At 66.8% G+C, this 57,494-nt stretch carries 45 protein-coding genes and 1 other RNA gene (1 of these 46 running past the window's edge); 20 read left to right on the forward strand and 26 right to left on the reverse strand.

Annotated elements, in window-relative coordinates:
• Nucleotides 1-602, forward strand: partial view of a hypothetical protein gene (locus UN84_RS16535; RefSeq protein ID WP_146613001.1) — the 3' portion only. The gene continues 61 nt to the left of window position 1, outside the view; 602 of the gene's 663 nt are visible here — the last part of the coding sequence; its start codon lies off the left edge, out of view; it ends in the stop codon at nt 600-602.
• Between the two features lie 224 nt (nt 603-826).
• Here UN84_RS16535 and UN84_RS16540 read toward each other — a convergent pair whose 3' ends face one another.
• The 3 genes from UN84_RS16540 to UN84_RS16550 all read right to left on the reverse strand — a co-directional run bounded on the left by UN84_RS16540 (nt 827) and on the right by UN84_RS16550 (nt 4,353).
• On the reverse strand, nt 827-1,903 hold the full coding sequence (locus UN84_RS16540) for a transporter (protein ID WP_046078880.1): 1,077 nt from the start codon (nt 1,901-1,903) through the stop codon (nt 827-829).
• Between the two features lie 218 nt (nt 1,904-2,121).
• On the reverse strand, nt 2,122-3,552 hold the full coding sequence (locus tag UN84_RS16545) for a sigma-54 dependent transcriptional regulator (protein ID WP_046078881.1): 1,431 nt from the start codon (nt 3,550-3,552) through the stop codon (nt 2,122-2,124).
• Between the two features lie 126 nt (nt 3,553-3,678).
• The gene (locus UN84_RS16550) at nt 3,679-4,353 is read right to left on the reverse strand and encodes a LuxR C-terminal-related transcriptional regulator (protein ID WP_046078882.1); all 675 of its coding nucleotides are present in this window, start codon (nt 4,351-4,353) and stop codon (nt 3,679-3,681) included.
• Nucleotides 4,354-4,727: 374 nt separating this feature from the next.
• Here UN84_RS16550 and UN84_RS16555 point away from each other — a divergent pair, with 374 nt between their 5' ends.
• The 4 genes from UN84_RS16555 to UN84_RS16570 all read left to right on the forward strand — a co-directional run bounded on the left by UN84_RS16555 (nt 4,728) and on the right by UN84_RS16570 (nt 8,178).
• Complete coding sequence (locus tag UN84_RS16555) at nt 4,728-5,336, forward strand: XTP/dITP diphosphatase (RefSeq protein WP_046078883.1); 609 nt, start codon at nt 4,728-4,730, stop codon at nt 5,334-5,336.
• Nucleotides 5,333-6,499: a radical SAM family heme chaperone HemW gene (gene hemW, locus UN84_RS16560; RefSeq protein ID WP_046078884.1), complete on the forward strand. Its 1,167-nt coding sequence runs from the start codon at nt 5,333-5,335 to the stop codon at nt 6,497-6,499. The genes UN84_RS16555 and hemW overlap by 4 nt, the downstream gene beginning before the upstream one ends.
• A gap of 87 nt (nt 6,500-6,586) precedes the next feature.
• Complete coding sequence (locus UN84_RS16565) at nt 6,587-7,258, forward strand: OmpA family protein (RefSeq protein ID WP_035594558.1); 672 nt, start codon at nt 6,587-6,589, stop codon at nt 7,256-7,258.
• A 74-nt stretch (nt 7,259-7,332) separates the two neighbouring features.
• Nucleotides 7,333-8,178 carry a 23S rRNA (adenine(2030)-N(6))-methyltransferase RlmJ gene (locus UN84_RS16570; protein ID WP_046078885.1) on the forward strand — a complete coding sequence of 282 codons (846 nt, stop codon included), beginning with the start codon at nt 7,333-7,335 and terminating at the stop codon, nt 8,176-8,178.
• 148 nt (nt 8,179-8,326) lie between these two features.
• On the opposite strand, the gene mnmE is transcribed toward UN84_RS16570, so the two are convergent.
• The 4 genes from mnmE to rpmH all read right to left on the reverse strand — a co-directional run bounded on the left by mnmE (nt 8,327) and on the right by rpmH (nt 12,242).
• On the reverse strand, nt 8,327-9,697 hold the full coding sequence (gene mnmE / locus UN84_RS16575) for a tRNA uridine-5-carboxymethylaminomethyl(34) synthesis GTPase MnmE (protein WP_046078886.1): 1,371 nt from the start codon (nt 9,695-9,697) through the stop codon (nt 8,327-8,329).
• A 111-nt stretch (nt 9,698-9,808) separates the two neighbouring features.
• Nucleotides 9,809-11,494 carry a membrane protein insertase YidC gene (gene yidC / locus UN84_RS16580; protein ID WP_035594564.1) on the reverse strand — a complete coding sequence of 562 codons (1,686 nt, stop codon included), beginning with the start codon at nt 11,492-11,494 and terminating at the stop codon, nt 9,809-9,811.
• 204 nt (nt 11,495-11,698) lie between these two features.
• Nucleotides 11,699-12,094: a ribonuclease P protein component gene (gene rnpA, locus UN84_RS16585; RefSeq protein WP_082090861.1), complete on the reverse strand. Its 396-nt coding sequence runs from the start codon at nt 12,092-12,094 to the stop codon at nt 11,699-11,701.
• 13 nt (nt 12,095-12,107) lie between these two features.
• Complete coding sequence (gene rpmH / locus UN84_RS16590; protein ID WP_008959105.1) at nt 12,108-12,242, reverse strand: 50S ribosomal protein L34; 135 nt, start codon at nt 12,240-12,242, stop codon at nt 12,108-12,110.
• Between the two features lie 516 nt (nt 12,243-12,758).
• Between rpmH and dnaA the strand changes: the two genes are divergently transcribed.
• The 4 genes from dnaA (at nt 12,759) to gyrB (ending at nt 18,945) form a co-directional block, all read left to right on the forward strand.
• Nucleotides 12,759-14,225, forward strand: a complete 1,467-nt coding sequence (gene dnaA, locus UN84_RS16595) for a chromosomal replication initiator protein DnaA (protein WP_046078887.1) — start codon at nt 12,759-12,761, stop codon at nt 14,223-14,225.
• A 64-nt stretch (nt 14,226-14,289) separates the two neighbouring features.
• Complete coding sequence (gene dnaN / locus UN84_RS16600) at nt 14,290-15,393, forward strand: DNA polymerase III subunit beta (RefSeq protein ID WP_035594570.1); 1,104 nt, start codon at nt 14,290-14,292, stop codon at nt 15,391-15,393.
• Nucleotides 15,394-15,397: 4 nt separating this feature from the next.
• Complete coding sequence (recF, locus tag UN84_RS16605) at nt 15,398-16,513, forward strand: DNA replication/repair protein RecF (RefSeq protein ID WP_046078888.1); 1,116 nt, start codon at nt 15,398-15,400, stop codon at nt 16,511-16,513.
• Between the two features lie 11 nt (nt 16,514-16,524).
• Nucleotides 16,525-18,945 carry a DNA topoisomerase (ATP-hydrolyzing) subunit B gene (gene gyrB, locus UN84_RS16610; protein WP_046078889.1) on the forward strand — a complete coding sequence of 807 codons (2,421 nt, stop codon included), beginning with the start codon at nt 16,525-16,527 and terminating at the stop codon, nt 18,943-18,945.
• 121 nt (nt 18,946-19,066) lie between these two features.
• Here the strand turns inward: gyrB and gmhB are convergent, their stop codons facing one another.
• From gmhB to glyQ, 3 genes are all read right to left on the reverse strand, one after another.
• Nucleotides 19,067-19,645, reverse strand: a complete 579-nt coding sequence (gmhB, locus tag UN84_RS16615) for a D-glycero-beta-D-manno-heptose 1,7-bisphosphate 7-phosphatase (RefSeq protein WP_046078890.1) — start codon at nt 19,643-19,645, stop codon at nt 19,067-19,069.
• A 319-nt stretch (nt 19,646-19,964) separates the two neighbouring features.
• Complete coding sequence (glyS, locus tag UN84_RS16620) at nt 19,965-22,031, reverse strand: glycine--tRNA ligase subunit beta (protein ID WP_173835029.1); 2,067 nt, start codon at nt 22,029-22,031, stop codon at nt 19,965-19,967.
• A gap of 1 nt (nt 22,032) precedes the next feature.
• The gene (glyQ, locus tag UN84_RS16625; RefSeq protein ID WP_107181048.1) at nt 22,033-22,977 is read right to left on the reverse strand and encodes a glycine--tRNA ligase subunit alpha; all 945 of its coding nucleotides are present in this window, start codon (nt 22,975-22,977) and stop codon (nt 22,033-22,035) included.
• Between the two features lie 355 nt (nt 22,978-23,332).
• Here glyQ and rfaD point away from each other — a divergent pair, with 355 nt between their 5' ends.
• Entirely contained in the window at nt 23,333-24,289 is a 957-nt protein-coding gene (rfaD, locus tag UN84_RS16630; RefSeq protein ID WP_046078892.1) for an ADP-glyceromanno-heptose 6-epimerase, read from the forward strand.
• Nucleotides 24,282-25,295, forward strand: a complete 1,014-nt coding sequence (waaF, locus tag UN84_RS16635; protein WP_046078893.1) for a lipopolysaccharide heptosyltransferase II — start codon at nt 24,282-24,284, stop codon at nt 25,293-25,295. The genes rfaD and waaF overlap by 8 nt, the downstream gene beginning before the upstream one ends.
• A gap of 105 nt (nt 25,296-25,400) precedes the next feature.
• On the opposite strand, the gene UN84_RS16640 is transcribed toward waaF, so the two are convergent.
• The 3 genes from UN84_RS16640 to UN84_RS16650 are packed head-to-tail and all read right to left on the reverse strand — an operon-like array spanning nt 25,401 to nt 28,913.
• Entirely contained in the window at nt 25,401-27,083 is a 1,683-nt protein-coding gene (locus UN84_RS16640; RefSeq protein WP_442908399.1) for a sulfatase-like hydrolase/transferase, read from the reverse strand.
• A complete protein-coding gene (locus UN84_RS16645) occupies nt 27,061-27,828 on the reverse strand; it encodes a glycosyltransferase family 2 protein (protein WP_046078894.1) in 768 nt (255 codons plus the stop codon). Before UN84_RS16645 ends, UN84_RS16640 begins: the two co-directional genes overlap by 23 nt.
• Nucleotides 27,825-28,913, reverse strand: a complete 1,089-nt coding sequence (locus UN84_RS16650; RefSeq protein WP_046078895.1) for a glycosyltransferase family 9 protein — start codon at nt 28,911-28,913, stop codon at nt 27,825-27,827. Before UN84_RS16650 ends, UN84_RS16645 begins: the two co-directional genes overlap by 4 nt.
• A gap of 36 nt (nt 28,914-28,949) precedes the next feature.
• Between UN84_RS16650 and UN84_RS16655 the strand changes: the two genes are divergently transcribed.
• Nucleotides 28,950-30,071 (forward strand): glycosyltransferase family 4 protein, encoded by a 1,122-nt coding sequence (locus UN84_RS16655; protein WP_237022333.1) that lies wholly within the window; start codon nt 28,950-28,952, stop codon nt 30,069-30,071.
• A 128-nt stretch (nt 30,072-30,199) separates the two neighbouring features.
• Here the strand turns inward: UN84_RS16655 and UN84_RS16660 are convergent, their stop codons facing one another.
• Nucleotides 30,200-30,907, reverse strand: a complete 708-nt coding sequence (locus tag UN84_RS16660) for a 3-deoxy-D-manno-octulosonic acid kinase (RefSeq protein WP_046078897.1) — start codon at nt 30,905-30,907, stop codon at nt 30,200-30,202.
• Between UN84_RS16660 and UN84_RS16665 the strand changes: the two genes are divergently transcribed.
• Genes UN84_RS16665 through waaA form a run of 3 tightly spaced genes read left to right on the forward strand, consistent with a single transcriptional unit; the run spans nt 30,906 to nt 34,721 of the window.
• On the forward strand, nt 30,906-32,003 hold the full coding sequence (locus UN84_RS16665) for a glycosyltransferase family 9 protein (protein WP_046078898.1): 1,098 nt from the start codon (nt 30,906-30,908) through the stop codon (nt 32,001-32,003). The genes UN84_RS16660 and UN84_RS16665 overlap by 2 nt on opposite strands.
• Complete coding sequence (gene hldE / locus UN84_RS16670; RefSeq protein ID WP_046078899.1) at nt 31,993-33,423, forward strand: bifunctional D-glycero-beta-D-manno-heptose-7-phosphate kinase/D-glycero-beta-D-manno-heptose 1-phosphate adenylyltransferase HldE; 1,431 nt, start codon at nt 31,993-31,995, stop codon at nt 33,421-33,423. The genes UN84_RS16665 and hldE overlap by 11 nt, the downstream gene beginning before the upstream one ends.
• Complete coding sequence (gene waaA, locus UN84_RS16675) at nt 33,423-34,721, forward strand: lipid IV(A) 3-deoxy-D-manno-octulosonic acid transferase (protein ID WP_046078900.1); 1,299 nt, start codon at nt 33,423-33,425, stop codon at nt 34,719-34,721. The genes hldE and waaA overlap by 1 nt, the downstream gene beginning before the upstream one ends.
• Before the next feature lie 27 nt (nt 34,722-34,748).
• Here waaA and pelG read toward each other — a convergent pair whose 3' ends face one another.
• From pelG to rpiA, 9 genes are all read right to left on the reverse strand, one after another.
• A complete protein-coding gene (gene pelG, locus UN84_RS16680) occupies nt 34,749-36,149 on the reverse strand; it encodes an exopolysaccharide Pel transporter PelG (protein ID WP_046078901.1) in 1,401 nt (466 codons plus the stop codon).
• A complete protein-coding gene (pelF, locus tag UN84_RS16685; protein ID WP_237022334.1) occupies nt 36,121-37,722 on the reverse strand; it encodes a GT4 family glycosyltransferase PelF in 1,602 nt (533 codons plus the stop codon). The genes pelG and pelF overlap by 29 nt, the downstream gene beginning before the upstream one ends.
• Nucleotides 37,695-38,780, reverse strand: a complete 1,086-nt coding sequence (locus UN84_RS16690; RefSeq protein WP_052719327.1) for a HEAT repeat domain-containing protein — start codon at nt 38,778-38,780, stop codon at nt 37,695-37,697. The genes pelF and UN84_RS16690 overlap by 28 nt, the downstream gene beginning before the upstream one ends.
• A complete protein-coding gene (locus UN84_RS16695) occupies nt 38,767-40,128 on the reverse strand; it encodes a PelD GGDEF domain-containing protein (RefSeq protein WP_046078903.1) in 1,362 nt (453 codons plus the stop codon). Before UN84_RS16695 ends, UN84_RS16690 begins: the two co-directional genes overlap by 14 nt.
• A 7-nt stretch (nt 40,129-40,135) precedes the next feature.
• On the reverse strand, nt 40,136-40,672 hold the full coding sequence (locus UN84_RS16700; protein WP_046078904.1) for a hypothetical protein: 537 nt from the start codon (nt 40,670-40,672) through the stop codon (nt 40,136-40,138).
• A 15-nt stretch (nt 40,673-40,687) separates the two neighbouring features.
• Nucleotides 40,688-44,377 carry a tetratricopeptide repeat protein gene (locus UN84_RS16705; protein WP_046078905.1) on the reverse strand — a complete coding sequence of 1,230 codons (3,690 nt, stop codon included), beginning with the start codon at nt 44,375-44,377 and terminating at the stop codon, nt 40,688-40,690.
• A gap of 28 nt (nt 44,378-44,405) precedes the next feature.
• Nucleotides 44,406-47,213 (reverse strand): bifunctional glycoside hydrolase 114/ polysaccharide deacetylase family protein, encoded by a 2,808-nt coding sequence (locus UN84_RS16710; protein ID WP_046078906.1) that lies wholly within the window; start codon nt 47,211-47,213, stop codon nt 44,406-44,408.
• Between the two features lie 33 nt (nt 47,214-47,246).
• On the reverse strand, nt 47,247-48,221 hold the full coding sequence (locus UN84_RS16715) for an NAD-dependent epimerase/dehydratase family protein (RefSeq protein ID WP_046078907.1): 975 nt from the start codon (nt 48,219-48,221) through the stop codon (nt 47,247-47,249).
• Between the two features lie 226 nt (nt 48,222-48,447).
• Nucleotides 48,448-49,122 carry a ribose-5-phosphate isomerase RpiA gene (rpiA, locus tag UN84_RS16720; protein ID WP_046078908.1) on the reverse strand — a complete coding sequence of 225 codons (675 nt, stop codon included), beginning with the start codon at nt 49,120-49,122 and terminating at the stop codon, nt 48,448-48,450.
• Nucleotides 49,123-49,170: 48 nt separating this feature from the next.
• On the opposite strand from rpiA, the gene ilvA reads away from it, so the two are divergent.
• A complete protein-coding gene (ilvA, locus tag UN84_RS16725) occupies nt 49,171-50,790 on the forward strand; it encodes a threonine ammonia-lyase, biosynthetic (protein WP_258393711.1) in 1,620 nt (539 codons plus the stop codon).
• A 514-nt stretch (nt 50,791-51,304) separates the two neighbouring features.
• Here ilvA and UN84_RS16730 read toward each other — a convergent pair.
• The 3 genes from UN84_RS16730 to UN84_RS16740 form a co-directional block, all read right to left on the reverse strand.
• A complete protein-coding gene (locus UN84_RS16730; protein WP_046078910.1) occupies nt 51,305-51,937 on the reverse strand; it encodes a 5-formyltetrahydrofolate cyclo-ligase in 633 nt (210 codons plus the stop codon).
• 8 nt (nt 51,938-51,945) lie between these two features.
• Nucleotides 51,946-52,130, reverse strand: a non-coding RNA gene (gene ssrS / locus UN84_RS16735) — 6S RNA.
• Between the two features lie 199 nt (nt 52,131-52,329).
• Nucleotides 52,330-52,629: a cell division protein ZapA gene (locus UN84_RS16740; RefSeq protein WP_035594624.1), complete on the reverse strand. Its 300-nt coding sequence runs from the start codon at nt 52,627-52,629 to the stop codon at nt 52,330-52,332.
• A gap of 153 nt (nt 52,630-52,782) precedes the next feature.
• Between UN84_RS16740 and UN84_RS16745 the strand changes: the two genes are divergently transcribed.
• From UN84_RS16745 to UN84_RS16760, 4 genes are all read left to right on the forward strand, one after another.
• Complete coding sequence (locus UN84_RS16745; protein WP_046078911.1) at nt 52,783-53,370, forward strand: UPF0149 family protein; 588 nt, start codon at nt 52,783-52,785, stop codon at nt 53,368-53,370.
• Between the two features lie 81 nt (nt 53,371-53,451).
• Nucleotides 53,452-54,789, forward strand: a complete 1,338-nt coding sequence (pepP, locus tag UN84_RS16750; protein WP_046078912.1) for a Xaa-Pro aminopeptidase — start codon at nt 53,452-53,454, stop codon at nt 54,787-54,789.
• A 184-nt stretch (nt 54,790-54,973) separates the two neighbouring features.
• Nucleotides 54,974-56,197, forward strand: coding sequence for a 2-octaprenyl-6-methoxyphenyl hydroxylase (gene ubiH, locus UN84_RS16755; protein ID WP_046078913.1), 1,224 nt, complete (start codon nt 54,974-54,976; stop codon nt 56,195-56,197).
• Nucleotides 56,194-57,486 carry a UbiH/UbiF/VisC/COQ6 family ubiquinone biosynthesis hydroxylase gene (locus tag UN84_RS16760; protein ID WP_082090862.1) on the forward strand — a complete coding sequence of 431 codons (1,293 nt, stop codon included), beginning with the start codon at nt 56,194-56,196 and terminating at the stop codon, nt 57,484-57,486. The genes ubiH and UN84_RS16760 overlap by 4 nt, the downstream gene beginning before the upstream one ends.
• Nucleotides 57,487-57,494 lie beyond the last annotated feature (8 nt).

The raw sequence follows: 57,494 nt of genomic DNA on the forward strand, positions 1-57,494 counted from the left end.
GCATCAGCCTCCTGGTAGCGTCGGTTTCTTTGGCGATGGCGTCGGCATCCCCGGCCGCGACATCACCGTCCGGCATCCTGTCGGCGGGAACGCACGATATTTACTACCGAGGGGAAGTATTGCCTGAGGAAGGCATGGCAGAGCTTCGTGGCGGCTTTCGGCTGGCGGGGATGGAACTGAACTTCGGCGCCAAGCTGACCACGGCCATCAATGAACGGGTTCGTTACATCACTCAAGTGGCCTTCGACAATGCCGGCGCCAGGGTGCTGTCCAGTACGCTGGAGCAGTCGGGCACCGATACCGTGACCCAGGTGGGTGGGCCCGGTGGCGTCGATGCGGCGAGTATCGGCGGCAAGATCGACCTCACCGGGCTTTCCGACTTTTCCGGTGTCCTGATGAGCGATGGCAAGGGGGGGATGACGGCAGCGCTGCACAATATCACGCGCGATGCGATCGTCAGCAGCCTGTCGACCACGGCCAGCGGGCAAAGCATCAGTAACGATATCGACGTCAGCGTGCAGGTCATGAATATCGGCGAGATGCGCTCTTCCCGCCAGCGAGGTGCGATTCTCAACTCGCTGCAGGGGATTCTTCCCCGCTGATTGATAGAACGATACACAAACAAGGCTGCCCGTTCGGGCAGCCTTTTCTCGTTAGGCAATGTCTGAAAACTGTCTGCGCTCGGCTATACGGCGTTAAAAATCAGCTCGGGCGCGAGTCCGATCAAAATGCTCATTTACAACTCGTAAACTCCGCTTTTTCACTGATTTTTGCCTTGTCTATCCTTCGCTCGTCGACTTTTCGGATAAAGCCTAGTCATCATTTGTCAGAAGACATTCAGCCCGAAGGGAGTCCGCAGGGTGAGGGTGGTATCCGGGGCGTCTTCCGTCACGCCGAATTCCAGCCCCAGGTTGAACACCGAATCGTCGGACATCTGGTAGGACCAGCCGAGCAGCATGGAGCCCACATTCAGCGAGCGGCCGCTTTGGGTGACGGTACTGCCGGTATCCGGATTGACGAAGGTGGTATCGGTCTCCTGGATGAAATCGTTCTTGTAGCCCAGCGTGAAGGAGGACCGAGGATTGATCGAGTACGACATGCCGAGGCTCATCCTTACGGCATCCCCTGGATCTACCTCCTTGACTCTGACCCCACCGATCGTTTCGTTGACCTCGTCCTCGAGGTTGAACAGATAGCCCAGGTTGGCGAAGTAGACCGCCGGTGCGGAAGGCATCAGCACGGTCAGGCTGGGCTCAATCGAGTGGAAGCCCGAACCGGTGGCCAGTTCCTGCTCGATGCCACTGCTGTCGCGATCGACGTCGAAGGGGCCCGTGCCGGTGGTCGACTTGTAGCGCAGGTTACCCACGTAGAAGGGTCCGCCATCCCGGCCGCTGTTGATCTGATAGTGGGCGGCCAGCTCGATATCCCCCAGTCCATCCCCGGACTGGCTTCTATCGAGATCGAAGGGTTCGTTGGCCTCGTTGACGCTGAAGCTTGCCGTATCGTCCCTGTACAAATAGGGCACGCGCAGTTCCAGTTCGAGTCGGTCGGTTACCCCGAGCCGGCCGGTGACGGAGGTGGTGAAGGTATCGCGATCGATATCCTCGGCGGCCAGCACGCCGATCTGAAGCGTGCTGAGTATCTCGACGCCGCGGAAGGTCAGTCGATTGACGCTGGCGTGGGAGTACTGGAACTCGGGCTCGATGACGAGACGCCCCTTGGGCGTCAATACGCCACCGATATCGGGAATGGCCTGAATCTCCGGAGCCTCTTCCGCGGGGGGCGGTCGTTGCCCCACGGGATCGATGGCACCGTCACTTCCCGTCTGGGCCCAGGCATGTCCGACCATGGCGAGTGGTGCCAGACCACAGGCCAGCGTGAAACCTCTTTGGATCAGTTTCATGGCGTTGTCCCTTTTGTCCCTTGTTTCAAGGCCTTGCGCTATCGCGCCCCATGGTTTTCACACCATCGGGCCTTTTTGAGTGATACTCGTGGAGAGCATAGACCAACCTGTCCTGGTGCTGGGTGGAATCGTGGAGACTCCGGCTAACGTTATTGCATCCTTGGACTCCAGCCGGCGAGCGAAAGCGATCAATATGTCTGGCATTGAAGATAGAGGATTTATTTAACTCTCTTGAAATTCAATACGTTAGGTTCTTTCGAACCTGTTTGTTCGTCGTGATTCGCAATGTCATCCCCCTGGCCTTCACGATGTATCTTGTGCTTTTCCATCAGACGGTAGAGCGTGACTCGGGAAACCCCCAGCTCTCGTGCGGCGTGCAGAATATTGAAGGAATGGCGTGTCAGAGATGCCATGACGACACCGCGTTCTGCCAAGTCTCTCGCCTCCTCCAGGCTTGACGCGTAACGAGAGTCCAGCACTCGACGCTCCAGCCCAAGATCGCTGGGGCGAATCAGTGGATGCTCGCTCATGACCATCGCCCTTCTTACGCGATTGATCAGTTCTCGAATGTTGCCCGGCCACTCATAAAGCTGCATGACGGACAGGCTGTCCTTGCTGAACCCGTTGACGATGGAAGATTTTTCCATCGAGAACTTGTTGAAGAAGTAATGGGCCAGGGTGGCGATGTCATCGCCTCTCTCGCGCAGAGCAGGTACTCGAATCTGAAGGACATTGAGGCGGTGAAAGAGATCTTCCCTGAATTTTCCTTCGTTCACGGCCTTTTCGAGGTCCACGTGTGTTGCGGCCAGAACACGAACATCGACCTCGATTTCCTTGAGTCCCCCTACCCTCTGGATCGTATGGTTTTCCAGAAACCGTAGCAGGTTGACCTGCATGTCCAGGGGGAGGTCGCCGATTTCATCCAGGAACAGCGTGCCACCATCCGTGTTCTCGATGATGCCAATCTTTCTCTGTGAAGCACCGGTAAAGGAACCCTTCTCGTGACCGAACAGTTCCGACTGGATGAGATTGCTCGGCAAGGCGCCGCAGTTGATGGCATTGAAGGGAGACTTCGAGCGAGCGGATGCCCGGTGAATGGCCTTGGCCGCCAGCTCCTTGCCCGTACCGGATTCTCCCTGGATCAGAACGGGGGCATCGACGGCCCCCACCTTTTGAATGGACCTGAATAGCGTCTTGATGACAGGGCTTTCACCGACCATCTGGCATTCATGTCTGCCTCTGTGGCCACCTTCCTCTAGAATATCTTTATCCAGATTGATGACCGACAAGAGGTTTTCAAGCGCATGATGGAGCCTCTCCGTATCGACCGGAAGACGATGATAACCAAAGAAGAGACGGGCGATACCTTGATGGTGACGAAGGTTATCGAAAATTTCCTGGTGACCGATGGCTATCAGTCTTGTATCAAGCCTGTTGACAGCATTCTCGAATTGCTTGGCGTCATCGAGATCTTCTTGTGTCAGGACAACGATGCCGACATCATGGCCCGGGAGGTTTTCTGTGAAGGGAATGCTGTCCAGTCTTTCAATATGCGTAATATCCCAGCCACACTCTTTCAGCTCCCCGATGAGTTTTTCGCCACCTTCTAAAGGCTTATCAATGAAGAGTAGCTTGTTGTTGGATTTCATCGCACATCCCTGATGTTCTATAGAACGATTGGTTGCGAATAAACGGAATTAACCGCTGTTCTGCACGGGCTGAAATCTAGCATTCGGCTCGAGAAAAATTCACATGAATTTTCTAGTCTCGATGACCTAGCCGTGATGAGATTTCTGGGGGACCGGAGGGGGAGCGCCGAGGTTATGTCGTGCCCAGTTGACAGCCTGGAGGCGGTTATGCACATCGATTTTCTTGAATATATTATAAAGATGTGACTTTACGGTATGTTCGCTGACAAAGAGGCGATCGGCGATTTCCATGTTGGAAGCACCGGATCCCAGCAGGCCGATGATCTCGAGTTCGCGTTGTGTCAGGCCACATGCCGGTCGATAGGCGTTGATCTGGTGGCGCCGGTAGAACTCCAGCATTCGGCCCATCAGGGAGCGCGACATCCATAGCTGCCCTTCCTGCAGGGTGCGCAGTCCTTTACAGATGAGTGGCAGGCTGTCGTCACGGTAGAAGATTCCCCTGACATGCATGCAGGACAATATCTCGACGGCATGGTCCTCATCCCTGAGATTGAAGCTTGCCAGGGAGGCCTCAGGCCGCTCTGCGACATGGGATTGCCAGGCCTGCATCGCGGCATCGTCCATATGGTCGGCATCGAGCAGGATCAGGATTTCCTCATTGTCCGCTTTGAGCTTCCGTGTATTGGAAGGCGACAGGATGGCAACCTGGCAGTCGAGCTGTTGGCGCAGGTAGTCAGCGAACAGCTGAGACTGGGGCGTGTTTTCGGTGACCAGCTGTATTAGGCGATTATTGTTTTCCATAGTCTGACCTCAATGAAATATCTGACATGCTCGCCCCTTATTCCTTACGAGTAACGGGATCAGAGTAAGGTCTTATCCAGTCTCGTCTTCATTGTAATGGAATGTAACTAATAAATAGTTATTAAAATTTCCTTTTTTATTACCAGTGAGATATTTCCCCTCTATCAATGGGTTGGAGGCTTTTTGTTTTTCGAGGCCACGTTGTTCGCCATTTAGTATGAGAAAAATCAGTCTAAAGGATTGACGCTCGCTGGGTTCGCCTATGTTGTTGACTCACGTTCAGGGCGTAGATCGCCTGCGGCCTTCCTGTTTCATTCGCCTCAGGGGGCGCTTAGAATGCCGCCGCAACGATAGTGACCAATCGAGATGATGAAATGACGACAACTGTTGTGCTGGCCAGCGGCAATGTCGGCAAGCTGCGCGAATTCGGCCAGCTGCTCGCGCCCCTGGGCATGGACGTTCGTCCTCAGTCGGACTTCGACGTGACGGAGGTCGAGGAGACCGGGCTGACCTTCGTCGAGAACGCCCTGCTCAAGGCCCGGGAAGCCAGCCGTGTCAGCGGCCTGCCGGCGATGGCGGACGACTCGGGGCTGGCGGTGGATGCCCTGCAGGGGCGCCCCGGCATCTATTCCGCGCGCTTCTCCGGCGAGCCCAAGGATGACGCCCGCAACAACGCCTACCTGCTCGAATCCCTGTCGGACGTGCCGACGGTTCAGCGCACGGCCCGCTACTGGTGCGTGCTGGTGCTGCTCCGTCACGCGGAGGACCCGGTGCCGCTGATCGTACAGCAGAGCTGGGACGGCGAGATTCTCACCGAGGCTCGCGGCGAAGGTGGCTTCGGCTACGATCCGCTGTTCTGGGTGCCGGAATGCGGCAAGACCGCCGCCGAACTCTCATCCGACGAGAAGAACCGTCTGAGCCATCGGGGGCGCGCCCTGCAGGCCCTGGTGGCGCAGCTCGACGGCGAGTCATTCTCCTCATGAGCCATTCACTGCCGCCCCTGGCGCTCTATATCCACGTGCCCTGGTGCGTGCGCAAGTGCCCCTACTGCGATTTCAACTCCCACGGTGTCGGGGCCAGAGCCAGCCTGCCCGAGGAGGCCTATCTGGCGGCGCTGATCGCCGACCTGGACGCCGATCTTCCGCTGGCGGCGGGGCGGGTGCTGGTCAGCATCTTCATCGGCGGCGGCACGCCGAGCCTGATGTCGGCCGACTTCTACCGCCGTCTGCTCGAGGCGGTTTCATCTCGCCTGCCCTTCGCCGACGATATCGAGATCACCCTGGAGGCCAATCCGGGGACCGTGGAGCGGGGCCGCTTCGCCGGCTATCGCGCCGCGGGCATCAACCGGCTTTCGATCGGCGTGCAGAGCTTTCAGGACGCGCAGCTGTCCGCGCTGGGCCGCATCCACAGCGGTGAAGAGGCCCGACTGGCCGTTGCCGAGGCCCGCGAGGCCGGGTTCGATAACCTCAACCTGGACCTGATGCATGGCCTGCCGGGCCAGACGCCGGCGCTGGCCCTCGACGACCTGGAACAGGCACTGGCGCTCGCGCCCGAGCACCTGTCCTGGTACCAGCTCACCCTCGAGCCCAACACCGAGTTTCACTCGCGCCCGCCCGAGCTGCCCGAGGAGGAGGCCCTCTGGGACATCCAGGAGCTCGGGCACGAGCGCCTGGAAGCCGCCGGCTTCGCGCGCTACGAGATTTCCGCCTATGCCCAGCCAGGCCGCCCGGCGCGCCACAATCTCAACTACTGGCGATTCGGCGACTATCTGGGCATCGGGGCCGGCGCCCATGGCAAGCTGAGCGCTCACGACGATGACGGCTTTCATGTCGAGCGTCGCTGGAAGACCCGCCAGCCCGAGGCCTACCTGCGACGGCATGATGACCCGCGCGGCTTCGTGGCCGGTCGCGAGCCGATTTCGCCCGACGAGCTGCCGCTCGAGTTCGCCATGAACGCGCTGCGTCTCGTCGAGGGCGTGCCGCTGTCGACCTGGTCGGCCCATACCGGCCGGCCGGTGGGTCGGCTGCAGGCAAGTCTTGAAGTGGCGAGGAAAAAAGGACTTCTCGTGGAAGATGGCGAAAGGCTTCAAGCCTCCCCCCAGGGTCTATTATTCTTGAATGAGCTGCTGGCCCTGATCGACGCCTGAAGAGAAGGCCCTGGTGAATACCTTGGTAACCTGGGAAAGAGAGGGGCCGGCCGGAATGCCATTCGTCAACACGGAGTCGACGACGCTATGACCAAGACCGTTCGCATGATCGCGCCGCTCGCGGCCGCCGCCCTGCTGGTGGGCTGCACCACGACCAACCCGAACACCGGTGAGACCCAGCGCAGCCAGACCGGCACCGGCGCCACCATCGGCGCGGTGGTCGGTGCCGCCGCCGGTGCGCTCAGCGGCGATGGCAGCACCAGTCGTCGCGACCGCGCGCTGATCGGCGCCGCCGTGGGGGCCGCCGCCGGTGGCGGCATCGGCGCCTACATGGACAAGCAGGAAGAGCAACTGCGCCAGAGCATGGAAGGCACCGGCATCGGTGTCGAACGTCAGGGCAACGACATCATTCTCAACATGCCCAGCAGCGTGACCTTCGGCTTCGATTCCAGCGAGCTGACCATGCAGGCGCGCAACGCGCTGAACGATGTCTCCTCGGTGCTGACCCAGTACCCCGAGACACGTGTCAACATCGCCGGCCACACCGACAGTACCGGAGACGCCAGCTACAACCAGCGTCTCTCCGAGCGTCGTGCCCAGGCGGTCGGCAGCTACCTCTCGCAGAGCGGTGTGGCTTCCAACCGTCTCTACATGAACGGCTATGGCGAGAACCAGCCGGTGGCCAGCAACGAGACCGAAGCCGGCCGTGCTCAGAACCGTCGCGTGGAGATCACCCTGACGCCCATGTCCCAGGGCTGATCGGATTCCCACGCTTGCCGGGCCCGCCCCTGTCAGGGGCGGGCCCTTTTCTTTCCCATGACACGACCACCGCCATGCTTTCCTATCAGCACGCCTACCATGCGGGCAACTTCGCCGACGTTCACAAGCATCTGACGCTTTACGCCGTCGCCGATCACTTGTTACGTAAAAAATCATCTATTACGTATATCGACACTCACGCCGGTCGAGGGCTCTACCCGCTGGCCGCCGCCGAGACGGCACGGCTGCAGGAATACCAGCAGGGCGTGGCCAGGCCGTGGGCGAAAAGGACGGGGCTGTCGAAGGCCTCCTCGCTGCTGGGCGACTGGCTGGCGGCGGTGGGCGAGGTCCAGCAGGGCAGCGGGCTTGACCACTATCCCGGTTCGCCCTGGTGGCTGTCGCATCGCCTGCGCGAGCAGGACCGGCTGCGGCTGTTCGAGCTGCACCCCGGCGAGCACGGCCACCTGGCCGACCAGGCCTTGCCGGAGGCGGTGAAGCGCATCCAGGGCGATGGCCTGGCCGGGCTGCTGAAGGCGCTACCGGTGAAGACGCCGCGGCTGTGCGTGCTGATCGATCCCAGCTACGAGCGCAAGGCGGAATACGACGAGGTGGCCGACACCGTGCTGTCGGCCATGCGCAAGGCGCGCCACGCCGTGGTCATGATCTGGTATCCGATGCTGCCCGCCGGACGCCATCAGGCGCTGCTGGAAGGCCTTCGCGACGGCGGCCTGCGCAAGATCTGGCGCAGCGAACTGACGCTGAGCGACCCCGGTGAGGGCCATGGCATGTACGGCAGTGGCATGCTGGTCGTGAACCCGCCCTGGGGCCTCGATGAGCGTATCCATGAGGCCATGGCGGCACTGCTGCCGCTGTGGGGGCCCACCGCCCGCCATCGCGGTGACTGGTGGGTGGGCGAGTAGGAACGGGCTCAGGAAAGTCTCTACGGCTCGACGCAGAGGCACCTGCTGCCTTGCTCGCCGCCATTTATCGATACAGAAACTGCCGAAGATCGAACCCGGGGGCTGGTGGAGAGCCGGCGCAGCGCCGACTGCTGTGACCCGCTTGCCCCTATTTGCCGATACAGAAACTGCCGAAGATCTCACCCAGCAGATCGTCGGCACTGAACTCGCCGGTGATCTCGCCCAGCGCTTGCTGGGCGTCGCGCAGGTCCTCTGCAAGCAGTTCGCCGGCGCCGTAGCCGGCCAGCTGGGCCTCGCCGTTGCCGAGCGCCTGCTCGGCGCGATCCAGGGCGTCCAGATGGCGTCGCCGGGCCGAGAAGCGGCCCTCGGTGGTGGCCGAGAAGCCCATCACCGCCTTGAGATGCTCCTTGAGGTTATCCACACCCTCACCGGTCTTCGCCGACAGCCGCACTATCGGTGTGGCTGTGGACAAGTCGAGTCCCGGCGTTTCCTGGCTGGTATCGACCTTGTTGCGCACCAGCGTCAGCCGCGACGGATCGGCCAGGCGCTCGACGAATTCCGGCCAGATCGCCATGGGGTCGAGGGCATCCGTGGTGGCGGCATCGACCATCAGCAGCACCCGGTCGGCCTTCTCGATTTCGCTCCAGGCCCGGGCCACGCCGATCTGCTCCACCGCGTCCGGCGTGTCGCGCAGGCCGGCGGTATCGATCACGTGCAGCGGCATGCCGTCCAGATGGATGTGCTCGCGCAGCACGTCCCGGGTGGTGCCCTCGATATCGGTGACGATGGCGGTCTCCTGCTCGGTGAGGGCATTGAGCAGGCTGGACTTTCCGGCATTGGGACGCCCGGCGATCACCACGCTCATGCCCTCGCGCATCAGCGCGCCCTGGGCCGCCGCCGCTCGCACCTCACCGAGTTCGCCGCGGACCTCGGCCAGCTTGGCGGCCACGTGGCCGTCGGCCAGGAAGTCGATCTCCTCCTCGGGGAAATCGATGGCCGCCTCGACGTACATGCGCAGTTCGATCAGGCGCTGCACCAGCCCCTCGACCCGCCGCGAGAACTCGCCCTGCAGCGAGCGCAGGGCGTTCTCGGCGGCGCCCCGGGAGCTGGCCTCGATCAGGTCGGCGATGGCCTCGGCCTGGGCCAGGTCGAGCTTGTCGTTGAGGAAGGCGCGCTCGGAGAACTCGCCGGGGCGGGCCAGGCGGGCGCCGAGCCGCACGCAGCGCTCCAGCAGCAGGTCCATGAGCACCGGGCCGCCGTGGCCCTGGAGCTCCAGCACGTCCTCGCCGGTGAAGGAGTTCGGGCCCTCGAAGAACAGCGCGATGCCCTCGTCGATCATGCCCTGGTCGCCCCTGAACGGCCCGTAGAGGGCGAAGCGCGGGGCAGGGCAGTGTCCCAGCAGGCTGCTGGCGATCGACCGGCAGGCAGGCCCTGAGACGCGAATGATGCCGACGCCGCCGCGCCCCGGGGGCGTGGCCAGGGCGGCGATGGTGTCCTGGGAATAGAGGCTTTCGGCCATCGGTGGCTCCTCGGTGAGACGTGGCTATTGTCCGGTGACGGCCCCGCAAACGCCAGACCCCCGCCGAAGCGGGGGTCTGGAGCGGGAGGGAAGACCTGTGACGGGGAACCGTTACTTGGTCTTCATGCCCTTGCCGACGTTGGGGTCGGCCTCGATCTTGCGCGTGATGAAGTACTGCTGGGCGATCGAGGTGATGTTGTTCACCACCCAGTAGATCACCAGGCCGGCCGGGAACCACAGGAAGAAGAAGGTGAAGACCACCGGCAACAGCTTCATGATCTTCGCCTGGGTCGGGTCCGGCGGCGTCGGGTTGAGCAGCTGCTGCACGAACATCGAGGCGCCCATCAGGATCGGCAGCACGAAGAACGGATCCTTCACCGACAGATCCTGGATCCAGAACATGAAGGGGGCGTGGCGCAGCTCCACAGACTCGAGCAGCATCCAGTACAGGGCGATGAACACCGGCATCTGTACCAGGATCGGCAGGCAGCCGCCCAGAGGATTGATCTTCTCCTTCTGGTAGAACTTCATCATCTCCTGGGACATCTTCTGGCGATCGTCGCCGTACTGCTCCTTGAGCCGCTGCATCTCCGGGCCGAGCTTGCGCATCCGTGCCATGGACTTGTAGGCCTTGGCGGAGAGCGGGAGCAGGGCGGCCTTGACCAGCAGGGTCAGGATGACGATCGACCAGCCCCAGTTGCCGATCACGTTCTGGATGTGATCCAGCAGCCAGAACAGCGGGTTGGCGATGAACCACAGCCAGCCGAAGTCGACGGTCAGTTCCAGGTGCGGGGCCACGGCCTCGAGGCGCTCCTGGATCTTGGGGCCCATGTAGAGGGTGGCGCCCAGGGTGGCGGAGCCGCCCGCGGCCACGTTTTCGGTCGCGCCGGCGAAGGCGGCCACGTTGCGGTTCTGGGAGTCGGTGGTGGCGTAGTAGAGGTTCTGCTGGTCCTGGGGCGGGGCCCAGGCGGAGGTGAAGTAGTGCTGGATCATGGCGACCCAGCCGCCTTCGACGTCGCGGTTCTCGAAGCTGCCTTTCTTGATCTCGTCGAAGTCGACCTTCAGGTACCTGTCGTCCGGCGTCGAGTAGGCGGCGCCCAGATAGGAACTCATGCCCATCTTGGGCCCGGTCGACGGGTCGGCGCTGTCGTCGCGGACCAGCTGACCGATGAAGCGCGCGGTGAGCGGTGTCTCGCTCTGGTTGTCCAGCAGGTAGTCGACCTTCACCGCGTAGCTGTCGCGATCGAAGGTGAAGCGCTTGATGACGTCCACGCCGTCGACGCTGGCGGAGAGATCCACCTGCAGCGCGTCTTCGCCCTCGGTGAGACGGTATTCGGTCTGTTCGGAAGCGAAGGTCAGGCGGCCCTGATGACCTTCCAGCTGCAGGCCGGAGCGGGCCACGTAGCTACGCGTCTGGTCGTTGGACAGCAGCACGAAGGGCTGTCCGGAATCGAGCGCGAACTGGTGCTGGGGCAGGGCGGCGTAGACGATGTCGCCGCCCTGCGGATCGATGCGCACGTCCAGCACGTCGGTGGAGACGGCCACCAGGTCACGGCTGTTGCCGGACGGTGCCTGACCGGGAATGTTGCCGGCCATGTCGTCGGGTGCCGTGTTCCGGGTCGGTACCGAGAGGTCGTCACCGCCGGCGTCCGGGGAAGAGGACGTCGGATTCTCGCTGGTGATGGTCGGGGCCTGGGGGGCGGTGGCCACCTGACCGTAATCCTGATTCCACTGCACGACGATCAGGTAGGCGAGGACCGCCAGGGGAATCAGCAGTAGTAGTCGTTTTACATCCATGAGGGGTCTGCTCGATGGGTGGTGAACAATCCGGTGGCGCGATGCCGCTCGCCGGCCCGACATACGCGAAAGCCTGCCGGGGGCAGGCTAGCGTTGGCTCGCCGAGCGTCCCTTGGGAACGCGACGAGGTCAAGCGGGATGGCGTCTGGCGTGATCACGCGCATGCAGGCTCCGGGCGGTGCCAACAGCGACGGGCAGTCGGCGTCATCGACGCTCTGCCTCAGGTGAGTCGCTCGTGGCCGCCTTGTTCGCTTCGCGTTCCAGACGTTTCCACATGCCGTGCAGCTGACGGTGGACGGTGGCGTTGTCCAGATCCTGAACGCCGCGTCTGGCGAGCAGCACGATATCCACAGGGGGAAGCCGGTGTTGGCGAAGACGAATGGAGTCGCGCGCGATGCGCTTGAGGCGGTTGCGGTCGACGGCCCGACGCACGTTCTTCTTGCTGAAGATCAGTCCGAGGCGGGGATGCCCCAGATCATTGGGGGAGGCCAGGGCCATCAATCCCTTGCCATGGACCTTGAAGGCAGCGGTGTCGAAGACGCGTCGGTAGTCCCCGGCAGTCAGCAGGCGCAGCTGCCGGGGAAAGCCCTGACTGGACACGCGAGGTCCGCGATCAGGCGCTCAGGCGCTTGCGGCCCTTGGCGCGACGACGCGCCAGGACGGCACGACCGTTCTTGGTGGCCATGCGAGCACGGAAACCATGCGCGCGCTTGCGCTTGAGAACGCTAGGTTGAAATGTGCGTTTCATAACTCGTTATTCCCACGTGGTTTTTGGAACAAATCGGCGATTCAGAGGCGCCCGGGTTCCGGTGGGGAATCCGGGTAGATTCGGCTCAGGACCGGAAATTGTAGTGATATCGGGCCTCGGGCGCAATTTTTCCTTGCGACTTTTCGACGGGTCGTTCTCTCGCGGGCCCTGGTGGATCCACTATCATTACTAGTATGGGGTTTCTATTACACCCTGTGATTATTGGTGGGGAAAAGATTTGTGGATAACCGATATATTTCCTTTCTCCTCAATAAACTGTGGATATCATAATCGTGTGGACACCCCGTTGGCGATCGGCGAGCAACCGGTGGATGAAGGGTGGATGGAATCTCGAGTCATCCACAGGGCCACTCACGTACTCAGATTCCTCGCAGGATCTTCCTACCTCCCCGGGCAGGTTTTCCACAGCGATGTCCGCAGGCGTCATCCATGTGGATAACCTGCGGGTGGCACGATACAATATCCGGTCGTTCTTCAACCGAATGGTGAGGTCGCGTGTCGCTCGCTCTCTGGCAACAATGTCTGGATACCCTGCAGGACGAACTGAGTTCCCAGCAGTTCAACACCTGGATTCGCCCATTGCAGGCGGAGGAAGGGGACGCCAACCAGCTGCGGCTGCTGGCCCCCAATCGCTTCGTGCGCGACTGGGTCAGTGACAAGTACGCCAAGCGGATCAGCGAACTCATGCGCGAACTGTCGCCGGCCAAGCCGCCCAAGGTGGTGGTGACCGTGGGCAGTCGTCGTGTGGCGTCGCCGGCCCCGCAGACCCGCGAACTGGGCGACCCGGTCTCCGCCGCGCCTCGCGCCCCGGCGGTGCAGACGCCACCGCGTGGCGACGTGGCCGACGAGAGCGAGATCGACCAGCTGCGCGACGAGGGTGCGGAGGCGCCCCGCCGGCCTGGCAGCGAGCGCCAGGTACAGGTGGAAGGCAGCCTCAAGCACAACAGCGGCCTGAATCCGAGCTTCACCTTCGAGACCTTCGTCGAGGGCAAGTCCAACCAGCTGGCCCGGGCCGCCTCCCGCCAGGTCTCGGAGAATCCCGGCGGCGCCTACAACCCGCTGTTCCTCTATGGCGGCGTCGGCCTCGGCAAGACCCACTTGATGCATGCCGTCGGCAATGCCCTGGCCGGTCGACGCGAGAACGCGCGGGTGGTCTATCTGCACTCCGAGCGCTTCGTCGCCGACATGGTCAAGGCGCTGCAGCTCAATGCGATCAACGACTTCAAGCGCTTCTATCGCAGCGTCGATGCGCTGCTGATCGATGACATCCAGTTCTTCGCCGGCAAGGAGCGCTCCCAGGAGGAGTTCTTCCACACCTTCAACGCCCTGCTGGAGGGCGGCCAGCAGATGATCCTGACCTCGGATCGCTATCCCAAGGAGATCAGCGGCGTCGAGGAGCGCCTCAAATCGCGCTTCGGCTGGGGTCTGACGGTGGCCATCGAGCCGCCGGAGCTCGAGACCCGGGTGGCGATCCTGATGAAGAAGGCCGACCAGGCCAAGGTCGATCTGCCCCACGACGCTGCCTTCTTCATCGCCCAGAAGATCCGCTCCAACGTCCGCGAGCTGGAGGGCGCCCTGAAGAAGGTCATCGCCGACTCCCACTTCATGGGGCGGCCGATCACCCAGGACTTCATCCGCGAATCGCTCAAGGACCTGCTGGCCCTGCAGGACAAGCAGGTCGGGGTCGACAACATCCAGCGCACCGTCGCCGAGTACTACAAGATCAAGCTCGCCGATCTGCTCTCCAAGCGGCGTTCACGCTCGGTGGCACGCCCCCGCCAGGTCGCCATGGCCCTGGCCAAGGAGCTGACCAACCACAGCCTGCCGGAGATCGGCGATGCCTTCGGCGGGCGCGACCACACCACCGTGCTGCATGCCTGCCGCAAGGTGCAGGCGCTTCAGGAAGAGAACGCGGACATCCGCGAGGACTACAAGAATCTGCTGCGTCTGCTGACCAGCTGATTGCCCGAATGCGAAGGGCCGGGCCCGGCCTCAATTCCTCCAGGACAAGAGAAGTGGAGTCGACATGAAATTTTCCATCTCCCGTGAAGCGCTGCTGCGCCCGCTGGCGCTGGTCGCCGGCGTGGTGGAGCGTCGCCAGACCCTGCCGGTGCTGTCTAACGTGCTGATCCAGGTCGAGCAGGACCAGGTCTCGCTGACCGGTACCGACCTCGAGGTCGAGCTGATCGGGCGCACCGTGGCCAGCCAGGTCGAACAGCCGGGCGGCATCACCGTGCCGGCGCGCAAGCTGATGGACATCTGCAAGTCGCTGCCGGACCAGTCCGAGATCCAGCTGTCGCTGGAAGAGGGGCGGGCGGTGCTGCGCAGCGGCCGCTCGCGCTTCACGCTCTCGACTCTGCCGGTGGCCGAATTCCCGAGCATCGAGGACGGCCAGAGCAGCGTCGAGCTGAGCCTGCCCCGCGGCACCCTCAAGCACCTCATCGACTCCACCTCCTTCGCCATGGCGCAGCAGGACGTGCGCTACTACCTCAACGGCATGCTGCTGGAGTTCGCCAGCAACCTGGTGCGCGCGGTGTCCACCGACGGCCACCGCCTGGCGGTCTGCTCGCGCCCGGCCGAGATTCAGGTCGAGCCGTCGCAGAAGTTGATCGTGCCGCGCAAGGGCATTCTCGAGCTGGTACGCCTGCTCGACGACAGCGACGAGCCGGTCAGCCTGACCCTCGGCGCCACCCATATCCGCGCCCACACCGGCGACTTCACCTTCACCTCCAAGCTGGTGGACGGCAAGTTCCCCGACTACGAGCGCGTCGTGCCGCGCAACGGCGACAAGGTGTTCATCGCCGAGCGTTCCGAGCTGCGTCAGGTACTGTCGCGTACCGCCATTCTCTCCAACGAGAAGTATCGCGGCGTGCGCCTCAATCTGGAGGAGGGCAACCTGCGGGTCATGGCCAACAACCCCGAGCAGGAAGAAGCCGAGGAGAACGTGGCCATCGAATACTCCGGGCCGGCCATGGAGATCGGCTTCAACGTCGGCTACCTGGTGGACGTGCTCAACGTGCTCGACCAGGAGCGGGTGCAGATGACCCTGGCCGATCCCAACAGCAGTGCGCTGATGGAAGAGACGGGCGGCGGCGACGCCCTCTACGTCGTCATGCCCATGCGTCTCTGACGGGATGCCACTCGATCGTCTCGCCTTCCAGGGCCTGCGCAACCTGCAGGCCCTGGAGCTCACGCCCGGGCCGGGCATCAATCTCTTCGCGGGCGCCAACGGCAGCGGCAAGACCAGCCTGCTCGAGGGCATCCACGTGCTCGGTATGGGGCGCTCCTTCCGCACGCGCCGCTTGCCCAATGCCATCGCCCACGATGCCGAGAGCCTGACCCTCCACGCCCGCCTGGCGGGCGATCCCCCGGTGCCGCTCGGCGTGCGCCGCCGCCGCGATGCCGAGGAGCTCGAGCTGCGGCTGGGCGGCGAGCGCCTGGACCGCCTCTCGGGGCTGGTCGAGGTGCTGCCGCTGCAGCTGATCAATCCTGACGCCTTCCGCCTGCTCGAGGGCTCGCCGGCCGGTCGCCGCGAGTTTCTCGACTGGGGCGTGTTTCACGTGAAACACGATTTCCTCGACGCCTGGCGGCGCTATCGTCGCGCCCTCAAGCATCGGAATGCCCTGCTCAGGCATGGTAGAATGCACGATGCTTCACTGGATGCCTGGGAGCAGGAACTGGTGCTGTGGGGCGAGCGACTGGACACCCTGCGCCGTGACTGGATGGCGGACTTTCAGCCGGTGTTCAGCGAGACCCTGGCCGGGTTGATCGAGCTGCCGGGCCTGACCCTGCGCTATTCGCGGGGCTGGGATCGCAAGCGCTCCCTGGCCGAGGTGCTGCAGCAGGGGCGGGACACCGATCGCCAGATGGGATTCACGCAGCAGGGGCCGCAGCGGGCCGACCTGGGTATCCGCCTCGACCGACGGCCGGCCGTGGAGGTGCTTTCACGGGGCCAGCAGAAACTGGTGGTGAGCGCCCTGAAGCTGGCCCAGGGGCGTCTGCTGGAGCAGGCCACGGGCCAGTCCTGCGTCTATCTGATCGACGATCTTCCCGCCGAGCTGGACGAAGCGCACCGCCGGGTCTTCTGCGCCTGGCTGGAGCAGATGCGCTGCCAGGCTTTCATCACCAGTGTCGACCCGGAGGCGCTGGCCGGCGCCTGGGATTCGCGGACGCCGGTGGCGATGTTTCACGTGAAACGCACCGAATCGGGGCAGGGGCAGCTGCTGCCAACGGACAGACAGACTTCATGACGGAGTAGTCAATGAGCGAACAGGCTTACGACTCATCGAGCATCAAGGTTCTCAAGGGCCTGGATGCGGTACGCAAGCGGCCCGGCATGTACATCGGCGACACCGACGATGGCACAGGCCTGCACCACATGGTGTTCGAGCTGGTGGACAACTCCATCGATGAGGCCCTGGCCGGCTATTGCAGCGAGATCCGGGTGATCATCCATCCGGACGAGTCGATCACGGTCAGCGACAACGGCCGCGGCATTCCGACCGACGTGCACGAGGAGGAGGGTGTGTCGGCGGCCGAGGTGATCATGACCGTGCTTCACGCCGGCGGCAAGTTCGACGACAACTCCTACAAGGTTTCCGGTGGCCTGCACGGCGTCGGGGTCTCGGTGGTCAACGCGCTCTCCGAAGAGCTCAAGCTGACCATCTGGCGCAACGAGCAGGTCCACGAGCAGGTCTACCGTCACGGCGTACCCGTGGCGCCGTTGTCGGTGGTCGGCAAGACCGAGCAGAGCGGCAGCCGAGTGCACTTCAAGCCCTCGCCCGAGACCTTCCACAACATCGAATTCCACTACGATGTGCTGGCCAAGCGGTTGCGCGAGCTGTCCTTCCTCAACTCCGGCGTCGCCATCCGGCTGATGGACGAGCGCTCCGGCAAGGAAGAGCTGTTCCACTACGAGGGCGGCCTCAAGGCGTTCGTCGACCACCTGAACACCAACAAGACGGTGCTCAACCCGGTCTTCCACTTCAACGTCGAGCGCGAGGACGGCGTCGGCGTCGAGATCGCCATGCAGTGGAACGACACCTTCGCCGAGAACATCTTCTGCTATACCAACAACATCCCCCAGCGGGATGGCGGCACCCACTTGGCCGGCTTCCGCGCCTCGCTGACGCGCACGCTGAACCACTACATCGAGGCCGAGGGCCTGCTCAAGAAGGCCAAGGTCAGCACCTCCGGCGACGACGCCCGGGAGGGTCTGACCGCGATCATCTCGGTCAAGGTGCCGGACCCGAAGTTCTCCTCCCAGACCAAGGACAAGCTGGTCTCGTCCGAGGTGAAGACCGCGGTGGAGCAGGAGATGGGCCGGCAGTTCGCCGAGTACCTGGTCGAGAAGCCGAACGAGGCCAAGTCCATCGTCAACAAGATGCTGGACGCGGCTCGCGCCCGCGAGGCGGCCCGAAAGGCCCGCGACATGACTCGCCGCAAGGGGGCGCTGGACATCGCCGGCCTGCCCGGCAAGCTGGCCGACTGCCAGGAGAAGGACCCGGGCCTCTCCGAGCTGTTCCTGGTCGAGGGCGACTCGGCCGGCGGCAGCGCCAAGCAGGGCCGCGACCGTCGTACCCAGGCGATCCTGCCGCTCAAGGGCAAGATTCTCAACGTCGAGAAGGCGCGCTTCGACAAGATGCTGTCCTCGGCCGAGGTCGGCACCCTGATCACCGCGCTCGGCTGCGGTATCGGGCGCGAGGAGTTCAATCCCGACAAGCTGCGCTACCATTCCATCATCATCATGACCGATGCGGACGTGGACGGCTCGCACATCCGGACCCTGCTGCTGACCTTCTTCTTCCGCCAGATGTCGCAGCTGATCGAGCGCGGTCACGTGTTCATCGCCCAGCCGCCGCTCTACAAGATCAAGCGCGGCAAGCAGGAGAGCTACCTCAAGGACGAACAGGCGCTCACCGACTACCTGACCACCACCGCCCTGGACGGCGCACGCCTGCACGTGAGTGCCGATGCCCCGGGGATCGGCGGTGAGCACCTGCAGTCGCTGGTGGATCAGTATCGTGACGTGATGCGTCGCATCGAGCGCCTGTCGCGGGTCTATCCGGACGTGGTACTGCGCAAGATCGTCCACGCCGCCCGCGTCGAGGGTGAAGAGAGCCTGCGCGATCGTGCCGCCATGCAGGGCTGGATCGACTACCTGCAGCGCGAGATGGATGCCCTGGTCGACTACGAGGGCGGCCCGCGCTATAGCTTCCGCCTGGAAGAGGACAGCGAGCGTGGCTTCTACCTGCCGGCGGTGACCCTGCTCGCCCACGGCGTCACCACCGACTTCGTGTGGGGCGTCGACTTCTTCACCAGCGCCGACTACCGCGCCATCGCCGGCCTCGGTGAGACGCTGGACGGTCTGGTCGAGGAGGGTGCCTTCGTGGCCCGCGGCGAGCGTCAGCAGCCGATCGGCAGCTTCTACGACGCCCTGGAGTGGCTGATGAACGAGGCCCAGCGTGGCCTGTCCATCCAGCGCTACAAGGGCCTGGGCGAGATGAACCCGGAGCAGCTGTGGGAGACCACCATGGATCCCGAGACGCGCCGCCTGCTGCGCGTGTCCATCGAGGATGCCGTGGCCGCCGACATGATGTTCAACACTCTGATGGGTGACGAGGTCGAGCCGCGCCGCGACTTCATCGAGCGCAACGCCCTGGTGGCCAACCTGGATATCTGATCGCCCGGTTCGATGTTTCACGTGAAACATCGCTAGCGCCGAGCTACAAGAAAACCCCGAAGGCTCAGCCTCCGGGGTTTTTCTTTTTGCTCTGGGCGATTCCAGGCTGTCGACTTGCAGCTTACGGTTGTCGTTCGAGCAGCCAGTCCACGAAGCTGGCCAGATCGTCGAACACCTGGGTTCGATCGTCGCCGGACCGCTCGGGGTGCCTGGCGAGGGTGCGCTCACCCTTGCCGGTGCGCACCAGCACCGGTCGGCAGCCGACTGCTTCGCCGGCTTCCAGGTCGCGCAGGCTGTCGCCGACCATCCAGCTGCCTGCGAGGCTGTCGATCCCGAGCTCGGTGCCCAGTCGTTCCAGCAGCCCTGGCAGCGGCTTGCGGCAGTCGCAGCCATCGTCGGGCCCGTGAGGGCAGTGCACGATGTGGGCGATCTCGCCACCGGCCGCGGCGACGAGCGCATTCAGGCGCTCGTGCATCGCGGCCAGCGTCGTCTCGTCGTAGTAACCGCGGGCGATACCCGACTGGTTGGTGGCCACCGCGACCGTCCAGCCCGCTCGGGAAAGTCGGGCGATGGCGTCGATGGCCTGGGGGTAGGGCAGGAACTCGTCGAGCGACTTCACGTAGTCGTCGGAATCCTGATTGATCACGCCATCCCGGTCGAGGATGACTAACTGGGCGGCAGGCTTCTCGGCACGCGGCATGACGGCTCCGGGCAGGATGGATCGGAAGCGGAAGTGTTTCACGTGAAACAGGCGATGCCAAGCAGGCGGGACTTGGAGAAGTGAGCGGGTCGCGCCCTGGCTGGATGAGTGTTCCACGTGAAACATCGGCGACCGGTGAGAGGTAACAGGTAAGAGGAGTAGCGAGAGAGGAGATAGTAGCGATTAGCGGGGGAGAGGGGAGAGGAAACCGGTAATCGGTGTCGGCGCGGTGATCGGAGCGATGTTCCACATGAAACATCGGCACAAAAAGAAGGGCCGGCGAGTCGCCTCGCCGGCCCTTTCACGTCGCTGGCTCCGCTTAGTGCTGGAGCTCAGCGATGTCCGCGACCTCGAGGAACAGCGCCTGGAGGCTGGCCAGCAGGGCCAGGCGGTTGCGCTTCACCGCCTCGTCATCGGCCATCACCATGACGTCGTCGAAGAAGCGGTCGACCGGCTCGCGCAGGGTCGCCAGCACGTCCAGGGCATCGCTGTAGCGTGCCTCGGCGAACAGCGGGGCGACCTTCTGGTGGCAGCCGCTCAGCGCCTCGGCCAGGGCCTTCTCGGCGTCTTCCTGCAGCAGGCCGGCGTCGACCTCGACGGCCACGTCGCCGCCCTGCTTGGCGAGGATGTTGGAGACCCGCTTGTTGGCGGCGGCCAGGGCCGCGGCTTCCTCGCGGCGCGCGAAGGCGTTCACCGCCTGCAGGCGACGAGCGAAGTCCAGCGGCTTGGTGACCGGACGGGCGCGCACGGCCAGGTAGACCTCGGCGCCGATGCCTTCGTCCTGGGCCCAGGCGCGGAAGCGGTCGAGCATGTAGGCCAGCACCTCGTCGACAAGGCCGTCGGCGTAGGGCAGTTCCTGATGCTGGGCGGCGGCCAGTTCGAGCAGCTCGCGCAGGTCGAGGTCCAGCTCGCCCTGGATCAGGATGTTCAGCACGCCGATGGAAGCGCGGCGCAGGGCGAACGGGTCCTTGGTGCCGGTGGGGCGCTGGCCGATGCCGAAGATGCCGGTCAGGGTGTCGAGGCGGTCGGCCAGGGCCAGGGCCTGGCCGGCGCGGGTCTGCGGGATGGCGTCGCCGGCGAAGCGCGGCAGGTACTGCTCCTCGAGTGCCTGGGCGACCTCGGCGTCTTCGCCGTCATGGGTGGCGTAGTAGCGGCCCATGATGCCCTGCAGCTCGGGGAACTCCAGCACCATCTCGGTGACCAGGTCGCACTTGGCCAGCTCGGCGGCGCGGCGAGCCTGGTGCACGTCGCCGTCGATGCGGCCGGCGATGAAGGCGGCCACGGCGGCGTTGCGGTGGGACTTGTCGCCCAGCGAGCCGAGCTTCTGCTGGAAGACCACGTTGGCGAGGCCCTCGACGCGGGCGGCCAGCGGCTGCTGGCGGTCGGTCTCGTAGAAGAAGGCGGCATCGGCCAGGCGCGGGTGGATCACCTTCTCGTTGCCGCGGATCACCTGCTCCGGCTCGGCGCTGTCGATGTTGGAGATGGTGATGAAGCCGGGCTTGAGATTGCCCTCGGCGTCCAGCAGGTGGAAGTACTTCTGGTTGGCCTTCATGGAGGAGACCAGGCACTCGGCTGGCACCTCGAGGAAACGCTCGTCGAAGCCGCCGGCCAGGGCGACCGGCCATTCCACCAGGCCGCTGACCTCGACCAGCAGCTCCTCGTCGATCACCGCCTGGGCCTCCTGGACCTCGGCCTCGGCCAGCACCTGCTCGCGGATGCGCTCGCGGCGCTTGTCGCGGTCGGCCAGCACCCAGGCCTGCTCCAGCGCCTCGAGGTAGTCGTCGGCGTGGGCCAGCTCGAGCGGCTCGGGGGCGTGGTAGCGATGGCCGCGGGTGGTGCGGCCGGAGCTCAGGCCGAGGGCGCTGGCCTCGACGACGTCGCTGCCGTAGAGCATCACCAGCCAGTGGGCGGGACGGGAGAACTCGATGCGCGAGGCGCCCCAGCGCATATTTTTCGGCACCGGCAGGCCGGCGATGGCCTTCTCGACGATGGCGGGCAGCAGGGCGGTGGTGGCCTCGCCCTGCTGCTGCTCGCGGTAGCCGAGCCAGGTGCCCTTGTCGGTTTCGAGGTGGATCAGCTGGTCGACCTCGACACCGCAGGAGCGGGCGAAGCCCTGGGCGGCCTTGGTCGGCTCGCCGTCCTTGAAGGCGGCGGCCAGCGCGGGGCCGCGGCGCTCGACCTCACGGTCCGGCTGCTTGTCGGCAAGCGCCTCGACGCGCACGGCCAGGCGGCGCGGGGAGCCGTAGGCGGTCACCTCGCCGTGGGCGATATCGGCGTCGGCCAGCCCGCGGGACACGCCCTCGGCCAGGGCATCGGAGAGTTTGTCGATCGCGCCCGGCGGCAGTTCCTCGACGCCCAGTTCGACCAGAAAGCTATCGGCTGCCATCTCAAGCGTCTCCTTCGGCAAGCAGTTCGCGGCGCAGGGCTTCGGGGGCCAGCGGGAAGCCGGCGGCCTTGCGCGATTCGTAGTAGGCGTGGGCCACGTCACGGGCCATGGTGCGCACGCGCAGGATGTAGCGCTGGCGTTCGGTCACCGAGATGGCGTGACGGGCGTCGAGCAGGTTGAAGGTGTGCGAGGCCTTGAGCACCTGCTCGTAGGCGGGCAGCGGCAGGCCGGCCTCGATCAGCTTGCTGCATTCGCCTTCCTGATGATCGAAGGCGGCGAACAGCGCCGGCACGTCGGCGTGCTCGAAGTTGTAGGTCGACTGCTCGCGCTCGTTCTGCAGGAAGACGTCGCCGTAGGTGACCCTGGTGCCGTCGGGGGCGACGGTCCACACCAGGTCGTAGACGCTGTCGACGTCCTGGACGTACATGGCGATGCGCTCGATGCCGTAGGTCAGCTCGCCGGTGACCGGGTAGCACTCCAGGCCGCCGGCCTGCTGGAAGTAGGTGAACTGGGTCACCTCCATGCCGTTGAGCCACACTTCCCAGCCCAGGCCCCAGGCGCCGAGGGTGGGGGATTCCCAGTTGTCTTCGACGAAACGGATGTCGTGAACCAGCGGGTCGAGGCCGAGACGCTTGAGCGAGCCCAGATAGAGCTCCTGGAGATTGGCCGGGGACGGCTTCATCACCACCTGGAACTGGTAGTAGTGCTGCAGGCGGTTGGGGTTCTCCCCGTAGCGGCCGTCGGTGGGACGGCGGGAAGGCTGCACGTAGGCGGCATTCCAGGTCTCGGGACCGATGGAGCGCAGGAAGGTCGCCGGGTGGAAGGTCCCGGCGCCGACCTCCATGTCCAGGGGCTGAAGGACCACGCAGCCCTGTTCGGCCCAGTACTGCTGCAGGGCCAGGATCAGGCCCTGGAAGGTTGTCACGTCTGGCGTCGACTGTGTCATTGCGGAAGCACCGTTGGCCATGAATTCACGAGCGGTCAAGTATACAATCACGGGCAGATCGGTTATAGGCGCAGCCCGGAATACCTGGGTTACAGGGCTGCGGGAAATCGCGAGGGGCGCCGGGGACAGCTCGCAGAGGAGGTCCTACGCCAGGGGTGAGGAGGATTCCTCCGAACGGGCTGGCCATGGATGGCCAGCACCGGCCCTGCAAGTGGCGCAGGATGCAAGAACGCCGCAGGGCGTCGGTAGCGCCCAGGGAAGGGGTCACAGCACCTCCTCGGAGAGCTGTCGCCGGATCAGCCCCGTTCGGAGGCACCCGGCTTGCCCGCTAGTGCCCGCATAGAGAGGAATCCCCATGATCGTAGTGACAGGCGGAGCCGGCTTCATCGGCTCGAATCTGGTCAAGGCACTCAACGAGCGCGGCCGCAACGACGTGCTGGTGGTCGACGACCTGAGCGACGGCACCAAGTTCGTCAATCTGGCCGACTGCACCCTCGGCGACTACCTGGACAAGGACGACTTCCTGGCCCGGGTGAAGGCCGCCCTCAACGGCGAGGCCTCGCACCTGCCGCCCATCGAGGCGATCTTCCACGAGGGCGCCTGCTCCGACACCACGGAGTGGGATGGCCGCTTCATGCTCGAGAACAACTTCGAGTATTCCAAGGAGCTGCTGCACTTCTGCCAGCTCAAGGGCATTCCCTTCATCTACGCCTCCTCCGCGGCTACCTACGGCGGCAGCGAGGTGTTCCGCGAGGAGCCCGAGCACGAGAAGCCGCTCAACGTCTACGGCTACTCCAAGCTGCTGTTCGACCAGTACGTGCGCGCCCGCCACGACGAATTCGAGAGCCAGGTGGTCGGCTTCCGCTACTTCAACGTCTACGGCCCCCGCGAGCAGCACAAGGGCAAGATGGCCAGCGTCGCCTACCACCACCACACCCAGATCAGCGGCGGCCAGGACCTCAAGCTGTTCGGCGCCTGGGACGGCTACGAGGCCGGCATGCAGAGCCGCGACTTCATCTACGTCGGCGACGTGGTCGACGTGAACCTGTGGTTCCTCGACCATCCCGAGGCCTCCGGCATCTTCAACCTCGGTACCGGCCGTGCCGAGCCGTTCAAGGCGATCGGCGAGGCGGTGGTCGACTACTACGGCAAGGGCAAGATCGAGTACATCGACTTCCCCGACGAGCTCAAGGGCCGCTACCAGAGCTACACCCGGGCCGACATCGCGCGGCTGCGCGAGGCCGGCTACGACCGCGAGTTCCATACCGTCGCCGAAGGCGTGAAGGCCTATCTGGAGTGGCTGAATGCCTGACCCGGGCGAGCGCATCCTGGTCGTCGGCCCGTCCTGGGTCGGCGACATGGTCATGGCCCAGAGCCTGTTCAAGACGCTCAAGGAACGCGACCCGGCGGCGACCATCGGCGTGGTGGCGCCGGCCTGGTCGCGGCCTATCCTCGAGCGGATGGAAGAGGTCGACGAGGTGGCCGCGCTGGAAGTCGGCCACGGCGAGTTCGGCTGGGCCGCGCGGCGCAGGCTGGCGGCCTCGCTGCGCGGGCGCTTCGACCGCGCCATCGTGCTGCCGCGCTCCTGGAAGTCGGCGCTGGTGCCCTTCCTGGCGCGCATCCCGCGGCGCGTCGGCTTCCACGGCGAGCAGCGCTACGGGCTGCTCAACGAGCGTCGCCGCCTCGACAAGGCCGTGCTCGACCAGACCGTGAAGCGCTTCGTGTCGCTGGGGCTGCCGGCCGGCGAGGCGGCACAGGGCGACTTCCCGGTCCCGCGCCCGGCGCTGCAGCGTGACGATGCCAATCTGGCATCGCTGCACGCCTCGCTCGGTATCGGGAGCCGCCCGGCCATCGCCATGATGCCCGGTGCCGAGTACGGCCCCGCCAAGCAGTGGCCGCTCGAGTACTTCCGCCGCCTGGCCGAGGCGCTGATCGCCGAGGGCTTCGAGGTGCGGGTGATGGGCGGCCCCAAGGACGAACCCGCCGGCGAGACCATCGCCGGCGGGCTCGAGCATGCGCATAACCTGTGCGGCAAGACGCGGCTGGCCGACGCGGTGGACCTGCTCGCCGACTGTCGCCAGGCGGTGACCAACGACTCGGGGCTGATGCACGTGGCCGCCGCCGCGGGCACCCGCATCCAGGCGATCTACGGCTCCTCGTCGCCGGCCTATACGCCGCCGCTCACCGGCGACGCCGAGATTCACTACCTGGCGCTGGACTGCTCGCCCTGCTTCGAGCGCACCTGCCCGCTGGGTCACACCAACTGCCTCAAGCAGCAGCCGCCGGAGAGGGTCCTGTCGGCCATCCTGGCCGGCTAGGCAATGCTGAAAAGTGTCTGCGCTCGGCTATACGGCGTTAAAACTCAACTCAAAGTCCTCATTTACAGCTCGTAAACTCCGGCTTTTCGTTGATTTTTGCCTTGTCTAACCTTCGCTCGCCGACTTTTCAGGCAATGCCCGCGGCTCTTCGCCGGAATGTTCCGCCCGGACCGATGCCGGCTCCGGGCGGGGCAGGTCGAGCCCCTCCCACAGCCGGCGCTGCAGGGCGGTCTCTTCCTTGAGCCGGGCATTGATCGCCTCCAGCCCGTGGCGCTCGACCAGCGTCGGTTCCCGCGACAGCAGCGAGACGCCGAGCCCCGCGCGGTGGTGCGCGATGCGAAAGCCCATGGCCTCCAGCACGGTGGGCAGCACGTCGAGCGTCGACCCCTCGCGGTCGAGACGGCGCGGAATCAGGTCGTTGTGCAGCAGCATCAAGGTATTGGCGCGGGGGCCGGCGATCAGTTGCTCCCAGGCCGAGACGCGCATGGTCAGGTGATCGCTGGCGATCACCACCAGGGTGTTGGCCAGCAGCCCCTCGGCCTCCAGCCGTTCCACCAGCCGCTTGGCCAGCCAGGCCGAGCATTCCACCGCATAGAGGATGTCCTCGCCGTCGTGATCGCCCTGGCGCGCCTCGCAGGCCCGGGCCGGGTAGCCGGCGGGCGGATGGGTGCCGAGGCTGAGCGCGATCACGCCCCAGGGGCCGCCCTCCGCCTCGCGGCGGCGGATCTCCTCCCGGGTGAAGGCATAGAGGCTGTCGTCGTACAGCCCCCAGCTGTTGAGATAGTCGGGGTCCTCGAGCCGTGGGGCCAGGGTCTCGCGGCCGCGCACCCGCGTGACGCCGTGGCCGGTGTAGAAACGGCCCTTGCCGGCGAAGCGGGTGCTGGCGCCGCCGAGATAGCTCAGGGCATAGCCCTGGGCCGACAGCAGGTCGCCCAGGCAGTCGACGCCCGGCACGACCCGGTCCAGGGGCTCGAACTGGCTGTCATGCAGCAGTCCCGCCGGCATCAGCGGCGTGCCGCACTGGCTGGCGATCATCCCGGCCATGGTCCAGCCGGTGTTGTCGAGCTGGCGGATTCCCTCGAAGACCACGCCGCGTCGGCCCAGCTCGGCGAGTGGCCCGTAGGCGTCGCCGAAGCGTTCGCGGTCGGCATAGGTGCGTTCCAGGCTCTCCAGGTAGAGCACCAGCAGGTTGGGCGGATCGGCCGGCGCCGCCTGGATCACCGGCGGCACGTAGCGGCGATCCAGCCAGGCGCCGTCCTCGGTGACGAAGGCCATGCCGCGCTGGCCGAGCCCCAGCAGCATCGGATTGCCGAGCAGCAGTACCGCGGCCAGCAGGCGTTCATGGCGAGCCCAGCGGCCGTCGCGCCGCACCAGCCAGGTGAAGGCGGCCAGTACTGCCAGCATGGCGAGGGTATAGAGCACGGCGGCGACCAGCCGCTCGCCGCCGCCGTGATCGCTGATGCCGGCCTGCAGGTGGAAGAACACCGCCCCCAGGTCGACCTCGCCGAAGCTGTCGGCCAGATAGACGTAGATGCCCCACAGGCTCAGTGGCAGCAGCGACCAGGGCCAGCGGCGCCGCGGCATTGGTGCGGCCGCGTCCTCGCCCCAGCGCAGGCGATGGGCCAGCCACAGCCAGCCGGCGGCGATCGGCCACAGCGCCAGGGCCGGCAGCCGGGTCACGGTGACGGCGGCAAAGCCCAGGGCCACGCCGAGGGTCAGCAGTGCCCATCCGCGCGGCCGCTTCAGGCGGGCGGGGATGGCATCTTCAGCGTTCGTTCTGTTCCGCACGCTCGTTCTCGTAGAGCTCGTTGAGTTTGGCGTACTTCATGTAGGCGTGGAACGCCGTGGTCATGGCCACGGTGAAGCCGTCCGCGCCCTGGAAGAGGCCGCCCTTGAGGATCAGCTTGCGAAAGGTGGCGGTGGCCGCATGCAGTGCCGGCCGCACGGCCGAGGGCCGTTTGCCACGCTCCTTCATTGCCCAGGCATCGCGGCTGGAGAGCGCGTCGATGCGGCTGATCCAGTGTGACAGGTCACGATAGGTGAAGTGGCGAAGATGGGCGTCCAGATCCGTCACCGAAGGGGCCTGCACCGAGGAGTGCGCCTTCTTGGGCAGGTAGCCCGAGGTGGTGCGGTTGTAGAGCCGGGTGACCGGGTCGGGGTAGAAGCCCGCGGCGCGGATCCAGTGGCGGCCGGCAAAGTTGCGGCGCCTGAAGCGAAAGGCCTGCTGCGGATCGTCCAGCGCCAGGCCCTGGATCGCCGCGACGGCGTCGTCGTCGAGGCGCTCGTCGGCGTCCAGCGCCAGGATCCAGTCATGGGCGGCCTGGGGCACCGCGAAGGCCTTCTGCGGGCCGTCGCCGAGATAGGGCTGATGAATCACCCGGGCGCCGGCGGCCTCGGCGAGCGCCACGGTGTCGTCCTGGCTGCCGGAGTCGACGACGATCACCTCGTCGCAGACCCGATGCAGGGAGGCGATGCAGTCGGTGACGTTGTCGGCCTCGTTGAGCGTGATGATGATGCCGGAGATGGGCGTCATGGGCGGGTCTCGCTGATCGAAGGAGAGGTCAGGTGCGCGGCGATGGACTCGGCGGCGGCGGCCAGGTCGATGGCCGCCATGTCCGCCTCGTGGGCGCCCTCGGGCGGGCAGAAGGCCAGGCGCCGGGCCTCGGCGTTGCAGGTCTGCCAGCGTAGCGGCGTGGCCGAACGCCGCGCAGGATAGAAGCCGGCGGTGGGGCGGTCCAGGCAGGCGGCGACGTGCAGCGGTCCGGTGGAGCCGGCGATGAACAGGTCGGCGGCCACGAGGCTCCTGGCGAAGGCCTCGAGCCCCGGGCTCGGCGGCAGGCGCCGGGCCTCGAGTCCGGCCTCGCGCAGCGTCTCGCACAGGGCATCGGCGTTGTCGGTCTCCCCGGGGCCGGCGGTGATCACCCAGGCCGGCTTCTTGCCCGCCTCGTGCAGCCGGGCATCGACGTCGCGGGCCAGCCGCGCGTAGGCCTCGGGCGTGAGGTTGACCGCCGAGCCGCCGCTGCCGGGGTGAAGGAACAGCCACGGGCGGTCATCACCGAGCCCGGTAGCCTCGGCCACGAGTGCCCGCTGGCGGGCGTGCTCGCCATCATCCAGCGGCCAGCAGGGCGGCGCCGGCCGCGTCGGCACCGCGATGCCCAGCGCCTCGAGCAGCGCCTCGGCGAGCTCCAGGTTGTAGACGTACTCGGGTTTCTCCGAGCGCGACCTGCGCTGGGTGACGCGGCGGTTGTAGAATAGCTGGGCCCACTTGGTGGCCGGCGCCAGGCGCAGCGGAATGCCGGCGCGCCAGCCCAGCCAGCCGACGCGCGGCGTGGAGTAAAGCGTCAGCAGCGCATCGAAGCGCCCGGCCTTCAGCTCGGCCAGCAGTTCGCGTCGGCCCTCGCGGCCGGCGTTGCCGCCCGGGTCGAGGATCACCTCGTCGATCCACGGGCAGGCGCGGGCCAGCGGGGCGGTATAGCTCGGCACCAGCACGCTGACGTGGGGGCGCGGCGAGGCGGCCTTTAGGGCCGCCAGGGCCGGCCAGGCCAGCATGAAGTCGCCGAGCTTGTCGTTGCGAACCACCAGCAGGCGCGGCGGCCGTTGATCGGAGAAACTCGTCATGGGGCTCCCGAGCCCCGACACCGAATGGAGGATGCCTTGAGACCCAAGGTCATGCAGCTCTGCCTCTCGAACGGCTGGGGCGGACTGGAAATGTATCCTGCGCGGATTATACCCGAGCTGGCCCGCCAGGGGTGGGAGGCCCACGGCCTGGCGCTTGAAGGCTCGCGGGTGGCGGCGAGCCTCGAGGCCGCCGGCGTCACGCCGCTGACGGTGCCGTCCCGCGGCCAGGCGCTGTGGCGGGTCGGTCGCATACTGGCCTATCTCAAGGCCCACGGCATCGAGGTCATCCACTGCCATAAGTCCAGCGACCTGCGCCTGGGTGCGCTGCTGGCCACGCTGCGTCCGGGGCTCAGGCTGTTCTTCACCGACCACATGGGCGTCACCCGGCCCAAGCGCGACTTCTACCATCGCTGGGCCTACGGCCGGGTCACCCGGCTGTTCTCGATCAGCGAGGCGACCCGCGCCCGCAATCTCCGGGCTTTTCCGCTACCCGCCGAGCGCATCCGCCGGCTCTACCTCGGCATCGATCCTGCGCCCTACGTGGCCGACCTGGGCGATCACGAGCGCGCGACGCTGCGCGGCGAGCTGGGCGTGCCCGAGGGTGCGGTGGCGATCGGCCTGCCGGGGCGCATCACCCCGGGCAAGGGGCAGCGGGTGTGGGTCGAGGCGCTGGCGGCGCTCGCAGAAAACCGGCCCGATTCGGCCTGGCATGGCGTGATGATCGGCGGGCTGACGGCCGAGGAGGGCAGCAACGCGGCCTTCGTCGAGGCGCTGCGCGAGCGCGTCGAGACGCTGGGGCTCGGCTCGCGGCTCACTTTCGCCGGCTTCCGCGCCGACCTGCCGCGCTGCCTGCAGGCGCTGGACGTGGTCTGCACGCCGTCGCGCAACGAGGCCTTCGGGCTGACGGTGATCGAGGCCATGGCCGCCGGTCGGCCGGTGGTGGGCGCGTCGAGCGGAGCGATTCCGGAGCTGGTGAGTCCGGACACCGGGCGGCTGGCCGATCCCGAATCCCCCGAGGCCTGGGCCGCGGCCCTGGCCGAGCTGGTCGACGACGGCGCGCTGCGCGAGCGGCTCGGCGTGGCGGGCCGGGCGCGGGTGCTGGAGGATTTCACCTTGGCGCGCCACGTCGAGGCGCTGGTGGCGGAGTACGGTGCGTAGCAGATCCTAGTCGATGAGCGCCGGGGGTAAGGTGGAGCGAGGATTTTTTGCCAAGGAAGGCAAAAGTAGCTTACAGGGAGGTATTTACAGCGCCCTCGCGGAAGCTTGGGCGCCGGCAAAGCTCATCGCTAATCTTGAATAGAGTCATAGCCGCGACGGATGGCGTCCATGGCGGGGGCGGCGTCGAACTTGGCCAGCGAGCGGGCCAGCCGCTCGAGGTTGGCCTCCTGCCACTTGCCGGGCTGGCGCAGCCGGCAGCGGTCGAAGTCGATCAGCCACACGGCGTCGTCGCCGTCGACCAGCAGGTTGCGGGCGTTGAGGTCCACGTGGTCGAGGCCGGCGTTGTGGAAGCGGCGCACCGTGGCACCGACTCGGGCCAGCAGGGCCTCGTCGGCGTCATGGAGCCGTTCGGCCAGGGCGCGGGCGCCGTTCAGGCGCACGGTGATCAGGGCGGCCTCGTAGCTCGGGCCGTGGCGGGTCGTGACCGCCGCCACCGGCCGGGGCACCGGCAGGCCGAGCGAGAACAGGTGGCCGGTCAGGCGCAGTTCGCGGAAGGAACGGCTGCGTTCGGCGCCGGTCCACAGGTAGCGCGATTCGCTGACCCGGGCCACCAGGCCGCCGCGGCGATAGGGGCGCAGCACCCACTCGGCGTCGCCGGCGGCCAGGAACAGGCTGGCGCCGCGGCCGGGCGCCTCGCCGGTGACCAGGCCCTGCCGGCGCCAGTGGTCGGGATCGAAGGTCGACGGGCCGATTTGTGGCGCCCCATCGGCGTCACATAAACTGTCCGCATCATATAAAATGTAAACCTTTCCCGTTTGAAGCGTTGCCAATCGCATGAAGCATCCTCTGCCCGCCAGCCCCGCCCATATCGGCGTGCTGCGCCTTTCCGCCCTGGGCGATGTCTGTAACCTGGTTCCGACGATCCGCGCGCTGCAGCGTCAGTGGCCCGATGCGCGCATCACCTGGATCATCGGCAAGGGCGAGCACAGTCTACTGGCCGGCATGTCGGGGGTCGAGTTCGTCGTCTACGACAAGGCCACGGGCCTGGCGGGGATGCGCGAGCTGTGGCGGCAGCTTTCGGACACCCGCTTCGACGTGCTGCTGCACATGCAGCAGGCGCTGCGGGCCAGCGTGCTCTCCCTGGGCCTCAAGGCCGACCTGCGCGTCGGCTACGACAAGGCCCGTGCCAAGGATGCCCAGCACTGGTTCACCCACCGTCAGCTGGCGCCGCACCCCCGCGCCCATGTGCTCGAGTCGTTCCTCGACTTCGCCCGGCTGCTGGGCGTCGAGGATCTCTCGCTGGCATGGGACATGCCGATCCCCGACGCCGCCCGCGACGAGGCCGCGACGCTGACCGGCGACGCGCCCTATATCCTGATGAGCCCCTGCGCCAATCCGCGGCTGCGCAACTTCCGCAACTGGTCGGCGGAGGGCTACGCCAGCGTGGTCGAGCACGCCTGGGTCCAGCACGGCCTGAAGACGGTGCTGACCGGCGGCGGCAGCACCCAGGAGCGCGAGATGGGCAGCCGCATCCAGGCGCTGTCCCAGCCCGGCGCGGTGATCGACGCCATCGGCGGCTCCTCGCTCAAGGGCCTGCTGGCGCTGATCGACGGCGCCCGGGCGGTGGTGGCGCCGGACTCCGGTCCGGTGCACATGGCCAACGCCCTCGACACGCCGGTGGTCGGCCTGTTCGCCACCACCAACCCGGACCGGGCCGCGCCCTACTGCTGGCGCGAACACGTGGTGAACCGCTATCCCGATGCGGTGCGCCAGTTCCTGCACAAGGACCCCGAGACGCTGCCCTGGGGGCAGCGGGTCCGTCATCCCGACGCCATGTCGCTGATCCAGGCCGACGACGTCATTCGCCATCTCGAGGCGGTGCTGGACACCGCCGCGTCCCGTCAGGAAAGGGAGCCTTCCGATGAAGCTTGATCTGACCGCCCTGGAGCATTCCCGCCTGCTGGTGGTGGGCGACGTGATGCTCGACCGCTACTTCCATGGCGGCACCTCACGGATCTCGCCCGAGGCCCCGGTGCCGGTGGTGCGGGTCGAGGAGGCCGAGGATCGCCCCGGCGGCGCCGCCAACGTGGCGCTCAACATCGCCTCGCTGGGCGCGCGGGCGGCGCTGGCCGGCCTGGTCGGCGACGACGACAACGCCGACCTGCTGAGCCGACGCCTCGAGGATGCTGGTGTAAGCACTCACTTTGCCCGAAGCGCCGAGATTCCCACCATCACCAAGCTCCGGGTGATGAGCCGCAACCAGCAGCTGATCCGCCTCGACTTCGAGCAGAGCCTCGGCGACGTGGATACCGGCCCGCTGGCGGAGAAGGTCGAGACGGCCCTGGACGCCGCCGACCTGGTGATCCTCTCCGACTACGGCAAGGGCACCCTGGCCGACGTCCAGGGGCTGATCGGCCGCGTGCGGGCCGCCGGCAAGCGGGTGCTGGTCGATCCCAAGGGCAGCGACTTCCGCAAGTACCGCGGCGCCAGCGTGATCACCCCCAACCTGGCCGAGTTCGAGGCCGTCGCCGGCCCCTGCCCGGACGATGCCACCCTGTCCGAGCGCGGCGAGGCGCTGCGCGCCGAGCTGGAGCTCGAGGCGCTGCTGATCACCCGCAGCGAGAAGGGCATGACCCTGATCCGCGAGGGCCACGAGCCGCTTCACCTGCCGACCCGCGCCCGGGAGGTGTTCGACGTCACCGGCGCCGGCGATACCGTGATCGGTGTACTGGGCCTGGCGCTGGCCGCCGGCCATGGCTTCCCCGAGGCCATGACCCTGGCCAACCTGGCCGCCGGCCTGGTGGTCGCCAAGCCCGGCACCGCCACGCTGTCCGTGGCCGAGCTCTACACCGCCCTGCACGGCGACAAGCTGGCCGAGTTCGGCGTCATCGCCGAGGCGCCGCTGATCGAGGCGGTGCGCGCCGCCCAGGCCCGTGGCGAGCGGGTGGTGATGACCAACGGCTGCTTCGACATCCTCCACGCCGGCCACGTGGCCTACCTGGAGCACGCCCGCCGGCTCGGCGACCGCCTGATCGTGGCGGTCAACGACGACGCCTCCATCGGCCGGCTCAAGGGGCCCAAGCGGCCGATCAATCCGCTGGCCCGCCGCATGCAGGTGCTGGCCGGGCTGGGCGCGGTGGATTGGGTGGTGCCCTTCGCCGAGGACACCCCGCAGCGGCTGATCGAGGCGGTGCTCCCTGACGTGCTGGTCAAGGGCGGCGACTACCGCCCCGAGGACATCGCCGGCGGCGAGGCCGTGCGCGCGGCCGGCGGCGAGGTGCGGGTGCTGGGCTTCGAGGACGGCGTGTCCACCACGGCGATGATTTCCACCATCCTCGACCGCGAGGCCTGATGGCCGGCCATCCCTGGGTGCGGCGCGGCTACTCCGCCGCGCTGCTTGCGCTGTCGCCGCTGGTCTGGCGACGGGTGTGGAAGGAGAGCCTGCCCGGGCGCTCCCGCGCCGAGCGGCTGGGGCGCATCGCCGCCTCGCCCGAGGGCGCGGACAGCCTGTGGCTGCACTGCGCCTCGGTGGGCGAGGTGCAGGCCGCCCGGCCGCTGATCGAGGCCCTGGCGCGGCGTCATTCCGACCGCCGCCTGGTGATCACCACCATGACCGCCACCGGCGCCGAGCGCGCCCATGCCGTCGCCGAACGCCTGCAGGACGAGGCGGATGTAGCCGAAGTGAGTCATCACTTCGTACCGCTGGACTTCCCCGGCGCCGCGCGGCGTTTCCTCGAGCGTCTGCGCCCCGATCTGGCCATCTTCTTCGAGACCGAGCTGTGGCCCAACCTGCTGGCCGGCTGCGAGCGGCGGGGCATTCCGGTGGCGGTGGTCAACGGCCGGCTCTCGCCGCGGGCCTTCCAGGGCTATCGCCGCCTCGGCAGGCTGATGGCCGAGGCGCTGTCTCACGTCAGCTGGCTGGGGGCCAAGTCCGAGGCCGATGCCGAGCGCTTCCGGGCGCTGGGCATGGCGGCGGAGAAGGCCGAGGTGACCGGCTCGCTCAAATTCGATCTGGCCCGTGATGACAAGGCCATTGAGGTGAGTGAGCGCTTGCGAACCGGGTTCGGCAGGCGTCCGGTGTGGGTGGCGGGCTCCACCCACGAGGGCGAGGACGAGGCGCTGCTCGAGGCCCATGCGCGGTTGCGGGAGCGCTATCCCGAGGTGCTGCTGATCCTGGTGCCGCGCCATCCCCGGCGCTTCGAGGCGGCGGCGGAACTGTGCCGGGCCGAGGGCATGACGGTGGCCCGGCGCTCGCGGGACGAGGCGGTGACCGGCGAGACCGCGGTCTATCTGGGCGACACCATGGGCGAGCTGTCGGCGCTCTACGGCGCGGGCGATGCGGCCTTCGTCGGCGGCAGCCTGGTGCCGATCGGCGGCCACAACCTGCTGGAACCGGCCGCCATGGGCGTGCCGGTGCTGACCGGCCCCGAGCTCGCCAACTTCACCGACGTGGCCGAGGCGCTGCGCGAGCGCCAGGCGCTGGTGGAGGTCACCGATGCCGCGACGCTCGCCGATGAGCTCGTGCGCCTGTTTGGCGACGCGGCGGAGCGTGAACGTCTCGCCGCGGCCGGACATGCGGTGGTCGAGGCCAACCGTGGCGCCCTGAAGCGCACGCTGGAAGTCCTCGAACGGCTTCTTCAGACGAAGTAAGTGCTTACTCTCTTCGCGCTTCCGGCGTCAGGCGCGGCCCTGGGGCGGGCTGCAAGGCGGCTGCAGCATGAAGGTCTGATACGTGAGGCGCTGAAACTCGCGATCCAGCATGGCAAGGCCGACCAGGGAGGTGATCAGAAGTGACAGGGCATAGCCGTAGCCATAGAAGGCCGGCCCCAGCTGTTGGCTCACCATCGTCAGCCCCAGGTTGGTTCCCGCGAACAACAGGCACAGGCACAGCGCCGGCCTCAGGCGGTCGAGATAGAACAGCACGTTGAGGATCGCCATGAACAGCACCTGGATGCCTACCGCCACCAGGAAGATATTGAACAGCGGCAGATACCAGACCGAGAAGCCTAGCCAGTCGAGCAGATTCGGCCCGGCCATCAGCAGGGCCAGGATGGTGATGCCCTGAACCTTGAAGATATCGTAGATGCCGCGTCGTACGCTGGTGATCATCTGGCCGCGCAGCAGCTCGATATGGTCGAGGGTGTCGCCGCCGCGGACGGCCTCGTAATAGGCGCTGCAGCGCTCGGCGAAGTCCGTCTCCATGCGCATCAGGAACACTGCCATGCCGGGGACGATGGAGAGGTAGGCGAGGAAGAGCGGAAGGTCGTGAATCGGCGCGGCACGCAGCGGGCCGATGATGGACTCGGATGTGTCGGGATTGAACCAGAAAGCCAGCTTGTCGATCCAGATGCCCAGGTTGTAGCTCAGGCCGATCAGGATCAGCGAGAGATGGCGTTGCCCCCGACGGTGGAGGTCGAAGGCCCATAGCCGCTCGCTGGGATAGTGGCGGATCACCATGAAGAGCAGGCAGTAAAGCAGCAGGCCCTGACCCAGCACGAAACCGCCCAGCAGCCCTTCGAGCCCCAGGTCGCGCAGCAGCAGGCCCGCGCCGAGTGTGGCGCCATAGCCTAGGGCAAAGGCGCCTAGTACCTGATGGTAGGCCTTGACGCCCGCCACGAAGACAGCCACGCACCAGATGTTGCTCAGCAGCACGAAGGCGACCGCCATCTCCAGTCGATAGACCACGTCGGTGCCGGCGAAGGCGGGCATCGCCGCCAGTCCCAGCGTGCCTGCCGCCAGCGTCACCAGGGTCAGTAGTCCGAAGAGATTGGGCAGCACCCGCTCGGCGTGGTGCTCGAATAGCCGATCGGCCACGAAGCGGGTGAACAGCAGCTGCACCAGGCCGGTGAATATCAGCGACGCGGCCACCAGCCAGGTCACCGAAACCAGGAACTCGGTGACGTGACCGCTGGCACCCTGCCGAGTCGAGGCCGAGATCATCCCCAGCGCCATCACGGCCAGGATCGACAAGACCCAAGGGCCGGAGCCGATGATGCCCGCGTAGCTGTAGGCACGCAGCAGCCCCAGGTAACTGTCCTGCTGCAGCAGCCTACGCAGTTCGAATCCGATCCCCGCCATCTTTGCTCGTCTCCTTCCTGTCACCGGGCAGTGCCCCGGCATCGACGTAGAGTTGCCGGTAGCGGGAGAGCATCAGCGCCTCGGTATATTCCGCCTCGACGCGGGCTATTCCCGCCTCCCGAGCCTGTTGCCAGGCCTGGTCGTCTTCCAGCAGCTCGGCCATGGCAGCCGCCGTGGCGCCGGGGCTGGCGATGGGGGCGATGCGCCCCGAGGGTCGCTCTGACCGACCGCTTCCCAGCACCAGTTCACGACAGGCGCCGACGTCGCTGCATACCACCGGCACCCCGGCGGCCATGGCCTCGAGTGCCACCAGGGGCTGGGCCTCGCTGATGGAGGTCAGTACCACCAGGCGGGACTGTGCGAGGATCGTTTCGGTGCGCTGGAAGCCGAGAAAACGCACCCGCGTCTCGAGGCCGAGCTGCTGCACCAGGTCGTGGCACTCGCGCGCATAGTCGGGATCCTCGCTCTCCGGCCCGACGATCCAGCCCTCGGCCTGGGGAACGCGCGACAACAGCTGGTGCATGGCGCGTATGAAGGTCTTGATGTCCTTGATGGGCGTGACTCGGCCGAGCAGCGTCACGACCTGCCGCCCTGTGCTCCCTGTGGTATCGCGCAGGGGGCGAAAGCGCTCGATGCCGATGCCGTTGGGGATCACACGGGTGCGTTCCTCGGCGGCGCCATCGAGCAGCTGACGCTGACGATTGCCTTCGTAGAGGGTGGTGATGCCGCAGGCCGAGGCGTAGGTCATGCGCCCGAGGCTCTGGAAGAAGCGAACCCACATGCGCCGCAGGTAACCGGTATGGGTCTGGAAGCCGTGGGTCAGGGGATCGGTCGGGTCGCGTATCCAGTCGGCCTGTACCAGGTCGATCTGGCGCTCCTTGGTGTAGATGCCGTGCTCGGAGACCAGCAGCGGCCGTCGGGTGATGTGGTGCGCCAGGGCTCCGAGAAAGCCGGCATAGCCGGTGGAGATGGCATGCAGACAGCGTCCCGGCGGCAGCTGCCTGGCAATGTGCGAGAGCAGAAACAGCGGGGTGTGCATGTTGCGCACCGACCAGAAGTAGTCAATGAAGGAAGGATCAGGGTAGTCGCGATGGTAGTGCTCGAGGATCTGCTCCCAGGCGGCCTGGCTGTAAAGGAAGTCGTCCTGAGTCAGGCCCCCGGTACGCCCCAGCAGCCGAGCGGCCTGACACAGGGCGGCGTCCGGACTGACCTCGGGAGCGCGCAGGGTCTCATGCAGCTCGCGACTGGCTGCGAAGGCGCGCCTGTTGCCGCGCCGTTGACGCGGCGCGCCGGACCGCAGCATGTCGTCGAACAGATAGTGGCACTCGAGGTGCACCACGTTCTCCGGTCGTGCATAGAGGATCCCTTGGTAGTCGTGTCGTCGTCCGCCCAGAAAGACCAGGGCGAAGCGCAGGTCGGGCAGTCCTCGAATCAGCTGGTCGACCCAGCCGGCGACCCCGCCGCGCACCATGGGGTAGGTACCCTCGAGCAACAGGATGATGTCGGCGGGGCGCGCGCGCCGCCTGAGTGTCGGCCAGCCGTCCGTCATCGCCATGCCTCCGGGCTTTCGCATGCGGCGGTCGTGGCCGTGTTGCCCCGAGAGGCGGCGTCGACATGCCAGAAGCTGGTCACCGGATGCAAGGTGGGATCGCCGGCAGCGGCGGCACTGAGCCGGGCTAGCTGTCGGCGCACTTCCGCGAAACGTCGCTGCTGGAAGGCCAGCTCCGCGCGATGCGGTGCCAGGTCGTCGTCGTTCATCCCCAGGCGCTCGCAATACGCGAAGGCATTCTCGGCACCCGCGACATCGCCCAGCGTCGCGCACAGCCTGCCGCGCTGCAGCCAGCGCTGGGCAGTTGTCCGATGCTCCAGCGCTTGGTCGATAAACGCCAGGGCTTGTTCGAGCAGATAACGCAGCGTGCTGCCCTGCGCCAGGCCCAGGTAGGCATACTCCCAGTACAGGGTCGAGATGGCCTCGGCGCGGTGGCCGGCTGGGTCGTCGCCATGTTCGATGGTCCGGGTCAAGGCGAGGAGTCGGCTATCCAGCTCGCGTTCGATGGCATTCAGCATCGAGTATGCGAGCAGGCGGACATCGTCGCTGGCATCCATCAGCCCTTGGCGTAGCAAAGGGACGGCCTGCCGCCGGGGCAGATGTCGACAGGCCAGAATCGCCTGCTGACGCTGCTGGGGATCGCCGGCTCCCGACAGCACGCTGCCCAGACCGTTGCGGAGGGTGGGGTCGTTCGCTGCCGGAAGGGGGACGGCGCGAAATGGGAGGTCGGGTATGGGAAGCGGGCACCAGGTCCCCGGCCTGGTGCGGCGAGCGCTGTGTAGGGCGGGCAGCACCCCCAGCGCGATCCCCACGACACCGATGCCTGGCAGCAGTATCAATGAGGCCAGCAGGAAAGCCAGCGTACCTGCCATGGGGTGTGCGATATCCTTCGGCAGTCCCTTCCACAGGCCGACGGCGAGCAGCAGGCTGGCCATCAGGTGCTGCGGCAGGCTGCGCCACCAGAGCAGCTCGGGAGTGAGCAGCAGGTAGTAGGCGGCGATGCCCTCCAGGGTCAGCCCGGCGAGCAGGCACAGGATGACCACCGGCAGCGGAGAACGCGGTGGCGCGTCAAGCCGCCGCATGGTGGCGCTCCTGAAGGTCGAGGCCGTCTAGCAGTGCCCTGGCCGAGCGGTGGCCGTCGATGAGCCGATGGCTAAGTCGTACGCCTTCCTGGCGAGGGTCTTGTGGCAGCTGGGTCTCCAGACGCTGCCAGAGACGCTCGGCGAAGGCGGTGGCGGCCCGCTCGTCGGCCAGTGGCATCAGGATATGCAAGCAGGTCGTGTGCAGCCTCGTGCCGAACACCCATCCCTGATCCAAGGCGCGCAGCTGGGCAAAGGCTTCGTCGATGATGGTCCGACCATGCGTCTCGTCCAGTGTCGCCGGGAGTTCCAGGGTGACGAGGAGTGAGGACAGGTGGTTGCGTCGGGCCTGGGCGACCCAACGGGCCAGGCTGGCGGATAGATCGGCGGGCGAGGCATGCCCCTGACGCGCTTCAGCCCGTTGAAGCAGGTCGCCGAGCTGGGCGCCGAGCACCGCCAGCAGATGCAGTTGTCCGCGATGGAAGTCGAGAAAGGGCATTTGCGTGACCGCGACCAGGGCATGGATACGCTCATGCACATCGATCAGTGGCACCACCGCGAGCAGCGAGCCCTGTTCGGGTAGCTGGGGATCGACGGCGTTGCCGGCATAGAGCATCTCGCGTTGCTCGAGGCAGGCGAGGATCATCGGGTCCTGGTGATCGATGCTGACCTCGCCGCCGTAGCAGACCGGTGCTTCCTTGAGGGGACGATGATGTTCGTCGAGGCGAATCAGCGCCGCCTGCTGGATACGGCCGTTGAGCGCCAGGAAGCTGAGTATCTCGCTACCGTGGTGCTGGAGCGGTGCTCCGTGCTCGGCCAGATGCTGAAAGCGCTGGGCGAGCCGATGCAGCGCATCGCGCAGCGTGAACGGATTGGCGGCCAGTCGCTCGGCCAGCTGATCGTGAGAGACGCGTAGCAGATGATAGTGTCGGACGAACTCGTCGAGCCGAGTGGCCTGATCGTGGTTGATGTTGGCCAACTGGCGCAGCCGACGTTGCCAGGTGTCGGCCATTTCGCCCGACAGCATTCCCACCAGCACCACCGCCACGGCATTGGGTAGTGCCTGCGCCTGGTCCGGCACCAGCGCCCCGGTTCGCCACCAGGTCTCGGCGCCGATCAGGGCGACGCTGATCAGGGCGCTGCCGAAGCCGAAGGCAAACCCGTAGCGAATGCCGATCAACAGCGGTCCCGCCACCAGCAGCCAGGCCGTTCCGCTCTCCAGCAGCAGTGGATCCTCGGGATGCAGGATGAAGCCGAGCGCGGGTATCGCCAGGCTGATGACCAGGGTCTCCAGTATCCGTAGCCAGCGTGGTGGCGGCTCGACCGGGATGTGCTCGAAACGCGTCGCCATATTGACCTCAGCGCTCTAGGGGAAGTTCGTCGACCAGATCGGCCATCAGTTCCTGGCCGACGCCGCTGGTGGTGCTGAATCCCCAGCCGCTGCGTGCGCCACTGGCGCTCCATAGCGTTTCGCCGCTGTTGACGTCGACCACCCGCAGGCTCAGGCCCACGGCGGGCTCGCCATCCAGGCCGGTCTTGTACTGCCATTCGTCCACGGAGCCCGTGACGCCGTAGCGGATACCTTGTTGCTGGGCCCAGTTCAGGGCCTCCTGCAGGTCATGGCCGCCGGTGAGGTCGAGCAGCCCGGAGGGAGGCTGGTGGGGGGCCTGGGTCAGCGACGTGACGCCATGCTGGTGTAGCAGGGTGGTCAGGCCGGATTCGGCGCGTCGTCCGGCCAACGGCGTTTCGGAGTGGTTGGCGATCGGCAGCAGCGCCCAGCGTGCATCGGGATCCAGGGGGGCCGAGCGGTGCACGTCGGTCACGGCGCAGCCGCCGAGCGCGAAGAGACCGATGAGCGTCGCCATGGCCAGTGAGGAAGCGAATGAACGGGACATGGGCATCACTCCTTGCTAGTGGCGGGCGGCCTTTTGGCGGCCCAGGAAGTACTGATAGGTCAGGGCAATGGCGAAACGCGTGTCGTCGCTGTTGCTTGCCCCCTGTTCGGTGCCCTGATCGAGAGTGAGCCGCAGCCCCAGCTCGTCATTGCCCAGCAGCCGGGAGCCGACAGCGAAGGTGGTGTTGATGGCGAACTCGTCGTTCGGCATGTGGTAGCCGGCATCCAGGTCGAAACGCAGCCTGGGAGAGGCCACCCGGGGGTAGGCGTGGCCCGGCTCGCCTCGCGCAATGCCTATCCCGACGCCCACGAAGGTGTTGCTGTCGTCGAGCAGCTGGTCCGGTGTGCTGCCGGCGGGCAGGCGGGCGGCGGTGTCCTCGGGCAATTGGTCCACCGGATCGTGGCGCTCGTGACTGGCCATCAGGCGTAGCTCCAGCCGCCGGCTGGCGCCCGCCACCAGGGCGTGGCTCCAATCCGCCTCCAGGCGCATGCCGTCGCCCAGTCGTTCATGCTCCTCGCGGCTGCGGAAGATCAGGTGACTGGCATCGAACGACAGGACGTCACGGGCCGTGGGCTGCCATTCGAGATTGGCGCCGACTCGGTCTTCGACCCCCAGTACTCGCATCAGGTCGCCGATCTCGGAGGTCTGGCCCAGCGCGCCGTAGACGCCGCCCGCCAGGCGCGACGTCGCCTGCCAACGCTGGTCGAGCCGGAGCTGGACCCGGGTGTCGTCGTCGCTCTCGACGCCGCCCAGCTGTAGCCGGGTATCGCTGCGTGCGCCGTTCCAGCCGAGGGTCAGCCCTGCGACGCTCTCTTGTTCCAGGCCGTCCGCATCGAGATCGAGATGCCCGGTATCCAGCCGTCGCTTCGCCAGATCGAGCCTGCCCCACCAGCGTTCGCCGGCTCGCTCGTAGCTCAGCTGGCCGCCGTCGATGCTCAGGTCGCCGAGTTCCTCATGGGAGGCACGAGTGACGAGGCGATGGGGCAGCTCGTTGGCCAGCGCCACGGCGTCGGCTCGCTGGTCATGGCCGGCGGCGGTCAGGTCGGTGGCCAGCGCCAATGCTTCCTGGCGGCGGTCGAGCCGCTGGAGGGCCGCGAACCGGTCGGCCGCTGACAGGGCGGCCGTGTCATCGTCGAGCAATCGCTTCAGGGTGGCGCGATCATTCTTCTCCAGCGCGACCGACAGGCGCTGCCAGTCGGGGCTGCGATGGCCCAGGTCGCGGGTCCGCAGCAGCAGGTAGCGGGCGTGCAGCGGTCGGTTCAGGGCCAGGTTGGCGTCGAACAGCCAATCGCTGTCTTCCACCGTCGGTGGCGTGTCGTCGAACGCCTGCAGCAGCAGGGTGTGGTACCAGCCCCGGCCGCTGTCGGGGCCGGCCAGTGTCGTCAGTGTGCCCAGTGCCCGGACCCGATCTTCCCGGCTGTCACGGCCCGGCTGCGTCGAGGCGTTCGGGTTGGCCGCGAGTTGGGGCAGCAGGTCGGCCAGCGCCTGATGACGCAGCCGGAAGGCGGCTGCCGCGTGACCGGTCAATGCCAGGGTGTCGGCATGATCGAGCTGGAGCCAGGTATCCCGCGGCGCAGCCGGGGCTGCCGAGCGATACCATCTCAATGCCCGGTCGAGCTCCCCCAGCTGGCGATGGCCATTGGCCATGGCGGCCATCAGGTCGGTATGACCGCGGGCGGCGGCGGCCCATTCGCCGAGGCGTTGGCGAAGCATCTCGTGCTCCCCGTCGGCGGCCAGTGCATAGAGCATCCCGGCGCGGAGGTAGGGCTCGCCGGGGGCCAGGGCGAGGGCTTCCCGGTACGCCGAGACGGCACCGGGAGCATCCCGTTCCCGCAGCCGTTGAGCGCCCAGGGCCCCCCAGTAGTGGGGCGAGTCGGCCAGGGGGGCTGGATCCTGCTCGACCATCGCTAAAAGCGCTCGCGTGAGGTCGGGGCGAGACTCACGCTGGGCAAGGTCAAGCATCTCCATGATCGCGTCGTTGTCGCGCTCGGCTTCCCAGCGTTCGCGAGTCACCCGCATGGCCAGCGACAGGTCGCCGCCGTCGCCCGCGGTGCGGATGAGGCGCGTCGCCTCATCGTTCTCCAGGCTATGGCGGGCGAACAGGGCCTGATAGGCCTGCCGGCTGCTCCTCGCATCGCCGACTTGCCAGGCCAGCTCGGCGCGCTGGCGCCAGTATTCGTCGGCCATGGCCGAGGTGCTGTCGGGGTCGATGCGGCCGAGGACGGTCAGGGCCTCGTCGAGTCGCCACTGCTGGGTCAGAAGGCGACTCCGCTCGCGGGTCGCCTCGACCTCCAGCCCGGAATGCCCCGCTAGCCTGGCCCAGGCATCTTGTGCGTCCTCGAGACGGCCGACCTGTTCCAGCCAGGTGGCCAGGCGAATGCGCAGTTCCCGATCGCCGTCGCCGGCGGCTTCCCAGCGGCGAATCTGGGCGATGGCGGCGTCCGGCTCGCCCAAGGCATCGAGCAGGTCGACCAGCAGATGGCGTTCATCAGGCGTCAGTTCTCCGCGCTCGTTGAGGCGCCGCAGGGCGGCCAGGGCGGTGGTGCGATAGCGCAGACTCAGCGCGAGGGTCACGACCTCGCGATCATGCTCGGCCCGTTCGCTGGCCCGGGCCAGTCGCTCCAGAGTGTCCAGCGCCTGCCGGTGTTGGTCGGCCCACTGCTGGGTGTGGGCGAGGCGCTCGAGGTGGTCGAGCTGATTCGGTTCCAGGCGCTGCAGCCGCTCCAGGCCCTGGATGGCCGACTCCAGACGGTCGAGACCCAGGGCGATCGAGACGTGGCGCTCGAGGGCATCCACGTCATCGGGATGGAGGTCGAGATAGTGCTGTGACCATTCGAATGCCTGTTCCGGTTCGTCATGAGCCAGTGCCAGGCGAATCCCGAGCGTCAGCAACGTTTCATCATCGGGATAGTGGCTCAGATATTCCCGTGCATACGCCACGCCGATGTCGCTCTGGCTCTGTTCGGCGGCAGACAAGGCGGCCAGGGCGGCTTCCCGGCGTGGCGGGTCCTCGGAGCCGAGGGAATCCTGCTGGGCATGGGCCGCGGGGATCACCCACCCCAGCCAGCCGAGATCGTGAGGGGCATTCCCGGCGATCTGCCACGCCCGGTGCCAGGCCCTGGCCGAGCGCTCCGGTGCGCCGGCCTTGAGCCACCAGTAGCCGGCCTGGGTCAACCAGTGGTAGCCCTTCGGTGAGTCACGCTCGGCCAGCTGCTCGTAGCATTGGGCCGCGCGGGCGGGATGGCCGATTGCCAGCCAGTGATGGGCGATCGTGGCCAGGTGCGGTGGTGGAAGATCATCGCGCGACTCGAGCGCAGCGAGTTGCCGGGTCAGCCGCTCGAGGTGGCGAGCCCGCTCGGGAGCCTCTGCGGGCAGGGCCGCGTAGGCCTGCCAGTTCAGCTCCAGCAGCAGCCACTGGATGTCGATGTCGTGGTTGCTGCCCAGTGGCGCCAAGGTCTCGCGTGCGGCGGCGAGCTCACCGATCTCCATGAGCTGGCGGGTCAGGGCAAGGCGCAGTCCGACGTTGTCGGGGCTGACCCTGAGCAGGGCCTGATGGTAGAGGATCGCCATGCGTTCGTAGGCGGTCTCCGGTGAGGCGCCGAGCTGCAGGAAGTGGCGGGCCGGGAAGAGGCCGATCAGGATAAGCGCCAGCAGGATGCCCAGCCCCCGCAAGGTCAAGGGCCGGATCAGGTGACCGTCGCGCATTGGATGCCGATGTCGGGAACGAAGGGGATCAGTCGTCACAGGACACCTCGATGCGATCGGAGTGGCTCCCCGCGTAGCTCAGGATCACCTGATCGCCTTGCTGCTGCTGTCTGGCACCGGGGGCGTCGATATCGCAGCCCTCCATGCCGGCCAGCGCGATGTGCAAGGAGACCTGTTCGGCGGCAAGGCGCAGCGAGAGGCGTTTGGCGTCGTGTCGCTCCCAGCGGGAAATACGTCCGTTGGCCAGCCTCAGGTGGGGGGTCTCGGGAGGCTGTGGTGACAGCTGAAGAAGGGAATCACCGGCGCCGCTCAAGGCGACATAGCGCCCGGTGTCGGTGTCCCTGACGCCGGCCACGCCCCGGGAGGCTGCCAGATCCGGCCAGCCCAGGGCAGGGGGCAGGCGCAGGGTGCGAAGCTGAGTGGCGGCGCGGATCTGCCAACCACCGTCGAGCCTGCGGGCGATACCCAGGTCGTACCACTGGCTGGCAACATCGCTCCACGTGCTGGTATAGACCGGGAGCGTCTCCTGGGTGCTGACGTAGTCGTAGACTTGCTGCAGCGCCTTCAGTGCGGCAGGGCTCGCCGCCGAATAGAAGTGGTAGTAGATGTCGATCGGCTTGAGCCGGCGGGGACGATCGGTCAGCCGGTAGGTTTCGATGACACGGCGATAGCCCCACAGTGGTCCGCGCATGTGGTTGGTGTAGATGTTCTCGTTGGTCTGAGGGGCGTATACCTGCAGGTAGTCGCCCTGGGGACGCAGCATGGGCGACACCCGGGTCAAGGTGGGAAAGCTGTCGGTGATGTGGGTGTTGCCGCCGTTCATGTTTCGCAGGCCGATCCGTTCGGCGTGCGCAAGGGCCTCTTCCGGAGGCAAGGCGTTGCCGCTCCACAGCACCACGGACACCGACTTGTCGGGCGGCGCTAGGTGGTCATTGATGTATGCCGTGGCGCCGGCGATCTCGCGCTCCAGAGAGAACGCGTAGCCTGGTATCGGCAGGTTGTAGTTGAAGCCGGCCTGGGTCTCGCCCTGTCCGGCGAGATCGCCTTCGTCGAGCTTTTCCCACTGGAAGGGGTGACTGAAGGTGTGATTGGCAATCTCGACCCAGGGCAACTCGAAGATGCGTCGGGCGAGTGGTTCCAGCTGTGAGCGGAGATGTGGATGCAGGCTATGCGGTCCGAACTCTCCCTCGATCACCGAAACGGTGGTCGGCACACGGTAGCGTTGCAGGACCTCCGTCAACATGAGTTCGCCGGTGAAATGCGAGCCGGGAAAATCGGCTCGACTGACAAAGGCGTCGCCGTCGATCTGTGTCATCCAGTAGCGGGCGCCATTCTCTGTGGTGGGGTCCGGTACGGGGATCTCGGGGAGGGCCAGTGCGGTCTTGAGGAACGCAAAGGGATCGAGAATCCAGCGCTGCTGCGCCTCACCGGCCTGCTGAAGGATCCATGGCCAGGTGGCGATCCCGCCCCAGGGGCCGCTCAGTACCGGGGACAGGGAACGGCCCCCCGGGGCCTCCAGGGTCAGGTGGCGGATGATGTCGGCACGTGTTGTCTGATAGCCGTGCTGATAAGGCGCGGGGTGTGAAGGCATGCCTTCGAATCCCAGCATGTCGTCGTGGTCCGCGATGCGCAGCTGGCGCTGCTCGGAGCCCTCGATGAGTCCCATGTGGTTGCCCAAGGCGCCATTCAATGGGATCCCGGGGTCACCCAGGATGACGACGCGAAGACCATTGCGCATCTGTTCGAGCAGCCAGTCGGCGTAGCGTTGTCCATGGGGGATCGGACCATCGAACCAGCTGACAATGCCGGCGTAGCGGCCATTCAGGACGTCGTCGGGCAATGCGGCGTTGACGTCATGATACTCCGCCGCATAGCCCATATATTCCAGCGGCATGGCCAGGTAACGGTGGGCATTGGTGTTGGCCAGCTCACCCGCCTCGGTAGATGCCTTGTCATACAACATCAATATGCGACGAGGCACCGGCTCGATGAGCCCAACGCCCACCTGATTAAGCTGTGCCACGCTGACCCAAGGGATGAACCCCTCGGCAGCTATCCGCTCGGCGGTCCGGCGCGCCAGCTCACGATCAGCGGCCGGCACGTAATCGATGGCGATGGTGGGCAGGCCGTATTCGTCCCTCGCACGACTCAGGTGATCATGCAGCCACTGACTGTCCGTGTCTGGCACCGAACCGTAGATGCCGGTCGCTGGGTTCCAGCGTCGATAAAGGGACTCGGCTGCGATACCGACGATATCGCCATGGATGCGATCGAGTACCTCGAAACCGCGGTTGACCAGCAGCTTCATGTCGGGGAAGCGTTGACGTATCTCGCCGATCAGCTCGACCAACGCCTGCTGCTGACGCCAAGCGGCCCTGCCCTCTGGGGCAAACAGCCGATAGCTGTCGAGGGTGTCGAGGAAGAGTCCTCGGTAGCCGTCGTTCCACAATGGCTGGATGCGTTCCTCCAGCAGGTAGCGTTGCCACTCGTCGCTGGTGAGGTCGGCCACCCTGCTGTTCCAGTGAGGGTTGTCTTCGAGGAGGACCGAGTCCGGAAGATGCGAGGGCTGGGGACGCCAGGCATCGAGTTCGCCGACACTCACGTAAGCAAAGGCCTGCGTACCATGGCGCTCCAGCCGTTCCCGCTGCTTGGGTGCGAGATTGGCAGCTTCTATCGCCACCCAGTCGAACTGATCCAGTAACTCCAGTGGGGCGTCATTTCCATAGTAGAAGGCTACGCTGGGCGAAGAAGCGCCGTCCGGGATGACCGCACGAGCGGTGACAGGGGGCACTGCCAGCGCTATCGCGATGAAGAGTAGCCCAACGATGTTGCGCATCTTGTCTACCTCGCACGCGGTGCCGTGCTTCTCTCAACCATGGGACGTCGTCGTGATGGCATCGGCTGGCTGCTGCTGAATCGTGCTGGACACCAGGGCGTCGAGTCCGTCTTCCAGCGACCACTCCGCCTGTATGCCGAGCCACTGCTCGAGGCGCTGGGTATGCCCGCACGAATCGCGAATATCGTCTTGCCTGGCCGGCGAAAACTGAAGGGTGGGAGGGTGATGGGTCAGCGAGCCGAGAGTATCCAGCAAGCCCAACAGATTGGTGCGCTGCCCTGTGGCCACGTTACAGACGCCCTGGTGTCCTGTTTCCAGGGCCGACACGTTGGCTCGCGCGACATCCCGAACGTAGATGAAATCGCGAGTCTGTAGGCCATCGCCGAAGATCCGAGGGGACTGTCCGAGCAGGAGAGTGTCGAGGAAGCGTGCAATGACACCAGCATAGGGCGATTGCGGGTCCTGACGAGGGCCGTAGACATTGAAGTAGCGCAGCCCCAGGCTCGACAGACCCTGGGAGGTTTGCAGCAGCTCTGCGTAACGTTCATCCGCCCACTTTTCCAGCCCGTAGGGCGAGATCGGAGATGGAGTGAATGTCTCGCGTATTGGCAAATATCTGGGGATGCCGTAAACGGCCGCAGATGAGGCATAGACGATGCGCTCGACGCCAGCCGACGTTGCGGCGTGAAACACATTGAGCGTACCGAGGATATTGTGACTGGCCGAGGCGGCCGGGTCCTCAACGGAGCGTACGACCGACACTTGGGCCGCCAGGTGGAGACAGAGGCTGATGTCACGCATGGCCTGTGCCACGCTCGAGGCATCGCGAATGTCGCCTTTGACGAACTCCAGACGCCTGTTCTGCAGAGGCAGGTTGGAGAGGTTGCCGCTGGAAAGATTGTCCAGCACACGCACTTTATAGCCTTTTGCCAGCAGTAACTCGACGCTATGGGAGCCGATGAAACCGGCACCGCCGGTGACCAGCACCCGATGGGCGAACTGCGTCATGTTCCCTTCCCCCGTGTTGTTATAGCGGACGGCTTCTTCTGGCCGCTGTCATCTCCGTAACTGGAAGGTTGCTCAGTTACAGAAATTAACCTATGGGGTGCAGGATAAGAGGGCGGGCATACCGCTACCGCCTGTAATGGCTAATTATGCTGTGGTGGTTTTTCTCGTGGGGGAGTATGAGAGATGGGGCAGGGCCGAGCGATATCCGGCCCTGTGCAAGTGGAAGTCAGGCCGACGTCAGACGCTCGACGCCCTGGTCGGTGCCCAGCAGCAGCACGTCGGCGCCGCGGGCGGCGAACAGGCCGTTGGTGACCACCCCGACGATGGCGTTGAGCTGCGCTTCCATGGCCACGGGATCATCGATCATGAACTCATAGCAGTCGAGGATCTGGTTGCCGTTGTCGGTGACCACGCCCTCGCGGTAGACCGGGTCGGCGCCCAGCTTGACCAGCTCCCGGGCCACGTAGGAGCGGGCCATGGGAATCACCTCCACCGGCAGCGGGAAGTCACCCAGGCACTTCACCTTCTTGGAGCCGTCGGCGATGCACACGAAGCGCTGGGCGCAGGCGGCGACGATCTTCTCTCGGGTCAGGGCCGCACCGCCGCCCTTGATCATCTGGAGGTGAGCGTTCACTTCGTCGGCGCCGTCGACATAGACGGGCACGGTGCCGACCTCGTTGAGCTCGAAGACGTCGATGCCGTGGCCGCGCAGGCGCTCGGCGCTGGCTTCCGAGCTGGCCACGGCGCCGCGAAAGTCGCCGCTCAGCGCGGCCAGCTGGTCGATGAAGCGGTTGGCGGTGGAGCCGGTGCCGACGCCGATCACCACGTCGCGCCCGAGCAGCGGGCGGATCTCGTCGATGGCGGCAGCGGCCACGGCGTCCTTGAGTTCGTCCTGGGTCATGGAGGGCTCGTCTGGCTGGAGGGTGGAAATGCCGCGCCATTATAGGCCATGGCGCCTCGCCGTGCTGGACGCCGTGCCGGCGCGAATGCTACCAATAGAGGTTCCCTCCGCGCCGCGTCACGCGGCCCCTCGCGCTACTATCGGAATGTCAGGATGCTCGAAGATACCGTCAAGAAGATTCTCCAGGCCCGGGTCTATGAGGCCGCCCGGGAAACGCCGATCTCGTCGGCCCCCTTCCTGTCCCGCCGGTTCGACAACCAGATTCTGATCAAGCGCGAAGACCTCCAGCCGGTCTACTCCTTCAAGATTCGGGGCGCCTACAACAAGATGGCGCAGCTCAGCGACGAGCAGAAGGCCAAGGGCGTGATCGCTGCCTCGGCGGGCAACCATGCCCAGGGGCTGGCCATGGCCGCGAAGCAGATGGGGGTCAAGGCGGTGATCGTGATGCCGCGCATCACCCCGGAGATCAAGGTCGCCGCGGTGCGCGCCCGGGGCGCCCGGGTGGTGCTCAAGGGCGATGCCTTCGGTGAGGCCGCGGCCCACGCCCAGGAGCTGATCGAGGAGCACGGCTACACCTACATCCCGCCGTTCGACGATATCGACGTGATCGCCGGCCAGGGCACCGTGGCGGTGGAGATCCTGCGCCAGAACCCCGGTCGCCTGGACGCCATCTTCGTGCCGGTGGGCGGCGGTGGCCTGATCGCCGGCGTGGCCGCCTACGTGAAGTACCTGCGCCCGGAGATCAAGGTGATCGGCGTGGAGTCCGAGGACAGCGCCAGCCTCAAGGCGGCCCTGGACAGCGGCGAGCGCGTGGTGCTGGACCAGGTCGGCGTGTTCGCCGAGGGCGTGGCCGTGGCCCAGGTCGGCGAGGCACCCTTCGCGGTGATGCGCGACCTGGTGGATGACGTCATCACCGTCAACACCGACGAGATGTGCGCCGCGGTGAAGGACATCTTCGAGGACACCCGCGCGGTCTCCGAGACCTCCGGCGCCCTGTCGCTGGCCGGCCTCAAGAAGTACATCCAGCAGACCGGCGCCAGCGGCGAGACCCTGGTGTGCATCAATTCCGGCGCCAACACCAACTTCGACCGCCTGCAGCACATCGCCGAGCGCACCGAGCTGGGTGAGCAGCGCGAGGCGATCCTGGCGGTGACCATCCCCGAGCGCCCGGGCAGCTTCAAGAAGTTCTGCCGGACCATCGGCAAGCGCATGGTCACCGAGTTCAGCTATCGCTATGCCGATCCCGAGCAGGCGCACATCTTCGTCGGGGTGCAGGTCAAGCCGGGCGGCGAGGACCGTCAGGCGGTGATCGACAAGCTGCGCGAGGCCGACTATCCGGTGGAGGACCTCACCGACAACGAGCTGGCCAAGCTGCACCTCCGCCACCTGGGCGGCGGCCGTCCCCAGGAACGCTTCGACGAGGAGGTCTATCGCTTCGAGTTCCCGGAGCGTCCCGGCGCGCTGATGAACTTCCTCACCCATCTGCCCCACGACTGGAACATCTCGCTGTTCCACTATCGCAACCACGGCGCCGCCTACGGCCGGGTGCTGGTCGGCATGCAGCTGCCGGAAGACGATCGTGGCCACGTCGAGGAGCACTTCGACGAGATCGGCTATCGCTACTGGAAGGAATCGGACAATCCCGCCTATCGGCTGTTCATGGCCTGAGGATGGCGGGGCGGGTGAGTGAACGTTTGCTCGCTCGCCATATCAGGCCATGACCGTGTTGCTTTTCTTCATCCTCCGGGCATGACGGTTGTCATGCCCGGAGCCTTCCTCTAGGCTATGGCCTCGTTCGAGAATGCCCGGCCGCCGGTTCCAGCGCCTGGCCGCTCTGCCCCTTCACTCGCCCGCAAGCGGCGAAGAAACAGTGTTTACGGGGTCAAATGGGCATTTCGCGGCGTCTTCGACGCCGTATAGTCGAGACAGTCACATTGTTATCCGCGCCCCGGAGCCGCCCGGGCGCGCCGTTGCCATAGCGATCGAGGGAGTCGACGATGAAGCGCAAGCCCGACCTGGTCATGATCCTGGTGCTGATCTTCGGTATCGGTGTCGTGGCGACCGGCTACGCCCAGGCGCTGGTCGGCCAGTAGGCGCCAGCGCTCAGGACGATTCCCGAAAAAAAGCGGCCGATGCTCAAGCATCGGCCGCTTTTTTCATGTCGGAACGATCCGCGAGGCGCTCAGGGGCGCACCACGCGCCGGTCGCTGACGATGGCGTCCAGCGGCACGTCCCAGGGCGCCACCGGCAGGCGGTCGACGCGCTGGCAGTCGTGGGCCAGGCCGATCAGGCGCGGCCGCGGCCCGCGGCCGCGGGTGAAGGCCAGGGTACGGTCGTAGAAGCCTCCGCCCATGCCGATACGCTGGCCGTCGTCGTCGAAGCCCACCAGCGGCATCAGGATCAGGTCCAGGGCCCAGGCCGGCGTGCGGCGGGCGCGATGGGCGCCGTGGCGGGTGCAGGGCTCCGGGATACCGAAGCGATTGGTCACCATCGGCGTGCCGGCGTGGTAGTGCACGAACCACAGGGCGTTGTGGGAAAGCGGACGCAGCACGGGCAGATAGACGCGGGCACCGCGGCCGTTCAGCCAGGGCATCAGTCGGGTCGGATCGATCTCGCCGTCGTTGGGCAGGTAGAGGGCCACGCGCCGGGCGCGCTGGACTTCGGGGAGATGCCGCAGGCGATGGCACAGTCGCCGGGCGGCCTGATATTGCTCTTGCGCGCTCAGCTGGCGGCGGCGACGGCGAAGGTCACGACGCAGGGCGCGTCGTTCGTCGTCTCTCACGGCGTGAGCGGCGGTGTCTTGCAGATCGGTCATGCGGAAAGGAGTTCCCCAGAGTGCCGCTGTCATTCTGGCCCTTGAACCCTGTGGTTCAAGGTGGGTGGCCGCAGCCGGACCGTCAGGCTTTCCGTCGCACGGACATGCACACGGGTCCGGACTAGCTGTTGGCCCCCTGGGTACTGCGCATAGGCTCGAGGGACTTAACGACTGGCGAACACCCCAGGGAACGCCTCTATCCTAGCAGAGCGAGGCCTACGTCCAAAGCGAAGAATCCTCAGCGAGGGGATGATGCCGATGGTAATGGACCAGAGCATCGGGGGCAGGACGTAGAGGGGGTTTTTGGCCAAGGATGGCCAAAGTAGCGCCCAAGGATGGGTTCATAGCGCCCCTCGTAGGCCTGTCCCCGAGTCGGCACTGAACACGATCCTCTAGCGCGAGGGTGCGTCGGCCAGCGCCTTCTCCAGGCGCGCGCTGAGCTCGCCGAGGCTCTTCTCGCCGGCGCGGCGCTCCTCGAGGGTCTCGAGCAGCTCGTGGGTGATGTTCAGGGCCGCCATGATGGCGACCTTCTCCCGGTCGACCACCTTGCCCTGGGCGTGGATGCCCTGCATGGCACGATCCAGGTAGCGGGCGGTACGCTCCAGCTTGTCGCGCTCTTCCGGCGGACAGGCGATGACGTACTGGCGCTCCAGCAGGGTGATCTCGGTGGTGGGCCGCGAGGCGTCGGTCATGGGGGGCTCCGGCGGGCCCGGACGAGCGCGCGGGATGCGGCGCCAAGGGGGCCCGATGCGTTAACATCGTGGGGTATACGTACGTCAAGTCACTATAAGAGAGCCGTTTGCGGCCGGTCAACGCGCCGCGCGGCCCTCGCACCGGATGGTCCCATGTCTCTGATCAACGAACGCCAGGATTTCTCCGACATCGCCGACACCTTCCTGTTGCACGGCAGCATGCAATCGCCGGCCTTCCTCGACGGCCGCCTGTGTGCCTCGCTGGCGCTGCACGACCTCAGCGCCGAAGGCTGGCTGGAAGTCGTGTGCCAGAACCTGGGCGTCGAGCAGCCTCGCGACGAGCCGTCCGCCGAGCGCCTGCTGGGATGGCGTCGCCAGACCGTCGAGGCGCTCTCGGCCAGCGAGATGAACTACGAGCCGCTGCTGCCCGATGAGCTGTTCTCCCTGGCCGAGCGCGCCGAAGGCCTCAAGGACTGGACCCTGGGCTTCCTCGAGGTGATCGAGGATGCCGGCGCCGCGCCGCGCAAGCAGTGGTCCGAGGCCCTGCGCGAGGCGGTCGACGACCTCAAGGGCCTGACCAGCATCGAGACCGACCTCGATGACGACCCGGAGAACGAGAACGACCTCTTCGCCCTCACCGAGCACGCCCGCATGGCCGCCATGATGCTCTACACCGAGCAGCATCCCGGTCAGCCGCAGGTCGAGAAGGTCGACGACCCCGAGGCCTACACCAAGCACTGAGGCGGTCCGGGCCGCCGGCCCGGACCGCGAGATGTCCGGCCCCGCCGCTCGGCGGGGCTCCCGCCTGCCCGAGGAACTGCCATGCCGCCCGAGATCCTGCCTCGCCCCGCCGCCATCGGCGCAGCCGAATTCCGCGAGCGCCGCCGCCGCCTGATGGCCACGCTGCCCGACGATGCCGCCGTGCTGCTGCCCGGCGCCGCGCTGGTCACCCGCTCCGGGGACAGCGAACATGCCTTTCGCCAGAACAGCGACTTTCACTATCTCACCGGCTTCCCCGAGCCCGACGCCCTGCTGCTGCTGCTCCCCGGCCGTGACGATGGCGAGAGCGTGCTGTTCTGCCAGGATCGCGACCCGGAGATGGAAGCCTGGACCGGGCGCCGGCTGGGGGCGGAAGGCGCCGAGCGCGTGCATGGCCTCGACCAGGCCTTCGGCAACGCCGAGCGCGACGAAGTCCTCGCCGAGCTGCTCGACGGCCGCACCGCCCTCTACCTGCCGCTGGACGACAGCGAGGCGCTGCACCTGGCCGAGTCGATCCGCGCCGAGCTGCAGGCCGGGGCCCGTCGCGGCGCGCGGCCACCGCTGGCCTTTGCCGACGTGTCCGTGCGCCTGCACGAGCAGCGGCTGGTCAAGAGCCCGTCGGAGCTGGCGCTGATGCGCCATGCCGGCGCGGTCAGCGCGAAGGCCCACTGCCGGGCGATGCGCGCCTGTGCCCCCGGGCTGACCGAGTACCAGCTGCAGGCCGAGCTCGAGCATGAGTTCCGGTGGCAGGGCGGCAGCGGCCCGGCCTACGCCAGCATCGTCGCTGGCGGCGGCAATGCCCGTGTGCTGCACTACATCGAGAACGCCGATGTGCTGCATGACGGTGCCCTGGTGCTGATCGACGCTGGCGCCGAGTTCGATCTCTATGCCGGTGACATCACCCGTACCTTCCCGGTCGGGGGCCGCTTCGGCGAGGCGCAGCGCGCCCTCTACGAGGTGGTGCTCGGCGCCCAGCAGCGCGCCATCGAGGCCGTGCGCCCCGGCACCACCCTGGTCGCCATCCATCGCGGTGTGGTGCGCGATCTCACCGCCGGGCTGATCGAACTCGGCCTGCTAGAGGGTGAGCTGCAGGACTGCATCGAGAATGAGGCCTGGCGGCGCTTCTATCTCCACGCCACCTCCCACTGGCTGGGCCTCGACGTCCACGATGTCGGCCAGTACCGCCAGGACGGCGAACCACGCCCGCTGGTGCCGGGCATGGTGCTGACCATCGAGCCCGGGCTCTACGTGCCCGAGGACGACGACATCCCCGCCGCCTATCGCGGCATCGGCATTCGCATCGAGGACGACGTGGCGGTGACCGAGGCGGGTCACGAGGTACTGACCGCCGACGTGCCCAAGCGGGTGGCCGATATCGAGGCGCTGATGGTCAAGGAATAACCGTTAGCAAGTTCGATAATTTATGTGTTACGTAACGTACATTATGGAATATTGGCCGTGAATCGGCATTCCAGCGCCGCCCCAGCAGGGCAGCATAAGGAGCGCCGGCTGACAGGGCCGTCAGGATGAAGGTCGTGAGGATGAGGACCGTGATGACAGCCGTAATGCAAGAGAGGAGCCGGCCATGAGCGATCTGGGCGGGGGCGAGGCCCCGCGGCACGTGGACATCGCCATCGTCGGCGGAGGACTGGTGGGCGCCAGCCTGGGCTGCGCCCTGGCACCGCTGATCGAGCGGCTGGGGCTGACGGTGGCGGTGATCGAGGCCGCGCCCATGACGGCGAAGCTCGACGCCCCCTGGCAGCCGAGCTTCGATGCCCGGGCCAGCGCCATCGCCCAGGGCTCGGTGGCACACTTCCGCACCTTGGGGCTGTGGGACGGCCTGGCCGAGCAGGCCTCGCCGATCCGCCGCATCCACGTCAGCGAGCAGGGCCGCCTGGGCGCGACCCGGCTGAATGCCGAGGAGCTCGGCGGCGAGGCCCTGGGCCAGGTGATTCCCAATGCCTGGCTGGGACGCGTGCTGCACCGCCGCCTGGCCGAGCTGCCGCTGGACTGGCACTGCCCGGCCCGGGTCGAGGAGATCCGGCCCGTGGCCGGCGGCCACCGGCTGACGCTCTCCGACGGTGCCTGCCTCGAGGCCGGTCTGACGGTGCTGGCCGACGGCGGGCGCTCGGGGCTCAAGGAGCGCCTCGGCATCGAGAGCCGCGAGCGGCCCTACGATCAGGTCGCGCTGATCGCCGGCGTCGAGGTCGACCGGCCCCACGACGGCTGGGCCTATGAGCGCTTCACCGGCGACGGCCCGATCGCCCTGCTGCCGCTCAAGGGCCAGGCCATGGAGCTGGTCTGGACCCATGAGGCGGGGCAGGAGACCGACCGCCTGGCGCTCTCCGACGGCGACTTCCTGGCCCAGCTGCAGCGCGCCTTCGGCGACCGCGCCGGGCGCTTCCGCCGGGTCGGCAAGCGCCACGCCTATCCGCTGTCGCTGGTCACGGCCCGGGAGACCACCCGGCCGGGGCTGGCGGTGATGGGCAACGCGGCACACGCGCTGCATCCGGTGGCCGGTCAGGGCTTCAACCTGGCGCTGCGCGGGGTGATGGACCTGGTGGCCGCCATCGAGGCCGGCGCCGCGCGCGGCGAACCCGCCGGCAGCGCCTCCACCCTGGGCGACTTCGAGACCCGCCGCAGTGGCGACCGCCACGACGTGATCCGCTTCAGCGACGGCCTGATCCGGCTGTTCGGGCTCGACAGCCCCCTGCTCTCCCACGCCCGGGCCGCCGGCCTGGTGGGGCTCAACCTGTTGGGGCCGCTGCGTCGGACCCTGGCCCGCCGCGCCATGGGGGTGGAGCGATGACCGAGGCGCCCGTGAAGGAGGACGACAGCGTGAAGGACGAGGCGAGCGGCATGAACCAAGACGCGACGCCGGCCGGCGAGGCGATCATCGTCGGTGGCGGCATGGTCGGCGCGACCCTGGCCTGCCTGCTGGGCGAGGCCGGCGTGGCGGTGACGCTGGTGGACGCGCGCCCGGCGCCGCTGGACGCCGAGGCCGTGGGCCGCGGCCGCCCGGAGCGGCGGGTCAGTGCCCTGACACCGGTCTCCCAGCGCCTGCTCGAGGGGCTGGGCGCCTGGGCGTGGATGCAGGGCCGGCGCGTGACGCCCTATCGCGGCATGCGGGTGTGGGACGCCGAGGGCACCGGCGAGGTGGCATTCTCCGCCGAGGAGGCCGGCCTGCCGGTGCTCGGCCATATCGTCGAGAACGACGTGGTGGTGGCGGCGCTGGAATCGCGGCTGGCCGGCCTGCCGACGGTGACGCGGCGCTTCGGGGCCAGGGTCACGGGCCTCGAGGACGGGCCGGCGGGGCGTGAGCTGGTACTGGAGGGCGGCGAACGCCTGAGCGCCCCGCTGGTGGTGGCCGCCGACGGTGCCCGCTCGCCGCTGCGCGAGCTGGCCGGCATCGGCGTGACGGCGCGGGAGACCGGCCATTCGGCGGTGGTGACCACGGTGCGCACCGCCAAGCCCCATGGCGGCGTGGCGCGCCAGGCCTTCCTGTCCGACGGCCCGCTGGCCTTCCTGCCGCTGACGGTGGAGGGCGACGATCATTACTGCTCGATCGTCTGGTCGACCACGCCGGAGCACGCCGACCGGCTCTGCGGGCTCTCTCCCGAGGCCCTGGGTCAGGCGCTGACCACGGCCTTCGACGGTAGGCTGGGCGAGGTCGAGGCGGTCGACGGCGCCCTGGCGGTGCCGCTGACCCAGCGCCACGCCGAGCGCTACGTGCTGCCGGGGCTGGCGCTGGTGGGCGATGCCGCCCACAGCATTCATCCGCTGGCCGGGCAGGGCGTGAACCTGGGGCTGATGGATGCCGCGGTGCTGGCCGAGGAGTTCCTGACGGCGCGGCGGCGCGGCGTGGGGCCGGGCAGCGAGGCGTGGCTGTCGCGGTACGCGCGGCGCCGTCGCGGCGACAACGCCGCCATGCTGAAGCTGATGGATGGCTTCCGGCTGCTGTTCGGGGCCCGCCATCCGGCGCTGACCCTGGTCCGTAACCTGGGCATGTCCGGGGTCGACCGGCTGTCGCCGCTCAAGCGGCTGCTGATGCAGCAGGCGGCGGGGCGCCGGGGCCGGCTGCCTGTCTCTTGTAAATGAGGGCTCTT

Source organism: Halomonas sp. HG01, assembly GCF_000968715.2.
Lineage (GTDB): Bacteria > Pseudomonadota > Gammaproteobacteria > Pseudomonadales > Halomonadaceae > Halomonas > Halomonas halophila.

Bases quoted from the DNA above. Each gene is read 5' to 3' on its own strand.
- mnmE (WP_046078886.1), bottom strand. From the start codon at position 9,697: ATGGCCGAAAGCCTCTATTCCCAGGACACCATCGCCGCCCTGGCCACG.
- ubiH (WP_046078913.1), top strand. From the start codon at position 54,974: ATGAGCGATCTGGGCGGGGGCGAGGCCCCGCGGCACGTGGACATCGCC.
- gyrB (WP_046078889.1), top strand. From the start codon at position 16,525: ATGAGCGAACAGGCTTACGACTCATCGAGCATCAAGGTTCTCAAGGGC.
- rpmH (WP_008959105.1), bottom strand. From the start codon at position 12,242: ATGAAACGCACATTTCAACCTAGCGTTCTCAAGCGCAAGCGCGCGCAT.
- pelG (WP_046078901.1), bottom strand. From the start codon at position 36,149: ATGGCGGGGATCGGATTCGAACTGCGTAGGCTGCTGCAGCAGGACAGT.
- UN84_RS16690 (WP_052719327.1), bottom strand. From the start codon at position 38,780: ATGCGGCGGCTTGACGCGCCACCGCGTTCTCCGCTGCCGGTGGTCATC.
- UN84_RS16710 (WP_046078906.1), bottom strand. From the start codon at position 47,213: ATGCGCAACATCGTTGGGCTACTCTTCATCGCGATAGCGCTGGCAGTG.
- hemW (WP_046078884.1), top strand. From the start codon at position 5,333: ATGAGCCATTCACTGCCGCCCCTGGCGCTCTATATCCACGTGCCCTGG.
- UN84_RS16570 (WP_046078885.1), top strand. From the start codon at position 7,333: ATGCTTTCCTATCAGCACGCCTACCATGCGGGCAACTTCGCCGACGTT.
- recF (WP_046078888.1), top strand. From the start codon at position 15,398: ATGCCACTCGATCGTCTCGCCTTCCAGGGCCTGCGCAACCTGCAGGCC.
- UN84_RS16745 (WP_046078911.1), top strand. From the start codon at position 52,783: ATGTCTCTGATCAACGAACGCCAGGATTTCTCCGACATCGCCGACACC.
- UN84_RS16760 (WP_082090862.1), top strand. From the start codon at position 56,194: ATGACCGAGGCGCCCGTGAAGGAGGACGACAGCGTGAAGGACGAGGCG.
- hldE (WP_046078899.1), top strand. From the start codon at position 31,993: ATGAAGCTTGATCTGACCGCCCTGGAGCATTCCCGCCTGCTGGTGGTG.
- UN84_RS16730 (WP_046078910.1), bottom strand. From the start codon at position 51,937: ATGACCGATCTGCAAGACACCGCCGCTCACGCCGTGAGAGACGACGAA.
- UN84_RS16700 (WP_046078904.1), bottom strand. From the start codon at position 40,672: ATGTCCCGTTCATTCGCTTCCTCACTGGCCATGGCGACGCTCATCGGT.
- UN84_RS16550 (WP_046078882.1), bottom strand. From the start codon at position 4,353: ATGGAAAACAATAATCGCCTAATACAGCTGGTCACCGAAAACACGCCC.
- UN84_RS16695 (WP_046078903.1), bottom strand. From the start codon at position 40,128: ATGGCGACGCGTTTCGAGCACATCCCGGTCGAGCCGCCACCACGCTGG.
- waaF (WP_046078893.1), top strand. From the start codon at position 24,282: ATGCCTGACCCGGGCGAGCGCATCCTGGTCGTCGGCCCGTCCTGGGTC.
- glyQ (WP_107181048.1), bottom strand. From the start codon at position 22,977: ATGACACAGTCGACGCCAGACGTGACAACCTTCCAGGGCCTGATCCTG.
- pepP (WP_046078912.1), top strand. From the start codon at position 53,452: ATGCCGCCCGAGATCCTGCCTCGCCCCGCCGCCATCGGCGCAGCCGAA.
- gmhB (WP_046078890.1), bottom strand. From the start codon at position 19,645: ATGCCGCGTGCCGAGAAGCCTGCCGCCCAGTTAGTCATCCTCGACCGG.
- waaA (WP_046078900.1), top strand. From the start codon at position 33,423: ATGGCCGGCCATCCCTGGGTGCGGCGCGGCTACTCCGCCGCGCTGCTT.
- UN84_RS16545 (WP_046078881.1), bottom strand. From the start codon at position 3,552: ATGAAATCCAACAACAAGCTACTCTTCATTGATAAGCCTTTAGAAGGT.
- UN84_RS16660 (WP_046078897.1), bottom strand. From the start codon at position 30,907: ATGCGATTGGCAACGCTTCAAACGGGAAAGGTTTACATTTTATATGAT.
- UN84_RS16740 (WP_035594624.1), bottom strand. From the start codon at position 52,629: ATGACCGACGCCTCGCGGCCCACCACCGAGATCACCCTGCTGGAGCGC.
- UN84_RS16540 (WP_046078880.1), bottom strand. From the start codon at position 1,903: ATGAAACTGATCCAAAGAGGTTTCACGCTGGCCTGTGGTCTGGCACCA.
- yidC (WP_035594564.1), bottom strand. From the start codon at position 11,494: ATGGATGTAAAACGACTACTACTGCTGATTCCCCTGGCGGTCCTCGCC.
- UN84_RS16555 (WP_046078883.1), top strand. From the start codon at position 4,728: ATGACGACAACTGTTGTGCTGGCCAGCGGCAATGTCGGCAAGCTGCGC.
- UN84_RS16650 (WP_046078895.1), bottom strand. From the start codon at position 28,913: ATGACGAGTTTCTCCGATCAACGGCCGCCGCGCCTGCTGGTGGTTCGC.
- rpiA (WP_046078908.1), bottom strand. From the start codon at position 49,122: ATGACCCAGGACGAACTCAAGGACGCCGTGGCCGCTGCCGCCATCGAC.
- UN84_RS16645 (WP_046078894.1), bottom strand. From the start codon at position 27,828: ATGACGCCCATCTCCGGCATCATCATCACGCTCAACGAGGCCGACAAC.
- dnaN (WP_035594570.1), top strand. From the start codon at position 14,290: ATGAAATTTTCCATCTCCCGTGAAGCGCTGCTGCGCCCGCTGGCGCTG.
- UN84_RS16665 (WP_046078898.1), top strand. From the start codon at position 30,906: ATGAAGCATCCTCTGCCCGCCAGCCCCGCCCATATCGGCGTGCTGCGC.
- pelF (WP_237022334.1), bottom strand. From the start codon at position 37,722: ATGCGAAAGCCCGGAGGCATGGCGATGACGGACGGCTGGCCGACACTC.
- UN84_RS16715 (WP_046078907.1), bottom strand. From the start codon at position 48,221: ATGACGCAGTTCGCCCATCGGGTGCTGGTCACCGGCGGTGCCGGTTTC.
- ilvA (WP_258393711.1), top strand. From the start codon at position 49,171: ATGGCGCCTCGCCGTGCTGGACGCCGTGCCGGCGCGAATGCTACCAAT.
- UN84_RS16565 (WP_035594558.1), top strand. From the start codon at position 6,587: ATGACCAAGACCGTTCGCATGATCGCGCCGCTCGCGGCCGCCGCCCTG.
- rfaD (WP_046078892.1), top strand. From the start codon at position 23,333: ATGATCGTAGTGACAGGCGGAGCCGGCTTCATCGGCTCGAATCTGGTC.
- UN84_RS16705 (WP_046078905.1), bottom strand. From the start codon at position 44,377: ATGCGCGACGGTCACCTGATCCGGCCCTTGACCTTGCGGGGGCTGGGC.
- glyS (WP_173835029.1), bottom strand. From the start codon at position 22,031: ATGGCAGCCGATAGCTTTCTGGTCGAACTGGGCGTCGAGGAACTGCCG.